Source organism: Brevundimonas sp. UBA5936 (assembly GCA_002430835.1).
In the GTDB taxonomy this organism is placed as follows: Bacteria; Pseudomonadota; Alphaproteobacteria; order Caulobacterales; family Caulobacteraceae; genus Brevundimonas.
In genome coordinates this window covers 1-55,417 of record DJDA01000115.1, presented here as the reverse complement: position 1 = coordinate 55,417, position 55,417 = coordinate 1, and the positions used below count along the sequence as shown (strand labels likewise).

Below are 55,417 nucleotides of genomic sequence, written 5' to 3'. Positions count from 1 at the left end.
TGGCGACGACGCGGCTGTCATAGGCGGAGCCGAAGCCGTGCTCGTCAGTGTCGAAATAGCGGACGTCCAGGCCCAGCCGCTCCGTCAGCTGATAGGCCGCGCCCAGGTTCCAGGTCGTGTAGTCGAAGTCCGACGACACCCACTGACGCCCCAACGCCGCCGAGAGCGTCCATTTGTCGGCCGGGCTGATCGCTGCATTGATCTCGGCATAGGTCGCCTCGTCCTCGGACGCGCCGAAGAAGTCCGGCGAATAGTAGATCGCTGCGCCCAGCGTCGCCGGGCCGACCGCGCGCGAAGCGGCGGCCTTCAGCTCGACATAGTCATAGTCGGCGCCGTTCGGCTGGCCGGCGTAGAAGTAGCTGACCACGCCGAAGTCCCAGTCAAAGCCGCCGAACGCAGGGCGAACGCCCGCATAGAGGTCGATCTCGGCGTCGGTATCGGCGTCGCCTACAAAGGAGACGTTCCCAGCCCAGGCCCCGGCGTAGAAGAGACCTTGCGTCACATCCACCCCGGCCGAGATCGCCGGGTCGCCTTCATTCTGGCTGACGCCCCGGAAGACGTAATCGGAGCCGATGGCGGCGTTGAAGGCGATGTCAGGACGGGCGTTCTTCGCGACGTCCTGAGCCTTGGCGTCGGTCGGCGCCGTGCACAGGCCCAGGGTGATGACGGCGATCAGGCAGGCCCCGCCCAGCAGGGCGTTGTTGAGGTCCGAGCCGTCGAGTTTCTTGCGCTTACGCATGCTGTTTTTCCTTAGTCCTCAGGCCAGGCCGAGGGCGGAGATGACGATGTCGATGAGCTTGATGCCGACGAAGGGCGCGATCAGACCGCCCAGGCCGTAGATCAGCAGGTTGCGGCCCAGCAGCTTGCCCGCCCCCACGGCGCGGTATTTCACCCCGCGCAGCGCCAGCGGGATCAGGGCGACGATGACCAGGGCGTTGAAGATGACCGCCGACAGGATGGCGCTTTCCGGGCTGGACAGCTTCATCACGTTCAGCGCCGCCAGCGACGGCAGGCCGACCACGAACATCGCCGGAATGATGGCGAAATACTTGGCCACGTCGTTGGCGATCGAGAAGGTGGTCAGGGCGCCGCGCGTGATCAGCAGTTGCTTGCCGACCTCGACGATCTCGATGACCTTGGTCGGGTCAGAGTCCAGATCGACCATATTGCCCGCCTCACGCGCGGCCTGGGCGCCGGTCTGCATCGCCACGCCGACGTCGGCTTGTGCGAGAGCAGGCGCATCGTTGGCCCCGTCGCCGCACATGGCGACCAGACGGCCCTTGGCCTGTTCCGCCTTGATCAGGCGCATCTTGTCCTCGGGCGTGGCCTCGGACAGGAAGTCGTCGACCCCGGCTTCGGACGCGATGGCCGCCGCCGTCACCGGGTTGTCGCCGGTGATCATGACGGTGCGCAGGCCCATGCGGCGCAGATCGGCGAAGCGCGCCTTCACCCCCGGCTTGACCACGTCCTTCAGGTGGATGACGCCGACCAGGGCCTCGTTCTCGACCACGGCCAGAGGCGTGCCGCCCGAGCGGGCGATGCGGTCCACGGCGGCGCGGAACTCGGCGGGCGCCTCAGCCTCGGCCAGACCCAGGGCCTTGAGCACGGCGTCCACCGCCCCCTTGCGCCACGAGCGGCCGTCCGCTTCGAGGCCCGACTGACGGGTCACGGCGCTGAACGGAATGGTCCTGGCGCCGACAGGCAGATCGCCCGTCACCCCGGCGTTGCGGCCCAGTTCGACGATGGAGCGGCCTTCCGGCGTCTCATCGGCCAGCGAGGCCATGACCGCCGCCCGCATCGCCGCCTCGGGACGCACGCCCGGCACGGTGATGACCTCAGTCGCCATGCGGTTGCCGAAGGTGATGGTGCCGGTCTTGTCGAGCAGCAGGGTGTCGACGTCGCCTGCCGCTTCCACCGCGCGGCCCGAGGTGGCCAGAACATTCACCTTCAGCAACCGGTCCATGCCGGCGATGCCGACGGCGGACAGAAGGCCCCCGATCGTCGTGGGGATCAGGGTGATGAACAGGGCGCCCAGAACGATGGGATCCAGCTTGACGCCCGAATAGGCGCCCAGACCCAGCAGGGCCGCGACCGCGATCAGGAAGATCAGGCTCAGGCCGGCCAGCAGGACCGACAGGGCCAGTTCATTCGGCGTCTTGCGACGGTCCGCGCCCTCGACCATGGCGATCATGCGGTCGAGGAAGGTCGCGCCGGGGGCCGAGGTGATGCGCACCTTGATCCAGTCGGAGGCGACCGTGGTGCCGCCCGTGACGGCCGAGCGGTCGCCGCCGCTTTCACGGATGACGGGGGCGCTTTCGCCGGTGATGGCGGCCTCGTTGACCGAGGCGACGCCTTCGATGATCTCGCCGTCCGAGGGGATGACGTCGCCGGCCTCGACCAGGACGATCGCGCCGATCTCCAGCTCATGCGCCGGGGTCGGAACGACCATGCCGGTCTTGGGATCGACGATCAGCTTGGCCTTGGTGGTGACGCGGGCGGCGCGAAGACTGTCGGCCGCCGCCTTGCCGCGCCCCTCGGCGATGCTTTCCGCCACGTTGGCGAACAGCACCGTGGCCCACAGCCACAGGGCCAGTTGAACGGCGAAGCCCGCCGCCTGTCCCATCGCCACGGCGGCGACCGCCGAAACGGTGGCCAGGGCCGCGACGATCCAGGTGGCGAAGATCACCGGGTTGTTGAGAAGCTTGGTCGGGTTCAGCTTGACGACGGCGTCGCCGAGCGCCTGGCCGAGCATGGCCCTGGTCAGCCCGCCCGCGATGGGCGCAGCAGATACTCTTTGGTTGGATGGAGAGCTCGACGGATCGAGCGTGACTTGGGTCATGACGGATATCCGATCAGAACCGGGCCGTGACCTGGAGCATGTCGAAATGCTCCACGATCGGTCCCAGAGAGAGTGCGGGGAAGAACTGCAGGCCGCCGAGGATCAGGATCACCCCGATCAACAGGCCGATGAACAGCGGACCATGCGTGGGCAGGGTGCCGACCGAGGGCGCCAGACGAGGCTTGGCGACCAGGGCCCCAGCCACAGCCAGAACCGCGACCGCAGGCACGAACCGGCCCAGCAGCATGGCCAGACCCAGGGTGGTGTTCCACCAGGGGGCGTTGGCGGTCAGACCCGCAAAGGCCGAGCCGTTGTTCCCCGTCGCCGAGGTATAGGCATAGAGAATCTCTGACAGACCGTGCGGCCCCTTGTTTAGCAGACCGGCCAGGGCTTCGGGCAGGACGGCGGCGACGGCCGAGAAGCCCAGCACCGACAGGGGCACGACCAGGACCGCCAGCATGGCGAACTGGATCTCCCGCGCCTCGATCTTCTTGCCCAGATATTCCGGCGTGCGACCGACCATCAGGCCCGCCACGAAGACCGCCAGCATGGCCATCAGAACCATGACCGCGATCCCCGACCCGATCCCGCCGGGCAGGATCTCGCCCAGTTGCATCAGGAACATGGTCACGGCCCCACCCAGCGGCATGTAGCTGGCGTGCATGGAGTTGACCGACCCGTTCGAGGCGCCTGTCGTCTGGGCCGCCCAGGCGACGGACGACGGCACGCCGAAGCGGACCTCCTTGCCCTCCATGTTTCCGGCGGACGTATCGACACCAGCCGCGACCAGAGCGGGCGCAGGCTGGCTTTCGATGACGTAGAGGGCCGAACCCGCTGCGCCCAGCAACAGGACCGCCGCGACCACCAGTGCGCGCACGTCCTTCTTGGCCATGACGCTGCGGCCGAAGGCGAAGAAGGCCGCCCACCCCATGACGTTGATGCAGATCGCCGTGATCAGGGTGGTCAGCGGCGTGGGGTTCTCCAGCGGGTGGGCCGAGTTGACGTTGAACACGCCGCCGCCGTTGATGCCCAACTGCTTGATCGCCAGCTGGCTGGCGGTCGGGAACAGGCTGATCGTCTGCTGACCGCCTTCCAGCGTCGTCGCCTGGGCCGAGGCCGCCAGCGACTGCACCACGCCCAGCCCAGCCAGCACCACGGCCACGATGAAGGCGATGGGCAGCAGGACATAGAGGCTGGTGCGCGTCAGGTCGGCCCAGAAATTGCCCAGCCCCTCGCCGCGATTGGCGATGAAGGCGCGGGCCAGCGCCGCCGCGATCGTCGCGCCCGTGGCTGCCGAGACGAAGTTCTGCACCGTCAGGCCGACCATCTGACTGAAGGTCGAGACGGTCGTTTCGCCGCCATAGCTCTGCCAGTTGGTGTTGGTGACGAAGCTGACGGCGGTGTTGAAGGCCAGGTGCGGGCTGACGCCGTCAAACCCCTGCGGGTTCATCGGCAGGACGCCCTGCAGTCGCAGCAGACCGTAGAGCAGCAGGAAGCCCGCCAGGTTGAAGGTCAGCAGGGCGCCGACATAGCCCAGCCAGCCCTGGCTGCGCGTGGGATCAACACCGGCTGCGCGATAAAACAGGCCCTCGACCGGCTTCAGCACCGGATCCAGCCACGTGCGTTCGCCGTTCCAGACGCGCGACATATAGACCCCGATCGGCCAGCCGAGCACGACGGCCAGGCCGAGGGTCAGGGCGATCTCCGCCCATCCTTGAATGTTCATGAGAAGGCGGCTCCGTTCAGAACCGCTCGGGCCGCAGCAGGGCCGCGACCATATAGCCGGCGATGACCAGGGCGCCGACGCCCCAAAGGACGTTCAGCCACACGGTCACAACCTCCTCAACACAATGGCGAGGGCGGCGAAGGCCACGAAGGCTCCAACGCCGATCACCACGAAAATCAGATCGGCCATGCCGATACCTCCAGCTCAGTTAGGGCCGGAAGAGACGCCTTCAGGACGTAAGCGGGCCATTCGGAAAGCCGCTCGCCGCATAAGGCGGGCATAAAGTCACCAAGGTCGAAGATGAGCCGGATGCTTGTTCCGGACGGCGACCGCCGCCTTCATCGAATTTGCCCATGTCGCTGGCCGTCAGTATCGAGCAAGAGCCTGATTTTCGTGAACGACGACCTTTGGAGGGGCACCTTGAGCTTTGGGCCTTTTGACAAGCCGGAGAGCATCGCCACCCTGTTCGCCAAGGCATGGGCGCTGCGCGACGCTGACAAACTGGCCTCGTTGTTCGATGAAGACGCCGAGTTCGTGAACGTCACCGGCCTGTGGTGGCATGATCGGGAATCGATACGGAAGGCGCATGCCTACGGCTTCGAGCGCATCTTCGGCGGCTCTGTGCTGAGGGTGATGAAGGTGAAGGTCAAAGCTCTGGGCGAGAATGTCGCCGTGGTTCATGCCCGTATACGGCTTGAGGGGCAGAGCGGCGTCGCGCAGGTCGATCAGCCGGGCGTCCGCAACACCATCTTCTCGTTCGTCGTCCATCGCGGTGACGACGGCTGGCGCTGTGCATCGGCGCACAACACAGACATCGTGCCTCATATGGAGACCAATATGGTCGCGCCAGACGGGAGGTTCACCGCCGTCAGTTATCGCGACTGAGCGGCTATCCGGCGGGTTGACCGAACCCAAGCGCACTCAGGTCCGGTCTCTGTTTCAGCGTGTCACCAGGTTTCGCCGAAGGGGCGGGCTTCCGCCTCAAAGGTCCAGGCCGACTTGTCCTGGCGGACCAGCATGGACGCGAGGTCGGCCACGCCCGAGGGCTTGATGAAGAAGTCGTCGGACTTGTCCTTCATGACTTCGCGCGTGCGGGGCAGATCGACGACGCCGTCGAGGATGATCAGCGCCACGTGGACGCCGTCCGGGCCAAGCTGTCGCGCCAGGGCCTCGCACAAGCTGCGCTGCGCCGCCTTGGCTGGAGCGAAGGCCGTGGTTCGCGCCGTGCCGCGTCGTGACGCCGTCGCGCCGATGACGATGATGGCGCCCTCGCCCGCCGCCTTCATGGCCGGCGTGACTTCCTTTGCGACCAGGAAAAGACCGAGACTGTTCACACGCCAGGACGCCTCGAAATCGGCGGCGCTGACGTCGTCAAGCGCGCCGAAGACGCCGGAGCCTGCGTTGAAGACCACCACGTCGACCTCACCCATTTCGGCCCGGACTGCCGCGAAGGCGCTTGCGACCGATGCCGCATCGCCCACGTCGCAGGCGAAGGAGCGGGCGTCGGCCAGTTCTTCCGCCAGGGCCGAGGTGTTCTTCGCTGATCGCGCCATCAAGGCGACGGCATAGCCGTCAGCCGCGAAGCGTCGCGCCAGAGCCGCTCCGTTGCCGGGCCCGACGCCGATGACGGCGCAGACTTTTTTCTTTTCACTCATCCGGTTGATCCCTTCGCCTGGAAATTGATGCGTTGCTCTGTGACAGAAGCCGAAATCGCCTGATCGGTTTCGAGCTGGACCGATGATAGGTCCGGTAGACGATAAGCGCCACAGTTGCGATTTCTATTCTCGCGCAAATACGCCTCGCCCGCTGCACCTCTTACGAATGCGACCAAGCCTCTTGCACCACTCTCCGAAACTGTGAATATGAGGTCATCTTCAATTTTAGGGTTCAGTGATGGTTCAGGCGGTTGAACACGCTTCAGAGATGGTCTCGGAGTGGGTCGAGGTGACGCAGGCCATGATTGACGACTTCGGTCGCGCCACCCTGGACAGCGATCCCTTTCACAACGATCCCGAATGGGCCAAGGACAACACCCCATATGGCGGCACCATCGCCTTTGGTTTTCTGACAGTGTCCTTGCTGACCCATCTGGCGGCGAAAGCCATCGAGGCGGCCGGCGGCAATTTCAAGCCTGAAGGCGGCTACTTCCTGAACTATGGATTTGACCGTATGCGTCTGGTCGCGCCGGTGCCGACGGGCAGCCGCGTGCGGGGTCGCTTCATCAAGGGACCGGAGCATACGGATGAGGCTGGACGAGTGCGCCGCTCCATGGACGCCGTGATCGAGATCGAAGGCGGCGAGCGCCCTGCCCTGGTGGCGACCTGGCTCAGCGTCTGGGTGCCTGACAGCGTCGAAGCGAGGGCCTGATGTCCAGCGTTCAGCAGCGGTTGACGCCTTCCAGGGCGATGTCGGCGGTAGGAGAGTCGCCGCTGCTGACGCTGATTTCCGATTACGCCGCCTGGTATGGCGAGCAGACGCCTGATGCGCCGGCGGCGACGCTGGAAGGTCAGGTTCAGACCTATGCGGAGTTGGCGCACGGCGTGGACGCCTTGGCCCGCGCCATGATCGCCGCCGGCGTCGACAAGGGCGATCGCGTCGCCATGCTGGCCCCGCCCTCCCCTGACTTTCTGACCGTCTTCCTGGCTACAGCCGCGGTCGGGGCCATCTGGGTCGGATTGAACCCCCGCTACCGCTATGAAGAACTGGCCTATGTCGTCAGCGACTGCGCGCCGCGCCTGATCATCGGGCGCCGCCGTGTGGCCGGGCGAGATTATGTCCAGGATCTGGAAGCCCTGGCGGCGAACGTTTCGGCTGATCTGGTCCTGATCGGCGACGACGACTTGGACGCCCGCGCCCACCTGCCGTTGAGCGTCTATGTCGCCCAGGGCGAGGCCGTGTCCGACGAAACCCTGGCGGAGCGCAAGCGGTCCGTCGCGACCCGCGATCCCTGCCTGATCGTCTATACCTCAGGCAGCACGGGCAAGCCGAAAGGCGCGGTCCTGCACCATGAAGGGCTGATCCTGCCCGCCCTGGAGCAGGGCGAACCCTTGCGTGGCGAACCGCTGTGCATGTTGAACTACCTGCCGATCAACCACATCGGCTGCGTCGGCGACATCGCCGCCATGGTTCTGGTCAACGGCGGCAAGCTGGCCTTCCTGGAACAGTTCGACGTCGAAACGGGGCTGAACACAATGGCGTCGGAGGGCGTCACCCTGTGGGGCACGGTTCCGTCCGTGTTCGAAATGACGGTGGCCCATTCCGCCTTCGCCCAGACGGACCTGTCGGCTGTGCGGCGCGTCTTCTGGGGCGGAGCGGCCATGCCTGCGCCGACGATCAAGGCTCTGATCCCCGTCGCGACCTGTATGGGCACCAACTACGGCCTGACCGAATCCTGCGGCCCCATCGCCGCCACCGGCGACATGACGGTTCAGGATGACGCCGATGTCGCCTTCGCCACGGCCTCGGTCGGACGGCCGACCCGTCATTATGAAGTCCGCCTGCGCGCCGAAGACGGTTCGCTGGTCGAAAACGCAGGCGTCGACGGCGAGATCGAGGCCAAGGGCGCGCCCCTGTTCCTCGGCTACTGGAACCGGCCTGACGCCACGGCCGACGCCTTCACCAAGGACGGATGGTTCCGCACCGGCGATGTCGGCGCCTGGCTGGACGACGGCCGTCTGCGCATCACCGGACGGCTGAAGGAAATGTACAAATCCGGCGGCTACAACGTCTATCCGCGCGAGATCGAGATCGCGCTGGAAGGCCATACGGCCATTACCGAGGCCGCTGTCGTGGGCGTTCCCGATCCCGTCTGGGGCGAGGTGGGCGTCGCCTTCGTCATCGCCCGCGCCGACGTCGACGCCGCTCAGCTTCAGGCCCATTGCCGCGAGCGGCTGGCCAACTACAAGATTCCCAAGCGTTTCGTGATCGAGCCGGACCTTCCGCGTCTGCCGGTCGGCAAGGTGGACAAGATGGCGCTGCGCCGTCTGGCCGTGGAGGACTAATGGACGCCGCCGTCAAGACGCCGAACGCCGTAGAGCAAGCGACGCCTTTGCGCCCTCGCCTGCTGGCCGGATACGGCCTGGCCAACATCGGCCTGGCCTGTTTCCTGATCACGCCGCAGCTGCTGCTGCTCTACTTCCTGACGGACACCCTGGCGGTGCCGGCGGCGACGGCGGGCGTGGTCCTTCTGCTGCCGAAGATCTGGGAGGTCGTGTTCGACCCTGTTGTGGGCCTGTGGTCGGATCGACTGCGCGGGCGGATGGGGCGACGCTGGCCCTTGATGGCGGCGGGCGCGGCCCTGTTTCCATTAGGTTTCGCGGCCATGTTCGCCCCGCCGACGCACCTGACCGGCTTCGGCGCCGTAATCTGGGTCATGGCGGCCTATATGGCGGCGACGACGGCCTACGCCCTGTTCTCCATCCCCTACGCCGCCATGCCGGGAGAGATTTCGCGACGTCAGCAGGACCGGACCCGCGTCGTAGCCTGGCGTGTCGGCTTCCTGGCGTTCGGCCTGATGGTGGCAGGCGGCATGTCGCCCCTGCTGGTCGAAATGGCGGGCGGCGGTCGTCCCGGCTATGCGGTCATGGGAATGCTGCTGGCGCTGATGGCGGGCGGCGCCCTGCTGGGGTCGTTGCGCGCGGTCTGGAAGCTGCAGGATCGCAAACGCGACTTCGGCGCGCCGCTGAAGCCGGCCAAGGCGCTGGCGGCCGGGGTGCGCGCCACCCTGGGCAATCCGGCCTATCGCTTCCTGTGGATCGGCTACGCCTTCCAGACAGTCGCCATGGGAGCCCAGTCGGCGATGATGCCCTATGCCGTCACCTATCAGATCCAGGCGTCTTCGGGCGTGCTGGCGCAATTGTTTCTGGCCGGCGCAATCGTTCAGGTCGCGGCCATGCCCTTGTGGGTCAAGTTCGCCGATCGTTGGGGCGCGACGCGCGCCGCGATCGCCGCCGCCGCCGCCTATGCCTTGGCTACCCTGGGCTATGTCTGGTGCGGACCGGGCGATGTGGCCCTCGCCACCGCCGTCGCCGCCCTGGCGGGCCTGGGTCAGGCGGGGTGTTATGTCCTGCCGTTCGCCCTGATGCCGAGCGTGGTCGCGGCCCGCGACCAGAAAGAGGCTGAAGCCAACCTCGGCCTGCTGACGGCCGTCTGGGTCTCGGGTGAAAAGCTGGGTCTTGCGCTGGGCGGCGCGGCCGCCGGGGTGTTGCTGGGCCTTGCGGGCTATGTCTCAGGGGGGCAGGCGCAGCCGGCTTCGGCTCTGGCCTCCATTCCCCTGCTGTTCGCAACCGGTCCGGCGCTCATGCTGGCGTGCAGCGCGCCGCTGCTGTTGAAGCTGGATCGCCTGCGCCGCCGCCAGGGCCAGCCGCTCTAGGCGGCGGGCCGCGACCGCGACAGGAAGCCGGCCAGCCTCACGGCCGCTTCCGGAAGGTCATCGCTCGTTGGGGCGTCGCCATAGGCCAACTGGTGCCAGACCACGCTGACGGCGTCCGACAAGGTGTCGTCAGCATCAGCCCCCATACGCCCCAAGACCTCGATGAAGGATTCATCGGGCAGGACGATCATCTTGCGAGCGATTTCGTCCGCCATGGCGACCAGCATGTAGCCGGCCAGGCGCACGGCGTCCGGGTCGTCCTCGGCGCGGCGACGCTGGATGCTCTCGGCCACGACCTCGGCCCAGCGGCGGTTGATCTTCTGGCTGATCTGCAGGAATTCGGGAACATAGTCGCCGACCTGGAAGACGCACTTCATCAAGCCGGGATTCGCCCGACAGACGCGGAACCACAGACGGTTGGTCGAACGGATTCGGGCGAATGGCGTGTCGCCCGTCGCGGGCGTCATCGCCTTGGCGACATAGTCATCGAAGAAGCGCGCCAGCGCCTCGACGGAAATCTCGGTCTTGTCCTTGAAGTAGACGTAGAAGGAGCCTTCGGCGACTTCGGCCTGGGTCGTGATGTCGCCGACGCGCATGGCGTGAAAGCCGCGCTCCTCCAGCACCTGGGCGGCGGCCAGCAGAAGCCGCGCGCGCGTGCGTTGTCCTTTGAGGCGCGGCGGGTTGTCCCGCAGCTCAGCGGCCAGATAGGAGGAATAGCTCTGCAGTTGCATCAACGCCTCGTCTGCGACGAGGTCGGATCACGCCCCAGCCCGCCGTTTCGATCAAGAACCGGCGGCGTCCGACCAAGCCGAACGCCGCCAAGCGTCCCTTAGTAACGCAAACGCAGATAGACGCCAGCCGAGCGAGGCTCGCCCATCGACACCCGGTCCATGCCCAGAGCCTCCAGGTTGACGATGCCGCGCTGATAGACTTCGTCCGTCAGGTTACGCGCCCACAGGCCGACCTCGGTCTTGCCGTCCGGCAAAGCCCAGCCCAGTTCGCCATTGACGGTCCAATATCCGTCCTGGCTGAGCCGCTCGACATTGCCCGAGCTGAAGTAGAACTTCGAGCGATAGGAGCCCGACAGGGTCATCAGCAGATCACCCTTGTCGCCCAGGCTGTGCTGATAGGACACAGCCCCATTGAAGGTGAACTCAGGCGCGGTCGGCAGGCGGTTGCCAGAGAAGTCTTCGCCGACCGAGATGTAGTTCTTGTATTCGCTGTCCAGCACGGCTGCGCCCAGCGAGATATCCAGCCCCTTCATCGGTGCGACGGTCAGCTCGATTTCAGCGCCCTTGATGACGGCGTCGGAGGCGTTGTCGAGGATCGGCACGCTGGTCGGGCCGCGCACGACGTAGCTGTAAACCTGCAGATCCTGATAGTCGTAGTAGAAGGCCGCCGCGTTCAGACGCGCACGACGCCCGAACAGCTCGCTCTTGAAGCCGACCTCATAGGCGTTCAGCACTTCGTCGTCGTACGGACCCAGATCCTGAACGTCGGTGATCATGCCGCCTGCGAAACCGCCGCTCTTGTAGCCGCGATTGTAGCTGACATAGGCGCGCGAGTTGTCGCTGATGTCATAGTTCAGCACGGCGCGGCCCGAGATGCTCTCGAACGACTTGGAGCCGTGGAAGTCGACCAGGGTCACGCCCGCCTCGGTGAAGCCGCTGTGGTAGTCCATGGTCTTGTCGTCACGCGACCAGCGCAGGCCCGCGACCAGCGACAGGCGCTCGGTCAGCTTGTAGTCGACTTCGCCGAAGACGGCGTAGCTCTCGGTCTTCAGGCTGTGAGGATAGGAGACGGTGCCCACGCCCATGGCGACGCCGTCCATCGGGTCCGGCAGCATGTTCAGCAGGTCCAGACCGATCTCGAAGGCGCTGTCCGACTTCAGGCTGTCGTTCATGTAGAAGACGCCCGCGACCCAGTCGAAGCGGCCGCCGCTGTTGGACTGCAGACGGAACTCCTGGGTGAACTGATCCTGATCGACGCGGTAGAAGCCCTTGATCAGGTTGTTCGGGCCGGAATCCGTGTTCTCGTCGTCGCGGTGGCGGGCGTTGACGAAGCCGGTGACCGACACCAGCGACAGCGTGCCCAGATCGACCGTCGTGGTGACGTCGGCGTTGAACAGCTTCAGCCGGTCGCGGCCTTCCATCGAATAGTCGCCGGCGTAGGGATCGCCGTCGGTGTCGACATAGCCCAGGGCGTCGGTACAGGCCGAGGAGCCGTAGAAGCTGGGCAGGCACCAACCATCCGGCCCGGTGGCCTCGGCGGTGTTGGGAATTAGTCCCCTCGCCTGCCCCTGCAGGGCGCCGTTGCGGCTGTTGCCGCCGCCGATGTGAGCCAGCACTTCGACGCGGTCGTTGGGCGTATAGAGCAGCGACATCCGCGCGGCCCAACGGTCGGTGTCGTTGACGTTGTTCCCGGTCAGGCGGTTCTTCGTATAGCCGTCGTCGCGGACGTAGTTAGCCGCCGCGCGGAAGGCCAGGACATCCTCGATCACCGGGCCGCCGACGCCGCCTTCCAGCTCCATCCGCTCACGCGAACCGTAACGGGCGGTCAGGTCAGCCGTGTAGTAATCAGTCGGACGACGGCTGGTGATGTTCAGGGCGCCGCCCGTGGTGTTGCGGCCGAACAGCGTGCCCTGCGGTCCGCGCAGCACCTCGACCTGCGACAGGTCGAAGAAGGAATCCAACTGCATGATCGACGAACCGCGGATCACGCCGTCCACATAGACGGCCGTCGGGCTGGGGTTGGTCGGGTTGAAGTCGTTCGAGCCGACGCCGCGGATATAGACCTTGGGCGCCACAGAAGAGTCCCCGCCGTGCACCTGGAGACCCGGCGCCAGGCCGCTCAGCTCCAGCACGTTGTTGACGTTCATCCGGTCCAGATTTTCGCCCGAATAGGCGGTGATGGAGATCGGCACATCCTGTAGGTTCTGGGCGCGGTGACGCGCCGTCACCACGATATCCTCGACGGTTGCGACGTCCGGGGCGGGTTCCGACTGAGCTTGAGCGTTCGCCGCCACGGCGAGCGTCATAGTGCAGACGGCTCCGAATAGGTTGGTCTTCTTCACGCTTCTTCCCCTATGCCCCTATGTGTCGTTGAAATTAAATATGAGGCCATATTCATATACGCCTCATTCAGCCCAGCCTGTCAATCAGCGCCAGGGTGAACCGAGGTCAGTGCTGGCGTCGGCGCGGATATCGGCCATAAACACCGATTATGACAAAGACGAACCTGAGTTGGCGATTCTGGATCGACCGAGGCGGCACCTTTACCGATGTGGTCGCTCGGGCGCCTGATGGTTCGCTCCGTACAGGCAAGCTGCTGTCGGTGAATCCAGAGCAGTACGCTGACGCCGCCGTCGAAAGCATTCGCCGCATATTGCAGGCCGCGCCCGGCCCGCTGGCGGCGGGACTGGTCGATGAAGTTCGCATGGGCACGACAGTCGCCACCAACGCCTTGCTGGAGCGCAAGGGCGAACCCACGGCGCTGGCGATCACTGCGGGCTTTGGCGACGCCTTGAGAATCGGCTGGCAGGCTCGGCCGGAGCTGTTCACCCGTCATATTCGCCTGAACGATCAACTCTATGACCACGTGGTTGAGATTAACGAGCGCCTGACCGCCGACGGCGCCGTTGATCGTCCGCTGGACGAGGCGAAGGCGCGGACTGATCTGACACGCGCGTATGAGGCCGGATTCCGCGCCCTGGCCATCGTCTTGGTTCACGGCTGGCGCTTCACCGAGCATGAAAGACGGCTGGCGGAAATCGCGCGCGAGATCGGCTTTGACCAGGTGTCTGTCAGCCATGAGGTCGGCGCCCTGATCAAGCTGATCGGGCGCGGCGACACGACGGTCGCGGATGCCTATCTATCCCCGATCCTGCGCGCCTATGTGGACCGGGTCGGCGGCGACCTGGGGGCTGCGACGCCGTTGCAGTTCATGCAGTCTTCGGGCGGGCTGACCGCCGCCGACGCCTTCCGGGGCAAGGACGCGATCCTGTCCGGCCCGGCGGGCGGCGTGGTGGCCATGGCCGAGACCGCAAAGGCCGCAGGGTTCGACCGCGTCATCGGCTTCGACATGGGCGGCACCTCGACCGACGTGTCCCACTTCGCCAGGGACTATGAACGGACATCTGACGCCGTGGTGGCCGGGGTGCGTCTGCGCGCGCCCATGCTGAGCATCCACACCGTTGCGGCGGGCGGCGGCTCCATCTGTCGCTTCGACGGCGGGCGATTGAGGGTCGGGCCAGAATCGGCAGGCGCTTCTCCGGGGCCCGCCGCCTACCGCCGTGGCGGACCGCTGACGGTGACGGACTGCAATGTCATGATGGGCAAGTTGGGCCCCGACTTCTTCCCCGCCGTCTTCGGCCCTGACGCGGATTTACCGCTGGATGCGGAGGCCGTTCGCGTGAAGTTCGAGGCCATGGCGACCGAGGTCGCCGCCGCCACCGGCCGCCCCGTCACGTCCGGCGAACTGGCCGAAGGCTTCGTCACCATCGCCGTTCAGAACATGGCCGAGGCGATCCGCTCGATCTCGATCCAGCGCGGCTATGACGTCACGAAATATGTGCTGAACTGTTTCGGCGGCGCGGGCGGGCAGCACGCCTGCCTGGTGGCCGATGCGCTGGGCATGACTCAAGTGCTGCTGCACCCGTTCGCAGGCGTACTGTCGGCCTATGGCATGGGCCTGGCCGAGGTGCGGGCCATTCGCCAGATGACTGTCGCCCTGCCTCTCGCTCCCGCAAAGGACACTGTCCTCGACGAACGGGTCGCAGAACTGACTGAGGCGGCTCGTGGTGATCTGGCGGTCCAGGGCTTCGACGCCGACGCTATCTCGGTCGTCGCCCGCGCCGAGATCAAGTTCGCTGGGTCCGACACTCCCCTGACCGTGCCTTTCGGCCCGGCCGCCGACATGGCCGCCGCCTTCGAGGAAACGCACCGCCGTCGCTTCGGCTTCTTCGCTGACGACAAGGCTCTGGTCGTCGAGACGCTGGAGGTCGAGGCTGTCGGCCGTTCGGACCAAGCTCCGGAAACGGTGCAGGCCGCCAATGGCGACGCCTCGGCGCCCGCTCCCGAACCCGTCGCCGCCCTGACCGTCCGCATGGCGGGAGAAGATCGCCCGACGCCCGTCTATCGACGCGAAACGTTGAAGCCCGGCGCTCATGTCGACGGCCCGGCCATCCTGCTGGAGGACACCGGCACCACGGTCGTCGAACCCGGCTGGCGCGCGTCGGTCGATGCGGCGGCCAATCTGCTGCTGAAGCGAGTGGTCGCCCTGCCCGCCCGCACCGCCATCGGCACGGACGTCGATCCGATCATGCTGGAAGTGTTCAACAGCCGTTTCATGGCCTGCGCCGAACAGATGGGCGAGGCCCTGCGCGCCACCGCCTATTCGGTGAACATCAAGGAGCGTCTGGACTTCTCCTGCGCCGTCTTCGATGCGGGCGGGTCGCTGATCGCCAACGCCCCGCACATCCCGGTGCATCTGGGCTCGATGGGCGAGAGCATCCGCACCGTCATCGCCTCGCGCGGGGGTCAGCGAGACGGTCGAGGCATGAAGGCGGGCGACGTCTATATGCTGAACGCCCCCTACAACGGCGGCACCCACCTGCCCGACATCACCGTCATCATGCCGGTGTTTCTGGACAGCGATGACGCCCCGGCCTTCTTCGTCGCCGCGCGTGGCCACCACGCCGACGTCGGCGGGATCACGCCCGGCTCCATGCCCGCCGACTCGCGCAGCGTGGACGACGAAGGGGTGCTGATCGACGACTTCCTGCTGGTCGACGCCGGAACGCTCTGCGAGGCCGAAACGCGCGCCCTGTTCGCCTCCGGTCCCTGGCCGTCGCGCAATGTCGATCAGAACCTGTCGGACCTGAAGGCCCAGGTCGCCGCCTGCACGCGCGGCGCTCAGGAGCTGATCCGCATGACCGGCGAGTTCGGCCGCGCGGTCGTCACCGCCTATATGGGCCACGTCCAGGACAACGCCGAGGAAGCCGTCCGTCGCGCCGTCGCCGCCCTGAAGCCCGGCGCCTTCGCCTATGAGATGGACGACGGCGCCGTCATCCGCGTCCGCATCGACGTGGACCCCGAGGCCCGCAGCGCGGTCGTCGACTTCACCGGGACCAGCGACCAGTTGCCGACCAACTTCAACGCCCCGTTGTCGATCGCGCGGGCGGCGACCCTCTATGTCTTCCGCACCCTGGTGGACGACGCCATTCCGCTGAACGAGGGCTGTCTGAAGCCGATCGAACTGATCGTGCCGGAAGGCTCGATGCTGAACCCGCGCTATCCCGCAGCCGTGGTGGCCGGCAACGTTGAGACCAGCCAGGCCGTGGTCGATACGCTGTATGGCGCGCTGGGCGTTCTGGCCTCCAGCCAGGGGACGATGAACAACTTCACCTTCGGCGACGACACGCGACAGTATTACGAGACCATCGCCGGCGGCTCGGGCGCGGGACCGGACTTTGACGGAACGGCTGCGGTTCAGACCCACATGACCAACAGCCGTCTGACCGATCCGGAGGTGCTGGAGACGCGCTTCCCTGTGCTGCTGGAAGAGTTCTCTATCCGGCGCGGCTCAGGCGGCGAAGGGCGTCATAGCGGCGGCGACGGCGCCGTGCGGCGGATGCGTTTCCTGGAGCCGATGACGGCGGCCATCCTGTCCAACCATCGTCGCGTGCCGCCCTTCGGCGCTGACGGCGGCGGACCGGGCGCGGTCGGCGTCAACCGTGTCGAGCGGACCGACGGGCGGGTCGAGACCTTGGGCCCCACTGCCGAGGCGACCATGGAGGCAGGTGACGTCTTCGTCATAGAAACGCCCGGCGGGGGCGGCTTCGGCGCGAAAGACGCTTCCGCAGACTAACGATCCGCGCGACCATTCGGCGGGGACGAATTACAAGACAGATTCTGGGGAGGATCTGAGCTCATGCTTGTGTTGATCGGCATTGCGATCGTGGTCGCGGGCTTTGTCGCGCGGATCAATCCGCTCGTGGTCATCCTGATCGCCGCCATCGCCACCGGCGTGCTGGCGGCGGTCGGCCCCGGCGCTGATGCTCAGAGCCTGTTCCTGGCCGGGGTCGACACGATCTCGCGCTTCGGCCAGGCCTTCAACGACAACCGCTATTTCCACATCACCTGGTTGGTCCTGCCGGTGATCGGTCTGTTGGAGCGCGCGGGCCTGCAGGAGCGCGCGCGTGACCTGGTGACCAAGGTCAAGGCGGCGACCGCCGGGCGGCTGATGCTGATCTATCTGCTGGTGCGCCAGGCGACGTCGGCGCTCGGCCTGACCTCTCTGGGCGGTCATCCCCAGATGGTGCGCCCCCTGATCGCGCCGATGGCCGAGGGCGCCGCCGAGAGCGAGCACGGCCCCCTGACGGACAAGGCGCGCTTCCGCATTCGCGGCATGGCGGCAGGCACGGACAACATCGGCCTGTTCTTCGGCGAGGACATCTTCATCGCCATCGGTTCCATCGTGCTGATCGTCGGCTTCCTTGAGCAGGCGGGCATCCGGGTCGAGGCGCTGCATGTCTCCCTGTGGGCCATCCCCACGGCCATCGTCGCCTTCCTTGTCCACGGCGCGCGTCTGCTGATGTTCGACCGTCAGGTGAAGAAGGACATGGCTGTTCCGAACGCCCCGGCCGACGTCGAGGGCGGCCAATGATCACGCTTGAGCATGCCTATATCGCGACCGGGCTGATGTTCGCGGCCTTCTCCATCCTCAGCCTACGCGACCCGCAGAACCCGACGCGCTTCCGCAGCGCCCTGTTCTGGGGACTGATCGCCCTGTCGATGCTGTTCGGAAGCTGGTTGGGCGGCTTCGGCAACGGGATGCTGGTGATCGCCCTGGTGGTCATCGGCGCCACCGGAAAACTGGGCGTCGGCAAGCCCGCCACCACCACGCCCGAGCAACGCCAGGCCAGCGCCGCCCGGTGGAAAAACGCTCTGTTCGTCCCCGCCCTGATGGTGCCGCTGGTCGCCGTCGGCGGCACCCTGCTGGCCAAGCATACGGCGGCAGGTGCATGGCTGATCTCGCCAGTGCAGACCACGCTGATCTCGTTGGGGTTGGGCTGCGTCATCGCCCTGTTCGCCGCCATGGCCTGGTTCCGACCGCCCGTCATGGCGCCGGTTCAGGAAGGCCGTCGACTGATGGACTCCATCGGCTGGGCGGCGCTGCTGCCGCAGATGCTGGCCTCGCTGGGCGCGGTCTTCCTGGCCGCTGATGTGGGCCAGGTGGTCGGCGACCTGATCGCGCAGGTCATTCCCATGACATCGGCCTTCATGGCGGTGTTCGCCTATTGCGCGGGCATGGCCCTGTTCACCGTCATCATGGGCAACGCCTTCGCCGCCTTCCCCGTCATGACCGCCGCTATCGGCCTGCCCATTGTGGTGCATCAGTTCGGCGGCGATCCCGCCATCGTCTGCGCCATCGGCATGCTGGCCGGATTTTGCGGAACGCTGATGACGCCCATGGCCGCCAACTTCAACGTGGTGCCCGCCAATCTGCTGGAACTGCCGGACCGCAATTCGCCCCTCAACGGCGTCATCCGCGCCCAGTTGCCGACGGCGGTCGTCATGCTGTTCGCCAATATGCTGCTGATGTACTTCCTCGCTTTCCGGTTCGGATCATGACGCAAAGCCTCGACGCCGCCCTCGCTTCCCGTTTCGTCGCCACCGCTCTGGGCCATGTGACGCGCGAATATCCCAACCACATCATGCATGTGCTGACGGGACCGCAGGACGCCCGCACGCCGCGTGACATGCACCCGATCTTCTTCGGCAGCTTCGACTGGCATTCCTGCGTGCATGGCTGGTGGACCCTGTTCACCCTCTATCGCCTGCATCCCCACATGGCCGAGGCGCCCAGCATCCGCGCCCTGGCCGATGCGTTGTTCACACCGGATAACGTCGCCGGAGAGGTCGCCTATCTGATACGTCCCGAGACGCGAGGCTTCGAGCGCCCCTACGGCTGGGCCTGGCTGCTGATGCTGGCCGCTGAATTGGAACGCCACGACACCGATGAAGGCCGCCACTGGGCTGAAACCCTGCGCCCGCTGGCCCAGGTCTTCGTTGAGAGATTCAAGGCCTTCCTGCCGCTCGCCGACTATCCGGTGCGGACGGGCACGCACTATAACACCGCCTTCGCCCTTCGGCTGACGTTGGACTACGCCGACGTCCACGACGCCGACCTGGCCGCCCTGTGCCGCACCGCCGCCCTGCGCTGGCACGCCGAGGATCGCGACTGCCAGGCGTGGGAGCCGTCCCAGGACGAGTTCCTGTCGCCCGCCCTCATGGAAGCCGCCCTCATGCGGCGCGTCCTGTCATCTGAAACCTTCCGCGCCTGGTTCGACGCCTTCCTGCCCGCCCTGGCTGACGGACGGCCTGCGACCCTGCTGACACCCGCCCGCGTCAGCGACCGTACAGACGGCAAGATCGCCCATCTGGACGGCCTGAACCTGAGCCGCGGCTGGTGCTGGCGCGAAGTCGTGGCGGGTCTGCCCGCCGATGACCCGCGCCGCACGATCGGAGAAAAGGCGGCGGCCATCCATCTGGACGCCGCCCTGCCCCACGTCACCGGCGACTACATGGGCGAACACTGGCTGGCCAGCTTCGCCTTGCTGGCGCTGCTTTCCGCCTGACAGCGCCAGCTGGGCCGGACCTAGAGCGTGTTCTTGTGAACCCGCCCGGCCTTCATGATCAGCTTCATGGTGCGGTCGGGGTCCGCGATCACCGAGATGTCCGTCAACGGATCGCCCTCGACCACCAGCAGGTCGGCGTATGCGCCGGCCTCGATGCGCCCCAACTTCGCCGGATAGGGGTTACGCGGGCCGGATAGATTCAGGATTTCTGCGTTGCCGCCCGTCAGCATCCGCAGCACTTCCGCCGCGCCATACCAGCGCGCGAACTTGGCCAGTTGCTTGCCCTGTGTCGTCGTGCCCTTGGGGCTGAACAGGATATCCGTGCCCAGGGCCATGTTGACCTTGTGCATGCGGCCCCATTCGACCGCGCGAGCCGTGCCTTCAGCGATGGTCTGCTGCTGGGCGCGCTGCTCAGGCGAGGGGTAAACATTGGCGTCCTCATCGGCCAGGAAGGGCTGGATGCTCCACCAGGCGCCGGCGTCCGCCATGCGCCGCACGGTCTCCTCGTCCGCCATCTGCCCGTGCTCGATGGATTTCACGCCGCTGGCGACCGCCCGCTGGATGCCTGCCGGCGTATAGGTGTGAGCGCAGACATAGACGCCCCAGTCGGTGGCGGCCGCCACCGCCGCCTTCATCTCGGCCTCCGTATATTGCAGGGCGTCGACCGGATCGTAGGTCGAGGCGACGCCGCCGCCTGCGTGGATCTTGATCTGGCTGGCGCCGAGCATCAACTGCTCACGCACACGGCGCAGCACCTCGGCCTCGCCGTCGGCGATGGCGGCGATTCCAGCCTGTTCGGCGACGCTGAGCGTGCTTTGGGACGTTCGGGGCAGATCAGCCCGCATCCGAAAGTCGCCATGACCCGAGGTCTGCGAGATCATCGAGCCCGACGGATAGATGCGCGGCCCGGCGAAACGACCTTCGTCAATCGCCCGCTTCAACGCAAAGCTGGGGCCGCCCATGTCGCGAACGGTCGTGAAACCCCGCATCACCGTGCGTTCGGCTTCCTGAGCCGCCACGAGGTGCAGATAGGGAATATCGGCGGTCATCGCCGCCATCTGGGAAATGCCCGCCAGCATGGTGTGCCAGTGGGCGTCGATCATGCCCGGCATCAGAACTCGTCCGCCGCAATCCACGACATCGGCGTCCGTGACAATCTCGCCCGCCGGAACCAACGCCTGGATCATGTCGCCGACGATGAGGACGTTGCGGCCTTCGATCAGGCGGGTGCTCGCTCCGTCGAAGATCCGCACATTGGCGAGCAGGCGCGGCTTGGCCGACGCTTGGGCGAACGCCGGCGAAGCGACGCCAAGTCCGGCCGCGGCGAAGCCCGCCGCCGCACCAGCCAGAATGGAGCGCCGCGACAGACCTGCTTCCATGCGGGCCAGCAGCTTTTGCGCCTGGGGAGAATGACAGGCGCAGGTCACGCCATGTTGCAGAGGCCGCTGCTGTGCGATTCCGCCGAACCAAGTCTTCAAGAGCACATCCTCACCAATCGAGCGGCCACGGCCGCATGCCAACGCGATAAGAACGGCTACGCTATTTCGATTCCGCAAACGATCGGGGGGATTTCACTGGCCGCGACCATCCGTCGGCGAAGACGGCTGTTCTTCGCCACGAAGCTTGAGGTCATGATATTCGGAGGGACGCCCCGAAGGGCGATTTCTTCAGCGAAAACCGATGGCTGGGGAACTAGGACTCGAACCTAGAATGACGGTACCAAAAACCGTAGTGTTACCATTACACCATTCCCCAGCGGTCCGGTGTTTCCCGCCGCCGCAGTGCGTTGCGGCGAGGAGCGGTCATCTACGCCAAGGCTCCGGGGGATGCAACACCTGAAAAGGAAAGAATTTTATCGACCCGAGACTTTTTTCCGGAGCCTCATTTACCGGCTTGCGAGGTCCGGTCGGCATGGCTATAAGCCCCCTCCTCGACGCAGATGGCGGCCCCATGGACCGTTTGATTTGCGAAAGTCGGAGTGTGGCTCAGTCTGGTAGAGCACCGCGTTCGGGACGCGGGGGTCGTAGGTTCGAATCCTATCACTCCGACCATTTTTCTCTGGATTGTGAATAGACGCGACACGGCTCAGGTCGTGCCTTTTCGTGCGCCGCTGCTAGGCTCGCAGCATGACGCAACGCCTTACCCCTTCTGAAGTGCTGGATTTCTGGTCCGGCGCTGGACCGGATAAATGGTTCGCCAAGGACGCCGCATTCGACCGCGCCTTCACCGATCGCTGTTGCGACACGCACTACGCCGCCGCGCGACGCGAACTGGATCACTGGATCGAGGCGCCAGAGTCGGCGCTCGCTCTGATCATTCTATTGGATCAACTGCCTCGAAACGCCTTTCGCGGCACGGCCCATATGTTCGCGACCGATCCCCTGGCGCTCGGATTCGCGAAGGAGGCGATCCGACGAGGCCACGACCAGAGCGTCGCACCGGAACTGCGCGCCTTCATCTTGATGCCACTGATGCACGCTGAATCCTTGGAGGACCAGGAATGGTTGCTGACCCTCCTAGACGAAGAACGTGAAGCGGAAACCTACAGGTTCGCCGTCATCCACCGCGACATCATCGCCCGCTTCGGTCGTTTTCCCCACAGAAACGCCTGCCTGTACCGTCAGACGACGCCGCAGGAGGCCGAGTTTTTGGTTTCAGGCGGTTTTTCCGGATGACATCTAGGCGCTTTTGGTTGTCCTAATTTTCTGGACGGCGACGACAACATCGGCTGGGAGCAGAACGAACGCTTGGCGCCCGCCGTTCGGCGGGCGCTTTCTCTTTTTCTGTGAGCAAGCGAATCAGGCGCCTGCCGTTGGCGGCGAATCAGCGGCATCCTCTCTTCATGAACGCCGCAGTCGCCCTCGCCGATCTTGAAGCCCGCACGGCGGCCGCGCCCGCCGACCATCCCGAGTGGCAGTATCTGAATCTGCTGCGGGACATCCTCGACAACGGCGTGCAGCGTGAAGACCGCACCGGCACCGGCACGCTTGGCGTCTTCGGGCGCCAGATGCGCTTCGATCTGTCCAAGGGCTTCCCCCTGCTGACGACGAAGAAACTGCATACGCGGTCGATCTTCATCGAGCTGCTGTGGTTCCTGCGCGGCGAGACCAACATCGCCTGGCTGAAGGACAACGGCGTCAGCATCTGGGACGAGTGGGCCGACGCGAACGGCGACCTTGGCCCCGTCTATGGCAAGCAGTGGCGCTCCTGGGCCGCCCCGAACGGCGCGAGCATCGACCAGATCCAGAAGCTGGTGTACGGCCTAAAGACCAACCCCAACAGCCGCCGCCACATTGTCAGCGCCTGGAACCCGGCCGATGTGGACGACATGGCGCTGCCGCCCTGCCACTGCCTGTTCCAGTTCTTCGTCGCTGACGGAAAGCTAAGCTGCCAGCTGTACCAACGCTCGGCCGACGTTTTCCTGGGCGTGCCGTTCAACATCGCCTCCTACGCCCTGTTGACGCACATGCTGGCCAAGGTCGTGGGGCTGGAGCCGGGCGATTTCGTCCACACCTTCGGCGACGCTCATCTGTATCTGAACCACCTGGAACAGGCCGAGCTGCAACTAAGCCGAGCCCCCCTGCCCCTGCCAACCTTGAGCGTGGCAGACAAGGACGACCTGTTCGGCTTCGAGCTGTCGGACTTCGTGCTGAACGACTACCAGTCCTGGCCGCACATCAAGGCCGCCGTCGCCGTCTGAGGCGGCCTGATCCCCGATGAAACTCACAGACCTTCAGGCGGATGTCCTGCGCATCTCCGACATCTATGCGCGCGAGCATTCCATAGACCGCGATCGCGACTGGGCCCTGCTAAAGCTGCAGGAAGAGCTGGGCGAGCTGACCGCCGAGCATCTGCGCCTGACCCAACGGGCGCGCGGCGCCGCTGATGCTCAGGCCCTGGCCGATGAGGCGGCGGATGTTCTGGGCATGCTGCTGATCTACTGCGACCGCGCCGGCGTCGACCTGAACGCCGCCATGCAGCGCAAATGGCTGAGCTGGTTGAAGGCTGACACGTAAACTCACGTAACGACGACTGGCGAATTTGGCGTTTTGAGCGCACCCTCCCTGCGATCCGCCATCAGGCGGTGACTGGAAACGGGAGGGTTTCATGGTCAAGAAGTTCGCCGCCGAACTGGTCGGCACGCTGGTTCTGGTGCTTTTCGGGTGCGGGGCCGCCGTGCTGGGCGGGTTCGATCACGTCGGGCAGTTGGGCATCGCCCTGGCCTTCGGGTTCGCCATCGTGGCCATGGCCTATGGCATCGGGCCGGTGTCGGGCTGCCACGTCAATCCGGCCGTCAGCCTGGGCGCCTTCGTCGCCGGACGGATGAGCGCCAAGGACATGATCGTCTACTGGATCGCCCAGTTCATCGGCGCGATCATCGGCGCGGCCATCCTGGGCATGATCGCCAAGACGGGCTTCGCCAGCCTGGGCCAGAACGGCTTCGACGCCGGATCGCCCGGCGGGTACGGCCTGCACGCGGCCCTGGTTTTCGAGGTCGTGGCGACCGCCATCTTCCTGATCGCCATCCTAGGCGTGACGGGGGCCAAGGGACACGGCGCCTTCGCCGGGGTCGCCATCGGCATCACCCTGGCCGTCATCCACATCGTCGGCATCCAGGTGACGGGCGTGTCGGTCAACCCAGCCCGCAGCTTCGGCCCCGCCCTGCTTGTCGGAGGCCAGGCGTTGAGCCAAGTCTGGGTCTTCTTCGTCGCTCCGGCGATCGGCGCGGTGATCGGCGGTCTTCTGTTCCGCTCGAAACTGCTCGAGCCGGACGCCTGATCAGGTCGAGGCGGCGCTGTCCGGCGCCGTCATCGGCATGCGCGCCAGCCTGGCGCTGAGCGCGTCCCTGTCTTCGGGCGCGGGCACGAGCACGACGCTGTTCTTGACCGCGCCCATCGACACCGTGGCCCGATAGGCGAAAGCCTGACCTTCACGCGCGACGAAGCTGACGACCGCGGCGTTGTTCTGAGGGCCAGCCAGGCCGCCGAAGCCAGCCGATAGCTCATGCTCGCCCGGATCGACCGCCAGGGCGGTGAATTTGCCGCCCTTGATCTGGGCGAACTCGCGGCCGTCCAGCGCCAGGTTCATGCCCGCCGCCATGGCCACGAATCCCTCACGATAGACGATGACCAGGGCCTTGCCGGGCGGCGGCGTCAGGCTGGCGACGTTGGCGCGTTCGGCCTCGGACGCGGCGACGCCGGCTCGGTTTCCCGCCAGATTGGCCATAATGTAGGCCGTGAAGGCCCCGGAGAAGAGGCCCGCCATCATCGGCAACACGCCCAGGTCCGCCCCGACCGCTCCGCCCAGGAAGCCGACAAGGAAGGAGACGACCAGCAGGACGATGAATCCGACGATCAGGGGCTTGGCGTACTTGTTCACACGGGGCTCCGAGGGCATTTGAAAGTGACGTTCCAGCATCAAACGGACAATCAGCTTGGCTGTTCCCTCCATCGCCCTCGTCGTCGCCCGCGCCAGGAACGGCGTCATCGGTCGTGACGGCGACCTGCCCTGGCGACTGCGCTCGGACCTGCAGCGCTTCAAGGCCGTGACCGTGGGAAAACCCTGCATCATGGGCCGCAAGACCTGGGAGAGCCTGCCGTTGAAGCCCCTGCCCGGCCGCCTGAACATCGTCCTGACCAAGGATGAATCCTACGCTGAGGCCGGTCTGGCCAAGGGCGCCGTGGTCTGCGCCACCCTGGACGAAGCCCTGTCCATCGCGCGCGAACAGGCGGCGGAGGACGGCGTGGACGAAGTCTGCGTCATCGGCGGCACGGCGATCTTCGCCGCCGCCCTGCCCCGCGCCAAGCGTCTTTACATCACCGAGGTCGAGGCCGAACCTGAAGGCGACGCCGTCTTCCCGCCCTTCGACGAAACCGCCTTCGTCCGCACCGCGTTCGAACCGCACGAAGCGGGCGAGAAGGACGACCACGCCTTCGCCTTCACCGTTCTGGACCGTCGCTGAATCTAAGGGAGAGCCGTATGATCGTCGCCACCACCAATGACCTGGCCGGTCATCGCGTCGTGCGCCAACTGGGCGTGGTGCGCGGCATCACTGTGCGCTCGCGCAACGTCATCTCCGACGCCATCGGCGGGGTGCAGTCGATGATCGGCGGCAAGGTCGGCGCCTATGTCAAACTGGCCGAGGCGGCGCGGCAGGAAGCCTATGACGACCTGATCGTCCACGCGCAGGAGATCGGCGCCAACGCCATCCTGGCCATGCGCTACGACGCCAATGAGATCATGCCCGGCGTGACCGAGGTTCTGGCCTATGGCACCGCCGTGGTGGTCGAACCCGTCTGAAGCTAGCGGGCGATCGTCACGCTGACCGGCGCGCGGGCGGCCACGGCCTTGGCGGTCGAACCGATCAGCCAGTTGACCAGGCCCTTGCGGTCGCCCGTACCCACGACGATGTGGTCCGCACCCAGTTGAACGGCGGCGGCGATCAGGGCGTCGGGGACATCGTGACCCTCGATCGTCACCGCCTCGACCGATTTGCAGTGACGGCGGGCCTCGGCCGTCGAGCGGGTCAGGATGGCCTCCTGCTCCTCGACCTTCCAGGCGCGAATGTCAGGGTGCCCGCTGGCCGAACTGAGCGGATTGACCGCCACCAGCGCCAGCTTGCCGCCCTTCGCCTTGGCCAGTTGCGCCGCCAGACGCACGGCCGCTTCGGCGTGCGCGCTGCCGTCGATGCCGCAGACGACCACGGACGTTCCCTGTTCCGCCATCACCCCCTCCTTCAGAGACCCAGCGCCGCAGCGACCTGCGCGGCGATCTGGTGAAAACGGTCGGACGCCGGGTGCTGCGGGTCAACGGCGACCAATGGCCGCCCCGCATCGCCCGCGCGGCGCAGCGCCCCGTCCAGCGGCAGATCGCCCAGATAGCGCGCATCCAGACGCGCGGCCTCGGCCTCGGCGCCGCCGGTCCCGAACACCTCGCCGCTCATGTTCTCGATCAGACCCAGGGTCGGCACGCCAACCTTTGCGAACAGGGTGTGCGCCCGGCGCGCATCGGCCAGGGCCACTTCCTGAGGCGTCGAGACAATCACGGCTCCATCCAGCGGCGTCTTCTGGATCAGGGTCAGCTGTACGTCGCCGGTGCCCGGCGGCAGGTCGATGACCAGAACGTCCAGCGGCTGTTCTTCCGTCCCCCAGCGCGTCTGGGTCAGCATTTGGGTAATGGCCTGTGACGCCATCGGCCCGCGCCAGATCATGGCGTCCTCAGCCTTGGTCAGCAGGCCGACCGACATGGCTTTCAGGCCGTGCGCCGTATGCGGAACCATGGCCCCGTCCTCATAGGCGGGCTGGCCCGACAGGCCCAGCATGGTCGGCAAGGACGGGCCATAGACATCGGCGTCCAACACCCCGACCGACAGGCCGCGCGCCGCCAACGCCGCCGCTAGATTGACCGCAACCGTCGACTTGCCGACGCCGCCCTTGCCGCTGGCCACGGCCAGGACGCGCTTCACATAGGCGGGGCGATCCGTCGGGACCGGCGCCTTGGGCCGCCCCTGATCGGTCGCGGCTTTCGACAGGCCCGCGGTGCGACGCGGCGAGGCGGCCACAGCCTCGGCGGTCAGGACGACCGACACCCGCTCCATGCCCGGCATCGCCTTCAGCGTCGCCTCGGCCGCATCGCGCACGGGGGCGTACAGCGCCGTTTCCTTGGCTGGCACCTCCATGACGAAGCCCGCACGGCCATCGGCCACGACCAGACCCTGCACCAGCCCAGCCGTCGCCAGGCCCTGGCCCGACTTCGGGTCGGTCACGGCGTCGAGGGCGGCGAGAACGGCGGCGCGGTCGGTCACGATAGAAGCTCCTTGTGGCCCGACGGACTTGCCGGGCCGGTGACGGGCGTTCTATCGCCCTAAGCGTCCGTTCGCGAGTTGATCCTTTGTCCCAGCCTCACATCACCCTGATCGCCGGGCCCACCGCCTCGGGCAAGTCGCGCCTGGCGATGGAACGCGCGCGCGAGACGGAAGCCGTCATCATCAACGCCGACAGCCAGCAATTGTACGCCGACCTGTGGGTGTTGAGCGCCCGCCCCTCGGCTGAGGATGAAGCTACGATCTCGCATCGCCTCTACGGCGTGGCCAACGCCGTCGACGCCTGGTCGGTCGGTCGATGGAGTCGGGCGGTCATGGATCTGCTGGCCGAACTGGCGGCTGAGGGGCGCCCCGCCCTGCTGGTCGGCGGCACCGGCCTCTATTTCAACGCCCTGACCAAGGGGCTGGCCGATATTCCGCCCGTACCGGTCGAAACCCGCGATGCCGTTCAGGCCGAGTTCGACGCTGAAGGCGAAACCGCCTTTCGCCGCCGCCTGAGCGAAATCGACCCCGCCGCTGAAGCCGCCGTCTTTCCCGGCGATCGGCAGCGCCTGGTTCGCGCTCTCAGCGTGCATCACGCCAGCGGCCGCGCGCTCAGCGCCTGGAAGGCCGACACGCAACCGCTGCTGCCGCCCGACAGCTATGACGCCATCGTCGTTGAGCCCCCGCGCGAGCGCCTCTACGCCTCATGCGACGCGCGCGTGGACCTGATGATGGCGCACGGCGCGCTGGACGAGGTGCGCGCGCTCGTCGCCCGCGATCTGGACCCGGACTTGCCCGCCATGAAGGCGGTCGGCGTGCGTGAACTGGCGGCGCATCTGGCGGGTGAGCTGTCGCTGGACGGCGCCGTCGACGCCGTGAAGCAGTCCACCCGCAACTACGCCAAGCGCCAGCTGACCTGGTTCCGCAACCAGCAGAGGGATTGGCCCCGCCACCCCGGTTTCGCCTGAACTTCTTCGCCAGCCTCTTGGAAGGCCGCGTCGCCCATACTATATTGATCCTGCTCGGGTTCGCCCGAGCTATGGCGATAAACGCGCCTGTAATAAGCGGACCGGACCCGGGTGCGATTCCCGGCGGCTCCACCAACTTCTTCCCCGCGTTATCGGCGGAGGCAGCATGGGGCCGACTAGCATCGACGGACGTGTAAAGAGGATTGCTTTCGCTCGTCCTGGCCCACCGTATCGGGCCTTTATCTAACTGCGAACGATAACTTCGCTGGAGAAGTCCGCCTCGCCGCGTAATGCGGTTCGGTTGATTTCGAACACTTAAGTCCTAGGGGTTCAGATCCTTAGGCGGGGCCTGTCGGGAGCCTGGCAACAGAATCCCGGCGCTTCTCTCGACATTGAAATTCCTTTGCCGCAGGCGACTCTGCGTCTTCCGTCGCTCGCCTTGGGCGGGTAACAGTCGCGCGTTCCCCTTTCTTGAGGCGCCGATGACGGATCAAACTCCCCCTGTCGACGAGATGCACTATGAGCAACTCGCCCAGGACGCCCTGCGCGGCGTGATCCGCCTGGCGCTTGAGCGCGCGGCCGAGCCCGAGGGCATTCCCGGCGCCCACCACTTCTACATCACCTTCAAGACCCGCGGCGCGGGCGTCAGCGTCCCGCCGGACGTCATGGCCAAATACCCGGATGAGATGACGGTGGTGCTGCAGCACCAGTATTGGGATCTGGCGGTCGAGCCGGACCTCTTCTCGGTCATGCTGAAGTTCGGCGGCGCGCCCAAGGTGCTAACCGTGCCCTACAGCGCCGTGGTCCGCTTCTACGACCCCAGCGTGCAGTTCCTGCTGCAATTCGACGAGCCGGAAATCGTCGAGGCCGAGGTCGCGCCCCTGTCGCCGCCTGCGCGCGACCCGGACGCCGCCCCGCCTCCGCCCTCGGACGACGACGGCCCGAAGGTCGTTTCGCTGGACCAGTTCCGCAAGAAATAACGCCTTCGCGCCAAGGGCGCGCAACCTTTGGCTGCAGACAAGCGTTGCCGTAATCTCCCCTTCCTTACCTAAGCGAGGTCGCTTCCATGCGTCTGTCCCTCATGTCCGCCGCCGCCGTTTCCCTGACGCTGGCCGCCTGTAGCCAGCCTGAAGCGACCCCGCCGGCGGAAACCCCGACCGCCTCGACCGAAGCCGTGCCCGCAACCGCTGAAATCGCCGCTGCTGACTGGAACGCCCTGAACACCCAGATCGGCAAATATCCCAACGAGACCAAGCTTCTGGAAGACAGCGCGATCACGGCCGATCTGAGGACGCTGCTGGGCGACAAGTTCGACGTCCTGGCGACCAATATGCAGACCCAAGCGCCGCTGCAGAAAGACGGCGCCGTCCTGTTCACTTCGGGCAACAAGCAGCATGAGGGCGGCGTCAACGCGGCCTATCTGCTGATCGACCCGGCGACCAAGGCGCTGGAAGTCGGCCTGTGGGAGGGTGGCAAGCTGACCACCTATAAGACCGCCGGCTCAAACATCGCCAAGCCGAAAGACGTACAGACGCTGATCTCCAACGCAGCAGGCTGATCCTGCCTTCAAGACTGACCTTAAAGATAGGGGTCGCGCCCGGCGCGGCCCCTATTTTCGTAGCGCTATTTGCGGGGAAAGACTCGAATGGTGATGCGCTCGCGCTCGCCTTCGCGGCGCTCGACCAGCAGGCGGGCGACCTGGCTGTCGTCGTGAAACAGATAGCCCTTGATGGCGTCCAGCAGGGCCTTGGCCAGGTTGTCCAGGTCCATCCACGGCGGATCGCCGACGTGCTCCATCACGATCTCGACGACGTAATCGCCCCATGATGGTCGTGACGTCCATTCCTTGCGCATGAACTCATAGACCAGCGGCTTGTAGTATTTGGCCTGGGTGGTCAGGCCGTCGATGGTGATCTCGACCGCCTCGCCCTGCTCACGCGCCCTGACCTTTCCCGTTCCGATCCAGCCGTCCACGCGCCGTCCGCCTTTCGTGAAGTGCGGCTCGCCTTGCCCCGCCGCGCCTGCGTGCTACACCGCCCGGCATCTTCCCGCCACGCCTGAGAGACGAGTCCCGCGCACATGAGCAACGTTCGTATCGAAACCGACACCTTCGGCCCCATCGAGGTCGCCGCTGATCGCTACTGGGGCGCGCAAGCCCAGCGCTCGCTCGGCAACTTCAAGATCGGCTGGGAGAAGCAGCCCCTGCCGGTCGTGCGCGCCCTGGGCATCGTCAAGCGCGCCGCCGCCGAGACCAACCGCGATCTGGGCAAGCTGGACGCCAAACTGGCCGACGCCATCATCGCCGCCGCCAATGAAGTGATCGAAGGCAAGCTGAACGACCACTTCCCCCTGGTCGTCTGGCAGACGGGTTCGGGCACCCAGTCGAACATGAACGCCAATGAGGTGATCTCGAACCGCGCCATCGAGATGCTGGGCGGCGAGATGGGCTCCAAGAAGCCGGTCCACCCCAACGACCACGTTAACATGAGCCAGTCGTCGAACGACACCTATCCGACAGCCATGCACGTCGCCTGCGCCGAGCAGGTGGTCAACGACCTGATCCCTGCCCTGAAGCATCTCCACGCCGCGCTGGACGCCAAGGCCAAGGCCTGGGGCCACATCATCAAGATCGGCCGCACCCACACCCAGGACGCCACGCCGCTGACGCTGGGCCAGGAGTTCGGCGGCTACGCCCACCAGGTCGCCATGGGCATCGAACGCATCGAACAGACCCTGCCGCGCCTGATGGAGCTGGCCCAGGGCGGCACCGCCGTCGGCACCGGCCTGAACGCGCCGATCGGCTTCGCTGAAAAGGTCGCGGCCCAGATCGCGGGCATCACCGGCCTGCCTTTCACCACGGCGCCGAACAAGTTCGAGGCCCTGGCCGCCCACGACGCCATGGTCTTCACCCACGGCGCGATCAACACGGTCGCCGCCTCCCTGTTCAAGATCGCCAACGACATCCGCTTCCTCGGCTCGGGCCCGCGCGCGGGTCTGGGCGAACTGTCGCTGCCGGAAAACGAGCCGGGCTCGTCCATCATGCCGGGCAAGGTCAACCCGACCCAGAGCGAAGCCCTGACCCAGGTCTGCGTCCAGGTGTTCGGCAACAACGCCGCCTTGTCGTTCGCCGGTTCGCAGGGCCACTTCGAGCTGAACGTCTATAATCCGGTGATGGCCTACAACTTCCTGCAATCGGTCCGCCTGGTCGCCGATGCGGCCATCAGCTTCACCGACAACTGCGTCGTCGGCATCGAGCCGCGCGAGGACAACATCAAGCACGGCCTGGAAAACAGCCTGATGCTGGTCACGGCCCTGAACGCCAAGCTGGGCTATGACACCTGCGCCAAGATCGCCAAGACGGCGCACAAGAACGGCACCACCCTGCGCGAGGAAGCCGTCGGCGGGGGCTATCTGACCAACGAAGAGTTCGACGAGTGGGTCCGCCCCGAGAAGATGATCTCGCCGCAGTAAAAAACATGAACAAGCGCCACGCCCTTTTTGTCATTGCCACTGCACTCGGTCTGGGCAGTTGCGAAAGGGCGTGGCCGATACTACAAAACTGCGATTACGACGAAATCGCAGCAAAAGCGATCAAGACGGAGCATCCTTGGTTCCAGCCGCGCGGACCGCTAGTTTCCACGCAGTATCAAGACGTTGTGATTGCTTTCTACGCGCCAAACGAAGTGAAGCCTGGCGGCACTGCTCATGTCGCCATTGGCGTTCGAAACTGTAAAGTCCAAGAAGTCTGGCTAACCCAGTAACCGTAATTACCTGTCCCGAATCGTCCGCCCCACCGGGGCCAACGACAGCTTGGCCAGCTCGACGTTCTTCAACGCGAACGGAATGCCGATCAGGCTGACGAACTGGGGTACGGCGATCAGGATATGCGCCAAGGCGATGTACCATCCCGCCAGCACCAGCCAGATCACGTTCAGCCCGACGCCCAGGCAGCCCGCACCCATATCGGCCGGGTTCGGATCGCGCCAGACGATCTCGCGCCCGAACGGCCAAAAGGAATAGCTGGCGATCCGCCATGCCGAAAACGCCCAGGGTAGCCCCACAACCGTCAAGGCCAGCAACAGTCCGCCGAACAGCCAAGCCAGGCCCGAGGCGAAACCGCCCAGGAAGAACCACAGCAGGTTCAGGATCAGTCGGATCAAGTCTGTCGCCCCTTCGCGTCAATCATACCCTCTATATGGCGAAAGGCCCCGCTGATTGCAGCAGGGCCTCGGGTGAAATCGCAGTAAGGCGACGCCTTAGTGTTTCTCGGTCCAGCGCGCCTTGGCCTCGTCTTTCGTCATGTTCAGATGCACATGTTCATCCACGCGCGTGACCCAGGTGACGGGGATCATGTGGTGCTTGAGGCCTGAACCCAGATCCAGCTTGGCCAGTTCGATCTGGTCGCCCATCACATGGTCCACGCGACCGACGTGACCGCCGTCCGAACCGACGACTTCCTGATGTTCCTTGATCATCGAGGCGTTTATCATTGACGCTCTCCGTTACTATGGGGACCGTCCCGGAACGGCCCGGCCGCTAGAGGGTTCACCGCAAAGCCAGGCGAGGAAGTTCACAATGTCGATGATCGTTCATCACGCGCCGCAGTCCCGATCGACCCGCCTTCTATGGCTTTTGGAGGATTTGGGCGCCGACTATCGCGTCCACTACGTCGACATTCTGCGGCGTGAGGGTCAGGGTCGAACCGACCCAGCCAACCCCCATCCGCTGAAGCAGGCCCCGGCGCTCGAAGTCGGCGGCCAGGTGCTGATCGAATCGGTGCTGATCTTCCTGTTCCTGACAGATCGTCACCCTGAGGCGGGCTTGGCGCCGGGGCCGGCCGATCCGCGCCGGGCGGAATATCTGTCGTGGCTGGGCCTCTACAACAATGTGCTGGAGACGGTGCTGACGTCCGGTCCGCCCGCCAGTTGGAACGAGACGCAAAAGGCCGCCTATGCCGAACTAGACCGGCGCTGGCGCACGGCGATCCAGGGGGGCGGCTACATCCTGGGCGACTTCTCGGCCCTCGACATCCTGTTCGGCAGTCTGCTGCAATGGTTCCGCGCGGCCATGCCCGCGGGCGAACCCTATGACGCCTACGTCCAGCGCATCGGCGCCCGCCCGGCGCTGAAACGCGCCTGGGCCAAGGATAGCCCGGACGGTCATGTCTGATGGGTGAGATCGTCAACCTGAACAAGGCGCGAAAGGCCCGCCACAAGGCCGCCGCCAAGCGCACGGCCGAAGCCAACCGCCTGACCTTTGGACGCACCCGCGCCGAACGCGAGACCACGCAGAAGGAACGCGACCGCGACGCGGCCCGCCTGGACGGTCACAAACTGGACGATGACACCAACGCCTAGATCGTCAGGACACCTGGGCCGACGCGCGTTCCAGCAAGTCAGCCGGCGTTTCATCCGGTCGCATCTCGGCGACGCCGACGTCGAGCTCAACCACGAAGGGCGAGCGGTTCGGTCCCGCGTCAAAGGCGGTGCAGGCGATCACCGCCGCGATCCGTTCAGCCGTCAGGCGCGCCGCATCATGATCCGTCGCGGGCAAGGCCAAGGCGAAGGTCTCAGTCGACAGACGCGCGGCCGTGTCCTCCACCCGCACCAGGCGCGACACCATGGCGCCGATCTGGGGCATAGCCCGCTCCAGCCAGCCACCCGTACGGACCGCCGCCATGGTTTCGCTATTCGGCACGCGCAGGACGCACACGGACAGGCGTCGTTTCCGTTCACGCGCGCCCTCGGCAATGCGGGCCAGATGTCCCGCGAACAGGTCGCGACTGAACAGTCCGGTCTCCGGGTCCATCAGGTCGCAACCGCGCACAGCGTCCAGAGCCCGCCTCAAGCCCTGCCGACGACGATGATTGCGCGCCAAGGCCAGCACCCGCTCAGCCGCTTCCTCCTCCGACGTCTCTGCGGCGGCGACGTCCGCGAACCCTCGTTCGAACAGGGCCGCCAGATCAGGCTCGACCTTCTCACGCAGATAGAGGGTCAGGGGGATATGATACAGGCGCGTGTTGCGACGCATGCCCGCCGCGATCGACAAGGCCGGCGCATGGTCCCGATCCCCCCACAGCACGGCGGCGTCGAAGGCGCGCTCGTGCAGATAGTCGAAGGCCGTATAGGGGGTCGGCGCCGCCACAGCCTCGGCGCCCGCCGCCGCCAGCGCGTTGGACAGGGCCAGGAAACGGCGGTCGGCCGCGCCCGCCGTCAGCACCTGCAAGGGCGTGTCGCCCATCGTCGGCTCAGGCAGATCGACGCCGTGAGCCGCAAACGTCGCCTGGCGCAGCCTGAACTCTTCCTCAGCCACCGCCGCGCGCGTCAACTGCTCCAACCGGAAAGCCGTCTGCAAAGGATGGGGATCTGTCGACACAACCAGATCGCACCCATCGCCTCCACGCTCTGATGCGGCGCCCAGGCCCAGGATCGACAGATAGCGCGGAGCGGCGGCAAGACGCAGGCGCTCCAAACCGTCTTCCGGAAGACTCTTCAACTCCACTACGGCCGCATCCACCGGCAGGTCCGAGACCGCCAGAAGAGCGGCGTCAAGCGAGCGCGCCGTGACGGTGCGCCATCCTAGTCGGTCCAGCCCTTCGCAAAGCGAGCCAAGCTGATCGTCAGCGTCGGCGACGACCAGAACGCGCGGATCCGATTCCAAACATTGTCTCCTTGGCCTGGACGGCTCGCCCCCGCGACCGCTCCAGAACCGCCATGATACCGGCGCCGACGAGGCCCGCAATGGGCAAGGCTGATCATCCGATGACGACATTGGGACTTCTCACCTTGCTGCGAATGGGGTTAATCCGCCCCCTTCGTTGACGATCGAGACTGCCGTTTGACCTTTTCCAAGCCGATCACGGCCCAACCCCGGCTCTGGCTACGCCTGATGACGCGGGCTTTCAGCCGTAGCTGGGGTCGCGACGTCATGCTCTATACGGGCGGCGTGTCCTTCTTCGCCCTGCTGGCGTTGTTCCCGGCCATCGCCATCCTGATCGGCTTCTACAAGGCCGTTCTGACCATCGGACAGGTCAGCGAGCAAGCCGCCGCCCTGGCGGACGTCATCCCTTCGGCCGCGCGCACCCTGTTCCTGAATGAGATCGACCGTCTGGCGAACGCCTCGGCGCGCACCGTCTCGGCCCAGAGCGCCATCGCCCTGGTGATCGGCGCCTATGCGGCGCACCGTGGGTTCAAGGCCCTGCTGGCCGGGTTGAACCTGATCCACGACGAGACCAACCCGCTCGGCTTCTTCAAGTTCAACATGCTGGCCTTCCTGGTCGCCCTGGCGGCCTTCGTGCTGTTCACCATCGTGTCGGGCGCCGTGGTGACTTCGCGCCTTATGGAGCACGCCTATGCCGATCAGCCCGTCGGCTGGCTGGCCCTGCCGCTGGATGGCCTGTGGCCTGCGCTGGGCCTGTGGCTGGGGCTGACCATGCTCTACCGCTACGCCATGGCTCACGCCAAGCGCGTCGCCTGGAAGGCGGCGATCATCGGCGGCCTAGTGGCCACGGTCATGTCCACCTTCTTCTCCTGGCTGTGCACCATCTACGTCGAGCAGATCGTCCACCTGGGCGCGACCTATGGCTCGGTCGGCGCCGTGGTGGTGCTGCTGATCTGGCTGTCGTGGAACGTCAACGCCGTCTTCTACGGCGGGGCTTTCGCCACAGAGTTGGAGATCGAGTGGGAGACTCGCGCGGTTCCATCTGAACCCGCCGCCCTGCCCGACACGGTCGTCAATCTGTCCGAGCGCCGCCAGTCTCGACAGTGATGCTCAGGACGCCGTCCGCCTCGTCGATCTGAACCACGCGGCCGCCCAGTTCCTGCATCAGGAACGGCACGTCGATCCGCGCCATGGCGTCCGTGGCCAGCAAGGTCAGCCGGACGCCCGGCGTCCGTCCCTCCAGCGCCTTGCGCAAGCGCAGGCTGGGCACCGGGCATCTGTGACCGCGCGCGTCCACCGTCATCACAGCCTCGCTCATTCCGACACGGCGTCCGTCAGCAGCCCCAGGGCCGTCCGCACGCTTTCCAACCGGATCGCATCACGGCCGATGTCGCCGAAACGCTTCTCCAGATGCACGGTCTGACCGTTCGGGCCGTGCGCAGCGAAATGCACCAGCCCCACAGGCTTGTGCGGCGAACCGCCTCCGGGCCCGGCGATGCCCGTCACAGACACCGAGATTGAGGCCCGCGAGCGCGCCACGGCGCCTTCAGCCATGGCGCGGGCCGTCGGTTCGGACACGGCGCCGAAGCTCGCCAACAGATCGCTGTCCACGCCCAGCATCTCGACCTTGGCCTCATTGCTGTAGGTGACGAACCCGCGGTCCAGCACGGCGGACGAGCCTGCAATCGCCGTCAGGGCGCCCGACACCAACCCGCCCGTGCAGCTTTCAGCCGTGGCGATCATCAGGCCCTTCGCCTCGGCACGACGGATCACAACCTCGGCGATCGCCTCGATATCCTGCGGCAACATAGGAATTCGCTCCGTCCACGAGTCGTCATAGCCTCGTCGGACGGAATCAGCCGCCCGACGTCGAAAGCAGCGCATGACCGATCAAACTCTGACGCCGGCGCATCGCAAGGTCGATGCGATAACACCTGCGGCCTTCGCCGTCGCCGTCTTCACCTCGGCCAGCCTGGTATTCGTCGTTCAACCGATGACGACCAAGCTGGTGCTGCCGCTGCTGGGCGGGTCGCCGTCGGTGTGGAACACCGCCATGGTCTTCTTCCAGGCGGCCCTGCTGGCAGGCTATCTTTACGCCCACCTGCTGCAGCGCATCCCGTCGATACGGGCGCAGGCGACCATCCATCTGGTGCTGTTGGCGGCTGCGGCCGTCTTCCTGCCGCTCAGCATCACCCAGGCCCTTGGCGATCCCGACCCGGCCGCGCCGATCGGCTGGCTGCTCGGCGCGCTGGCGCTGTCGGTCGGCGCCCCGTTCGCGATCCTATCGGCCACGGCCCCCCTGCTGCAGGCCTGGTATGCGCGCGTTCGTGCAGGGCGGCCCGACGGCGCCAATCCCTATGTCCTCTACGCCGCTTCCAACCTGGGAAGTTTCCTGGCCCTGCTGGCCTATCCTGCCCTGATCGAGCCGCTGGCCTCCCTGTCGGGACAAAGGTGGGGCTGGACGGTGGGCTATGGCGTCTTCGCCATCATTCTGGTGGGCCTCATGATCCTCATGCCGCGCGCCGCGCGCATCACCCAGCCCCAGAAGGCCGCTGACCGCAGCCCGCCCATTCCCTGGCGTCGAAAGATCGTACTGGTCCTGCTCGCGGCCGCGCCCTCCAGCCTGATGCTCGGCGTCACCGCTCACCTTTCGACGGACGTGGCCTCCGCCCCCTTCCTCTGGGTCGCGCCGCTAGCCCTCTATCTGCTGACCTTCGTCATCGCCTTCCAGGCGAAGCCGTGGATTCCTCTGCACATCACCCTCATGCTGCAGGCCTTCCTCACGGTGCTGATCGCCGCCCTGGTCGGGATGACGACCGGCCAGTGGCTGACGCTGCTGGGCATGCACCTTCTGGGCTTCTTCTTCACCGCCCTGATGTGTCATCAGCAGATGGCGGCGCGGCGTCCGGCGCCGGACCGATTGACCGAATTCTATCTGTTGCTGTCGCTGGGCGGCGTGTTGGGCGGCGCCTTCACCGCCCTGATCGCGCCGGTCGTGTTCGAGACAGTGCTGGAATATCCGCTGGTCATGGCGTTGGTCTGCCTGGCCCGTCCTTGGCTGGGCGATCGTCCGGCCAAGCATGAAATCTGGCTGATGGCCGCCGGTTTGATGATCGCCTGCTTCGTGCCCCTGCTGTTCGAGATGCTGCGCTACAACCCGTCTCTGAGAACGGTCTTCAGCGATTTCGGACTGACCACGACGGCGCAGATCATTCTGGGCGTCGCCGCCATTCTCGCATTCCTGGTCCGCGATCGAGTGCTCATGTTCACGGCCGTCGTCGCGGCCATGACCCTGTCCGCCCATTACATCGGCCGCGGCTATGACTGGAGCCTGTCCGAGCGCAGCTTCTTCGGCGTCATGCGCGTGGCGGTCACACCCGAACCCAAGATGGGCGGCGACATCCATGTATTGATGCACGGCACCACCCTGCACGGCGCCCAGGCGCGCCATCCGAACTTCGCCTGCGCCCCGACCATGTATTACGCCCGCACCACGCCCCTGGGCCAGGCGGCCGAACTGATCCAGGCCCGCAGCCCGGCCGCCGTCATCGGCGTGGTTGGCCAGGGCTCCGGCGCCATGGCCGCCTATAAGCGCGCTTCGGATCAGATGTCCTTCTTCGAGATCGACCCCATGGTCGACCGCATTTCGCGCGATCCGAACTGGTTCACCTTCATCTCGGACTGCGCCGATGGACCGATCCGCACGGTGCTGGGCGATGCGCGGCTGACGCTGAACAAGGAACCGCGCGGCACGTACGATCTGCTGGTCATCGACGCCTTCTCGTCCGACGCCGTTCCGACCCATCTGCTGACCCGCGAAGCGATCGAAGGCTATCTGAAGCTGCTGAAGCCCACAGGCGTCGTGGTGCTGCACCTGTCCAACCGCAATCTGGAGATCACCCTGCCCGCCGTCGCCGCCGCGCGTGAACTGGGCGCGGCCGAGCTGCATCAGGTCTACGTCGAGAATCCAGAAGCCGCCCTGATGGCCGAAGCCTCGACCGAGGCCCTGGTCATCTCACCGACCGCCGAGGGGCTGGCTGATTTCAAGGCTGACGGTCGCTGGCGCAAGCTGGAGCCGACCAAGGTGCGGCCGTGGACCGACGACTACGTCAACCTGTTCGACGCCCTGATACGCAGCATGAAGGCCCGCGTAGGCTGAGGCGCGGGGGCTAGGCCGCCCCCGCCACCCTCGCCAGATCGGCGGTAATGCGCTCGGCGACCTTCAGTCGATCCTCCGGCGTGGGCCAATCGCCCTTCACCACGATCTTCTGATCCGGCCGGATCTTCCAGAAGGCGTGGTTCTTCTGGATCAGGCCCACCAGCCCCATCGGGTTGGGGAAGGTGTTGTTGCGCAGGGTCAGCACCGCGCCCTTTGGCCCGATGTCGATCTTCTCGATCATGGCCGTGCGGCAGTTGGCCTTGATTCCCACGATCCGCAGAAGCTGCTGCGCCTCGTCCGGCAACGGGCCGAACCGGTCGATCAGCTCGGCGGCCATGGCCTCCCGGTCCTCCATCTTCTCGGCGTCGGACAGGCGGCGATACAGGCTCAGACGGACGTTCAGGTCCGGGACATAATCCTCTGGAATCAATACGGCCGCGCCGACATTGATCGAAGGCGACCAACCGCGATCCGGCGCCGCCTCGCCCTGCTCGCGCAGTTCGGCGACGGCGTCCTCCAGCATCTGCTGATACAGTTCGACGCCGACCTCGCGGATGTGGCCCGACTGTTCGTCGCCCAGCAGATTGCCGCCGCCGCGCTGGTCCAGATCGTGACTGGCCAGTTGGAAGCCTGCGCCCAGATTGTCCAGCGACTGCAGCACCTGCAGACGCCGCTCGGCCGACAGGCTCAGCGGCTTGGTCGGATCGGTCGTCAGATAGGCGAAGGCTCGCGCCTTGGACCGGCCGATGCGGCCTCTGATCTGGTGAAGCTGGGCCAGGCCGAACATGTCGGCGCGATGCACGACAAGCGTGTTGGCCGTTGGAATGTCGATGCCGCTCTCGACGATGGTGGTCGAGACAAGCACGTCATATTCGCCATCGTAGAAGGCGCTCATGACCGCTTCCAGCTGGGTCGGGCTCATCTGGCCGTGGCCGACGACGAACTTCACCTCGGGGACCTGTTCGCGCAGGAACCGCTCGATGTCCGGCAGATCCTTCAGGCGGGGCGCAACGTAATAGGCCTGACCGCCGCGATATTTCTCGCGCAGCAGGGCTTCGCGCACCAGCACCGGATCCCACGGCGTGACATAGGTCCGCACCGCCAGACGGTCGACCGGCGGCGTGGCGATGATCGACATCTCGCGAATGCCCGACAGCGCCATCTGCAGCGTGCGCGGGATCGGCGTGGCCGTCAGGGTCAGCAGGTGAACATCGGCCCGCAGAGACTTCAGCTTCTCCTTGTGCTTGACGCCGAAGTGCTGCTCCTCGTCGACGATGACGAGGCCCAGATCCTTGAAGCCGACCTGATCGGCCAGCACGGCGTGGGTGCCGACCACGATCTCGAAACTGCCGTCCTTCAGGCCCGCGCGCGTCTCGTTGGCGTCCTTGGCCGTGACCATGCGCGACAGGTGGCGCACCTTGATCGGCCAGCCGGCGAAGCGTTCGCTGAAGGTCTTGAAATGCTGGCGCGCCAGCAGGGTCGTCGGGCAGACGATGGCGACCTGTTGGCCCGTCATGGCGACCACGAAGGCGGCGCGCAGGGCGACCTCAGTCTTGCCGAAGCCGACGTCGCCGCAGATCAGGCGATCCATCGGCGTGCCCTTGCCCAGATCTTCCAGCACGTCGCCGATGGCGTTCAGCTGATCGTCCGTCTCCTCATAGGGGAAGCGAGCACAGAACTCGTCGAACAGACCCGCAGGCGGCGTGATGGCGTCGGACACCCGCAGCGCCCGCTTGGCGGCCAGAGCGATCAGCCCCTCGGCCATGGCGCGCAGGCGCTCCTTGGCCTTGGCCTTGCGCGCCTGCCAGCCCGCGCCGCCCAAACGGTCCAGCTGAACCCCTTCGGCGTCCGTGCCGTAACGGGTCAGAAGGTCAATGTTTTCAACCGGCAGGTAGAGCTTGCTCTCACCGGCATAGAGGAGTTCGAGGCAGTCGTGCGGCGCCTCCTGGATCTCCAGCGTCCGCAGGCCCTCATAACGGCCGATGCCGTGATCCAGGTGGACGACCAGATCACCCGCCGTCAGGGCCGAGGCTTCGGCCAGGAAGTTGGACGCCCGCCGCTTGCGCTTGGGCCGCGCCAAGCGGTCGCCTAGAATATCGGTCTCGGAGATGACGGCCAGATCGTCGGTAACGAAGCCATGCTCGACCGGCAGTACCGCGCGCAGATAGATGCCGTCCGGCGCGCCCTGCACATCATCCCAGTCGCGCACCGCCACGACGTGCGTCAGTCCATGATCGCCCAACATGGCGGCCAGACGTTCGGCTGAGCCTTCGGACCATGAGGCGAACAGGACGCGCTTGCCTTGCCCCTTCAGCGCCTCGGCGTGTTGGGCCACGGCGGCGAACAGGTTGACGCTGTCCTGCGACCGCTCGGCGGCGAAGCTGCGGCCCAGTCGACCGCCGGCGTCCTCGCCCGAACCGGCGGCCAGCGGCGACAGACGGCGCACGGCGCGACCGGCCAGCGCGCTGTTCCAGTCGCCGTCGTCCAGATAGAGCCGCGCAGGCGGTAGGGCGCGATAGGCCGCTCCGCCCTTGCCGCGCGCCGCCTCCTTGCGCGCCTCATAGGCGTCGACGGTCAAGTTCCAGCGCTCGCCGCGCGCCTGCTCCGTCTGGCTGTCGAGGAAAACCGGCGCCGTGTCCGGCAGATAGTCGAACAGCGTATCCAGCCTGTCGTAGAACAGCGGCAGCCAGTGCTCGACGCCCTGACGGCGCGCGCCCTCGCTGACCGCGGCGTACATGGGCTCGTCGCCCGGCGCGCCGAACAGGTTCAGATAGCCGCTGCGGAAGCGCGAGATCGAATCTGCATCCATCAACACTTCGGACACGGGCGATAGAGAGACAGCCTTCAACTGGCGCGTCGAGCGCTGGGTCTCGGGATCGAAGGCGCGGATTGATTCCAGCTCGGAGCCGAACATGTCGAGGCGCACCGGCTCCTCGAAGCCCGGCGGGAAGACGTCGATCACCCCGCCCCGAATGGCGTATTCGCCGCGCTCCGACACGGTCGAGGCGCGCACATAGCCGTTGGCCGCGACGTAGCGTTCCAGAGCCGCCGTATCGAGATCGGCGCCGACCTTGGCCGCAAACCCGGCCCCAGTGACGGCGCTGCGCGGCGGCGTGCGCTGGGCGGCGGCCGCGACCGTGGCGACCACCAGTAGCCGCGTCCGGTCCGACGGATCGCGCGTCGCTAGCCGCGTCAGCGTCGCCATGCGCTGCGCCGCGACCGAGGCCGTAGGGCTCAGCCGGTCATAGGGCAAACAGTCCCACGACGGATATTCAAGAACTTCAACATCCTTGGCGAAGAAGCGGAACGCCTGGATGAAATTGCCTGTGCGCTGATAATCGCGCGCGATGAACAAGGCGGTCCCGCCTTGAGCCTTGATCCGCTCAGCGACGATCAGGGCGTCCAGCCCCTCCGGCGCGCCGCCCAGTTCTGCGTCGGTCCGCGCCAGCGCCGCGTCCATCAACCAATGCCCTTGGCCACTTCGGCCGCAACATGTTCGCGCATGAAGGCGCGGATGCGGGCCAGCATGGGCCCTTCGAACTCGGGCGGCGTCGGTTCGCGCTCGATGATCCAGGCGTAGAGATACTGGTCTTCTTCATCCAGCAGGCGCTCGAACTCGGTCAGTTCGTCGTCGTCCAGCGTCGGCGCAATCTGATCGGCGAACGGACCCAGCACCATGTCCGCCTCGCGGAAGCCCCGGCGCCAGGCGCGGAAGGTGATGCGGCCCAGTCGCGTCTTGCGGTCGTCAGAATTCAGGGCGTCCTCGGGACGTGCGTCGATATCGGCCACGCGGTTTCCTTGCCTGTCCGTTCACTTCGGTAAGAGGCCGATCAGATAGCGTTCCAGACGCCGCTTCGCCAGCTATGCTGTCCAATGATGAGGCCCGAGATTCTCTTTCCCCTGTTCGCCGACGTTTCCACGCTGAAAGGCGTGGGGCCGCGCAGCGCGCCTCTGGTGCAGAAGGTGGCGGGTCCGCTGGTGCGCGACGTGCTGTTTCTGTCGCCCAGCGGCGTGATCCAGCGGCGGCGCACTACGGCGATGGAGGCCATCGACGGCGAGATCGGCGTCTTCGAGGTGACGATCGACCGCCTGATCCCGCCGCACAAGCATGGCGCGCCGATCAAGGTCCGCGCTATCGACGACACTGGCTTCATCCACCTGATCTGGTTCGCCGGATCGCCGCGTCATATCGAGAGCCTGGCTCCACGCGGTTCGCGCCGTCTGGTGACGGGCAAGGTCGAGCGCTTCAACAGTGAAGTCCAGATCGCCCATCCCGACTACATCCTGCCGGTCGAAAAGGCGGATGAGATTCCGCTGTCCGAACCCGTCTATCCGGCGACGCAGGGGCTGACCTCGCGCCAGATCCGCAAGCTGGCGCAGGGCGCGCTGGCCCTCGCACCTGAGTTGCCCGAATGGCAGGAGCCGAACTGGCTGGCGGCCCGGCGCTGGGTCGGCTGGCGCCCGGCGCTGGAGGCCCTGCACGCCCCGACGAACGAAGCCGACCTGACGCCGGACGCGCCGGTACGCCAGCGTCTGGCCTATGACGAACTGTTCGCGCATCAGTTGGCCCTGGCCCGTCGCCGTCGCGCGCGTCAGATCACGCCCGCCGCCCGCATCACGCCGGGTGAGGCGTCCGCCCGGTTGCTGGCCGCCCTACCCTTCACTCTGACCGGCGCGCAGGAACAGGCCGTCGCGGAAATCCGCGCCGACTTGTGTTCCGGCGAACAGATGGGGCGGCTGCTTCAGGGCGATGTCGGGTCGGGCAAGACCGCCGTCGCGGCCCTAGCCCTCGCCGATACGGCGTCCAATGGGTTCCAGGCCGCCCTGATGGCGCCGACCGAAATCCTGGCGCGCCAGCACTACGACAAGCTGTCGCCCCTGCTGGACCAGGCGGGCGTGTCCAGCCTGCTGCTGACGGGACGGGATACCGCGGCCGAACGGCGCGGCAAGCTGGCGGCCCTCTCGTCCGGCGAGGCTCAGGTCGCCATCGGCACCCACGCCCTGTTCCAGGACGCGGTGCAGTTCAACCGGCTGGCCCTGGCCGTCATCGACGAGCAGCACCGCTTCGGCGTGCGCGAGCGTCAGCGCTTGCAGGCCAAGGGTGATCCGGCTCTCGGCGGCGTCCATCTGCTGACCATGTCGGCGACGCCGATCCCGCGCACGCTGGAGTTGACCCAGTACGGTGAACTGGAGATCAGCCGCCTGATGGAGAAACCGCCCGGCCGCACGCCCGTGACCACGGCTGTCCTGCCGTTGGCGCGCATCGGCGAGGTGGCGAAACGGCTGAAGGCGGCGGTCGAGGCGGGCGCCCAAGCCTATTGGATCTGTCCTCTGGTGGCGGAATCCGAGGCTATCGACCTGGCCGCCGCCGAGGATCGGGCCAATGACCTGCGCAAATATCTGGGAACCGAGGTCGGCCTGGCCCACGGCCAGATGCCGGGCGCGGAGCGCGAAGCGGTGATGGCCGAGTTCGCGGCGGGCCGCCTGCCCGTTCTGGTCGCGACGACCGTGGTCGAGGTCGGCGTCGACGTGCCCAACGCCTCCATCATGGTGATCGAACATGCCGACCGCTTCGGCCTGGCGCAGCTTCACCAGCTTCGCGGGCGCGTGGGGCGCGGCGCCAAGGCCAGTTCCTGCATCCTGCTGTACGGCGGCGAAGACGGCGCCCTGGGTGAGACGGCGAAGGAACGGCTGGAGACCCTGCGTCGCACCGAGGACGGCTTCGTCATCGCTGAGGAAGACTTCCGCTTGCGCGGCGGCGGCGACCCGCTGGGGCTGAAGCAGAGCGGTTTCCCGGCCTATCGTTTCGCCGACCCGATCCGCCACCGCTCGCTGTTGCTGGCGGCGGCGGACGATGCGCGCCTGCTGCTGGGCCGCGATCCCGAGCTGACCAGCGAACGCGGTCAGGCCGTGCGTCTGTTGGAGGCCCTGTTCGACTGGAAAAACGAACGCCCCTCAGCGGACTGAGGGGCGTCGTAAAACTCAGCTAGGTTTTGAAGCGATCAGCCTGCGTTGCGGGCGATGCGTTCGACTTCCTTGCGAACCTGGGTCTCGACGACGGCGGGCAGGTTGGCGTCCAGCCAATCCTTCAGCATCGGACGCAGCATCTCGCGGACCATGGCCTCGACCGTATTGCCGCTCATGAAGTTCATGTCGGCGGCCGAAGCGACCGGCGCAGGTTCCGGCTTCTGGAAGCTGGCAGCCAGACCGGCGAAGGCCGAGGCCGCGCTGGCCGCAGCGGTTTCGCCGACCAGGGCTTCGACCTCTGCCGCGGCGACGACGGATTGCGGCGCCGCCGGCGCGGGCTCAGTCGGGAACGGCGCAGCGTCCGCCACATCCAGATCGCCGATGGCTTCAGCGGCCGGCGCCTCATAAGGCTCGGTCAGTTCCAGCACTTCGTCCTCCACGGGAGCGGGCTCCGGCTCGGCGACGACGGGTTCTGGCTCCGGCGCGGGCTCAGGAGCCGTCTCTGTCGCGGCGGCGGTTTCAACCGGAGCGTCGTCTTCAGAGATAATCCGGCGGATCGACGCCAGAATCTCTTCCATCGTCGGTTCCTGGGCGGCTTGTTCGGTCATGTCGGAACCTCAACCTGGGCGCTCGAACGGGGACACTCGCCAACCGATGCGGACTAGGCAGGCGACGATGGGGACCGAGCTTTCAGACTCGCCTCCCCCTTGAATCCTGTCGTCGCATCAACGCCCGTCGGAATCAACGGACGTTTTGTCGTTCAGTCTTCAGCCCTGGGGAGCAGTGCGAACGACTTCGCCCTTCAACTGACGATCAACCGGCGCATCTTCGACATCGACGGCGGGCGTCGTGGCTGGGGCGGCGACGCGGTCGATGGCCTCGATCACGCCATCCCAAGGCAGGGCGCCGCGATTGCGCACCGCGCGATAGTTGTCGGACGGGTCATAGGCCTCGATCGTCGGATCCAGATTGGGACCGCCCAGACGGCCCATGGCCGCCAGAAGCTGGGCCTGCGCCACATATTCGTTGCGGCGAGCGCTGGTCAAGGCGACTTCCGCGCTGCGCAGTTCAAGCTCCTGGTTCAGCACGTCCAGAGTGGTGCGCAGACCGACCTGAGCTTCCTGGCGCACGCCCTCGGCGGCGACCGAAGCGGCCCGCACCGCCTGTTCACCGGCCTGAACGCTGGAACGCGCTGAAGCGCTTTGAGCATAGGCCGAGCTGACCGACTGCAGAACCGTACGACGCTCACCCTCGACGTTGATCTGGGCAGCGTTGGCGCGCTCCAGAGCCTGGGCGACGCGCGAACGATTCAGGCCGCCCGTGAACAAGGGCACGGAGACAGTTGCGCCCGCCGTAAAGCTGGTGCGATCGCCCAGGTCCAAGCCCGACAGATCATTGGCCGTCCCGCCATAGGAGGCGTTCAGGCGCGCCGAAGGCAGATACTCCGCTCGCGCCGCCGCCACATTGGCCTCGGCCGCGCGCTGGGCGTGAACGGCGGAAAGCACGCCGGGGTTCTCGGCAAGGCCGACGTCCATGGCGCTGTCGAAATCGGTCGGCAGGCCCGGCAGCGTCGGCAGCGTCTGCAGGTTGGACGGCGCCTGTCCCACGACGGCGGCGTAGGCCGCGCGCGACACCGACAGTTGCGCCTGAGCGCTGGCCAGATCGGATTCGGACTGCGCCAGACGGGCTTCGGACTGAGCGACGTCGGTGCGGGTGATCTCGCCGACCTCGAATCGAGCGTTCGATTCATCCAGTTGGCGACGCAGCACCTTCAGGTTCTCCTGGCGGATGCGCAGGATTTCCAGATCGCGGGTGACATCGGCGTAAGCCTGAATAACCGTCACCATGACCTGCTGCTCGACCTGACGCAGGTTCTCGCGACCGGCCAGCACATTGGCCTCGGCCGCAGAGATGCCGTGCGACACGCGCCCAGCCGTCCAGATGTTCTGCGTCAGACTGACGCTGGCGCTGGCGCCGTCGCTTTCGATCGTCCCGCCGCTGGTGCTGCTGCTGCCCGGCAGCGTGCCGGTGGCGTCAGGCACGCCGTCGCCGTTGGTGTCGATCGGGAAGGTCTGACCGGGGATCGTCGTCGTCACCCGATCGGTGCGGGTGCGGCTGTAATCGACACCCGCCGAGGCGTTGACGGTCGGACGCAGACCCGCGCGCGCCTGGACGATGCTCTCATCCAGGGCCCGTTGATTCGCCCGTTGCGCCAACAGGGTCGGATTGGTGCGATAGGCCAGACCGATGGCTTCCTGAAGCGACTCGGCGAAGACAGGCGTCGCCCCCATCGTCAATGCGACCAGTGCGACCGAAGCGAGCGCGCGCGAGCGTTTCAACATGAACCTGTCCCTGCCTGACGCCCCCATCCGGCGCGCCTGTACTGCCTTGTAGCGGCGTAGTTGGGGGCTAGCCGCGTCCGACGCCAGTTAAGTTTTTTTCACGCAGCGCGACGCCCCTTCCGTCGCCGCCAATGGCCTTAGAGCGCAAACGCAGGCGCCGGGACCATTTCCGCCAGCAACTCAGGCGCAGCGTCGAACAATTCGCGCCGCGAAACGCCTTCGCGACCACGCACATAGAGGATCGCCGCGCCGCTGGCGCCGTCGCGCTCCACCACAGCCAGACGGCCGCCCGGACGCAGGGCCGCAATCCACGATTCGGGGCGCTCAATGACCGCGCCTTCACTGATGATCAGGTCGTAGCCCTCGCCCTGCGGCTGGCTTAGTGGAGCCACGACGGTCTCGACCCCGGCCTCGGCCAGGGCGGCGCCGACCACGTCGAACACGGCCGCGTCGGATTCCTGAGCCGTAACCGACAGGCCCATGTGCGCCAGGACGGCGGCGGCGTACGGCGCGGCGATCGCCAGGGCCTTTTCACCGGCGCGGGCGTCCAACCCTTGCAGCAGCTTGGCCACATCGCGCGGCAGCATCAGGCGACGGTCGCCCGCGATTTCAGGCTCGACGTCGGCATAGGCCGAGAAGGCGCGGTCGGCGGCGCAGAATCGCTCGCGCTCCACAGCGCCGATGGCGGCGTGCAGTTGGCGGTCGGTGACGTCGTTCACGCGGACCTGCGAGTCCAGCATCACCTTGCGGGCGGCGGCGAAATCCATAATCCGAAGTCCTTCAGGTCGGCTCAGGCGAAGAAATGTGACGCGCTTATAGGTCCGTGCGTTGCAGCGGACAATCCGATCTGATAGCTGACGGCCCTCGCGATGGCGGGGCCCATGAAATACGGGGTCACGGCCTGATGGCGGAGTGGTGACGCAGAGGACTGCAAATCCTTGCACCCGGGTTCGATTCCCGGTCAGGCCTCCATCGCGGCGAACATCGGCAAAGCCGCCCTTCGGGGCGGCTTTCCTGTTTCCGGCCCTAGCTTTGATCCGCCGTCGCCAGATGGTGCAGGGCCACAGCGCTGGTCGCCGCCACGTTCAGCGAATCGAATCCTCCCGCCATGCGGATTCCGACGGGGCGACAGCGCGCGATGATCTCGCGCGGCAGGCCCGGCCCTTCGCTGCCCAGCAGAAGCGCCGTTCGCCTGCCCGGCCTGAACGCCGCCAGCGCCTGCTCTGCCGAAGGCGTCAGCGCCAGCACCTCAAATCCCCTGCCCTGCAACAGATCGATCATGGCCCCTGCCTCCAGCGCGGTCGCCATCGGCGTTCTCAGCACCGCCCCCACAGAAACGCGGATCGCCTTGCGGTAAAAAGGATCACAGCAGGTCTGATCCAACAGCACCGCGCCTGCGCCAAAGGCCGCCGCATTACGGAACAGGCCGCCCATGTTGTCGTGATTGCCGATTCCGCATGCTACGACCACCACAGCCCGCTCAGGCAGGCTATCCAGCAGATCGCCCGGCATCACCGGTTGCGGCTTGCGTCCGAGCGCCAATATGCCCCTGTGCAGGTCAAACCCCGCCACAGCGTTCAGCACCGTTTGGGGCGCCACATGGACCGGCACATCGCCTGGCAGCCGCTCCAGCACCTCACTCAGCCCCTCCAGCCGCTTTTCAGCGATCAGAACCGCCACAGGCGCGCAGCGCGACGCCGCCGACGCCAGAACACGCAGAACGACCTCGCCCTCGGCCACGAACAAGCCCTGCCGACCAGTCAGGTCGCGCTCCTTCACATCGCGAAAGGCGGCGATGCGCGGGTCATCCGGGTCGTTCACATGGATTGGCGTCATGCGGAGCCTTGTAGCGTATGGCTTTGCGAAAAATTTGGCGATTTCTGCCTTTTACCCGTTGCATGAATCGAAAAGGCGCTGCTATACGCCGGCCTCCCCCGAGGGGATGTTCCGCGGTAGCTCAGTGGTAGAGCAGCCGACTGTTAATCGGCTGGTCGTAGGTTCGAATCCTACCCGCGGAGCCATTTCTCATTTTCGGGCAAATCGCCTGCTTCACCCTTCTTTGGGAGGGTCGATTGGGCGATAGTTTCCGACAATAAATCAAATGGTTGACGGAACTTTGCCGTAAGCTCTCCATGGGCCCAGGAGCAGTTCGAAAGTACGAGATTCAGCACCCTTCGCTTCTCTGAAGCGGAGGCCTGCTCGAAGAGATCGTGCGCTTCCCGTCCGAGACGGATCAGCGCAATCCCGTTACCGATATACTCGTCATCAGCGCTATGGTGCCGCTCAATGTCCTTCAGACAACGATCCCGCTCCTCGCGCCACACGATTTGCATCCGGCGATAGAAGTCGTCGGTGACCACCCCGTCGAGTTTGTCTTCGTACATTCGCTCGATGCGGGCCTGTAGCCGATCGGCCTCGCCGCGGAGCCGCTCAATTGCCGCCCTACGCTCACGGGTTTCATCCTGAAGACTTTCGCGCAAGGCGCGTTGGATCAGTTCAAAAGCAGCATCATCGAATCGCAGTTGCCGCAACAGTCCGGCGAATCGCTGCTCCAGCACCTCCTCGCGGACATACGGCTCGCCGCATTTTCCTTTGAAGCCCGTGCAGTGGTAATAAATGTATCGCTGTTTTTTGATCTCACCGACCATCGCGCAACCACAATGACCGCACGTCATCATGCCGGTGAACGGAAAGTCGTTTGCGCTGGCGCGAATGTTGGCTGCCTTGCGCCCGTCCAGGACATCCTGGACCGCGCTCCAAAGGTCCTCGGAGATCAACGGCGCGTGGGAGCCTTGATAGACCTTGCCCAGCCATTCGAAGGCGCCGGTATAAATTCGGTTCCGCAGGATCGTATGGACCGTGCTTACGCCTATGGGCGCGCCACTCTTCCGGTAGGTCAAGCCAGCCAGCCGAGCCTTCTTGGAAACGTCCTTTAGCGAGTATTGGCCTGTAGAATACCACTCATATAGGCGCTGAACGAGCGGACCGAGCGCCGGATCAATGGTGATAATTTTCTTACCGTTCGGACCTTCGACGTTCAGGTAGCCGATCGGTGCGACGGTCGGCCACAGGCCCTGTTCAGCCTTCTCCAACATGCCCTTTCGGGTTTCTTCCGACAGATTGTCGATATAGTTTTTCGCCATCAGCACCTTGATGCCGTGCATGAACTTTTCGGAAGAGCGCGAGTCCTGCGAGAGGACGACACCCTCTTTTACGAAATGAATTTCGATGTCGAGGTCGTCGACCGTCACCCAATCCTTGAGATTGCGATAGAGTCTGTCGGTCTTTTCGACCAGAAGCATCCGAACTGTAGGGTGCCGGCGAATGTATTGCAGCATTTCGTTGAAGCTGGTGCGCCCGCTCTTCTTGGCGGTTTCAACGTCGACAAATTCCCGCGCCACCTGAATATCGTTGGCATCGGCGTAGTCTTTCATCAGCTTGGTTTGAGCCGGGATGGAAAACCCTTCCCGATCCTGCTCCTTCGATGAAACACGAGCATACATAACAGCCCGCCTTATCTCGACGACTGGTGCAGAACGCGCGATTCTCCGACTGGCCATATCTGTCTCCCGCTAAGATCGCCGAGCAAAGGCGATAACGGCGCGGCAACGGCTCAATCCAAAAAAGAGCATCGACAACGCCGGACGCAGAATCCTAACGAACCAGCAGAACCAATCAAGCAAATAACTCGCAAAGCGAAGAATGTTGCTATATATTTCAATTACATATGAAAATCTATTGCAACGCGACGCGAAGGCATGATCCATCTTATCACTCCTTCTTGCGTGACTTTGCAATAGACCGTCTAGGCGTTGCTCTACGCTTCGACTCCCATTCGATGAGGATACGAAAGAGGTCCGTCAGATCGGCGAGCATCGCCCGCGCCTCGACTTCTGAAACGTCCCCTATCGACTGCTTCTGGAAGTGCGCTTGCGCGTCACGCGCGAGGTCCGCGGAAAAGTGGCCGCCGCGCCGCGACGGACGAACGACTTTCTGCGGAATGGACGACACAGATCGGCGGTCAGGGTTCATCGTCCCAATCCCGCGTCCGATGCTGGCGGCTCCAGACCAGCTCGGCGGTGGCGCCGTCCGGCGCTGTAAACAGGGTCGCGCGCTTCGGCTCCGACCAGGGGTCGTTCAACCGAACGCGGAGATAGTCTCGCGGATTTTCTCCCCGCGACGTCGCTTTCCAGGCCTCGCCGACGCGCGACCAGCCGAGCATGACGACATAGTCCGGCGAGTTGTCGTTTCGACGGTCGTCGTTCGGAACGAACCGGATTTTCCGGTCGATGAGGAGAGTTTCGATGCGGCCTTCCCAGCCGCCCTGCTTGGTCGGCTTGAACTTTCCGATGACGCCCATCTCAGCCTCCCTTCGCCTTCAGCGCCTTGGCGAACTCCCTGTCGCCGGCGAGGAAGGCTTCGAGCATCGCCGGGACAAGGTCCGAGACTTCCGCCTTGTCGCCGTATGCCTCGCGATAGACTCCGGCGTAGTCAGTCAGCGACCGATGGAGGTCCGGCGTGACGGTGACGGTGAGCTTGATCGGCGTCCGATCAGGCAGTTTGCCGAGCTTCAGCATGGGCTCTCTCCTCTCAGCGGCCCCACGGACGCAGCACGAGATCCTTGTGGACGATCACGCGCAGCGGAAATCCGGGGCGGATGGTGATGGTGGGTTGGACGTCGAGATTCCGGGTGACGATCTGTTGCCCGGCCTGACTGCTGGACTGCTGGGTCGACTCGCGGACGGCCCGGACGAGGTCGCTCTCGCCGTCGATGCTCAGCTCCGTTCCGACCCCGAGCAGGGTGGAAAGCGCGACGCCCTTAAGGAGCCGCCATGTATGGAAATCCACCTTGTCGGCGAGCCCAGCGTAGCCCGCAGCATCCGTCGCAGGGAGGTTGTCGAGTTGGAGCGAGGCGCCGTCAGGCAGGATGATGCGCTGCCAGACCAGTAGCGCCCGGCTCTGACCGAAGGCCACGACGCTGTCATAGCTGCCGATCAGGCGCGCGCCTTGCGGGATAAGCAGGATGCGCCCCGTCGCGGTGTCGTAGACATTCTCCGTGACCTGGGCTGTGACGAAGCCGGGAAGATCGGAGCGCAGACCCGTCATCAAACTAGCCGCGATGACGCTGCCGGCCATGACCTGATACGGCGAAGCCGGCGACTGAATCCGGTGCGGGTTGATCGTCGAGGAGGGCCCCTGCGCCACGAAATCCAACTTGCGCTGCTGGCCGTTCGGATCGCGCTGGGGATCGACGCCAAGGCGCCCCTCCCCTTCCCCGTCGGGCGCGGCCGTCGGGGCCGCCCCTATCGGAGCGGCTTCGGCCGTGGCGGGAGCCTGACGCGCGAGTTGCACCATCACGCCGGACTCCCGCGCCTGTCCCGCCTGTGCCGCCTGACGCTGACGCTCCGCCTCAAGCGCCTGCTCCGCCGCTGAGATCGTAGGCTGTCCACCATCGAGAGACGCGCCGCCGCCGCGCTCCTCATCCAGGATCGCGCGCCCGAGGTCGCCGGGAAGCGGCGGCCCGAGTTGAGGTATGGAGCCGTAGTCGCCGGGAAGGTCCGCGACGGCGTCCGCTGTTGGTCGGCGATCCGTAATGACCGGCTCGTCGACGGGTTCTGCAACCCGGAGCGTCGCAGGCCCCAGCGCGAGCCAGGCGACGCCCGCGATCGCCGCCGCCCCGGCCGCGGCACCGCCGATCACGACGCCGCGCTTGAACCGGACGATGCGGCGCGGCGCAGCGCGCAGGGTAAAGGCGTCGGGAGAGGATTTGGGCGTGCTTTCGCGCGAAGGGGTCTCGCGGGGCGTGTCGGGCTCGTCGATCATCGCGACGCCCTCCGGCCGCGCCGCTGATCGCCATCGGTTCGGGTAATCCGCACGACCTGCTGCGGCGCTTCGCCCATGCGCAGTTCCGCGGCGGTGAACAACCGATCAACGATGTAGTGATGTCCGCTGACCCGGTAGTTCACGAGTTGGGCGGCGCCGAGCGGGCCGACGACGAACAGCGGCGGCGCCTCCCCCTGATCGAGTCGGGCCGGAAACTCGATATAGACCTTCGCCCCGTCGTCCCAGGCGCGGAGCGGCCGCCACGGCGGCGCATCGCCGGTGATCGCATAGCGGAAGCGCAGGTTCTCGACAGCGACAGCGGGCGCGATCGTCTGCGCCGCCGCGGCCGCATCATTTCGCCGGTGCAACGCCAGTAACCGGTCCTGCGGATAGGTCCAGGAGATCGCCGCCATCGCGGTCGCATCGGTGCTTTCCAGCGCGAGATGATAGGCGCGACGGGTCGTGGTGATGACCATATTGGTGTGCAGCCCTGCCGCGAAGGGCTTGACCAGGACATGCACCCGCCGATGGTCGCCGGCCCCGCTCACCGTATCGCCGATGACCCAGCGCACGGTGTCGCCGGCGGAGACTGCGATCAGTTCTTCGCCCGGTTGAAGCGCAATGTCGCTGACCCGTTCCGGCGCGGCATAGAGCCGGTAGAGCGCGCCCTCGGTCCAGGGGTAGACCTGCACGGCGTTGACGTAGCCCGCGCGCGACGGCTCCTGCATCGCGGCGCGGTTTGCGGCTTCGACACGGGTCGTGGGCGAGCCGGCCTCCCGCCGCACGGCAGGCGGAGGTTGGAGTTGGCCCGGCAGCGGCAACGGGACCGGGGTCTCTATGATTTCGACCGGGATCGGCGGTTCCGCCACGACGACGGCGGGCTGAAAATCGACGGGGTCGTAGGCGATGGCGGGCGGCGGTGTTTTCCCCGCGCACGCGGCGAGCGCCAGGGCGGAGACCCCGGCAAGCGGCAAACGGATCACAGCGTATCTCCTTCAGGGGCGGCGATGGACGGGTTGGGAAACGGCGCCGCTCCGACCGGCGACTGCGTCGCCGCGGTCGTGTCGAGTTCGCGGGACCAGTCGATCGCATTGACGAACAGACCAAGAGGGTTCTTGCGAAGCGCGTCCGCCGTTTTCGGCGTGCGAAGGACCGTCGTCAGAATGCCCGTCCAGCGCTCGGTCCTGGCGAGGCTGCCCCGCTCATAGGTCTGCTCGACCCATTTCACCTGGAACGACGAATCCGATGCGCGCACGACGCTCGTGACCTGAACCGACACGCTGCGCTCGCCGATCATGGAGAACGGGTCGTTGGTGCGGGCGTACTCATTGAGAAACCGCGCTCCGCGGTCCGTGGCGAAGTCGTACGCCTCCAGCCAGTTCTGCTTGACCAGCACGGGGTCGGTCGAGACGGAACGGACATTGGCGACGAAGCGCGCGAGGTGCCAGATGGTCTGGCCGTCGGTCGGGCGGTAGTTCTGGATGGCGGGCGCGACCGAGCGCGCCTCTCCCAGCCGATCGACCTCGACCACGTAGGGCGCCACGCGGCTCTGGGTCGACTGCCAGACATTGCCGGCCGCGAGCCCGCCGCTGATCATGAGGCAGCCGAAGGCCATCAGCCGCCAATTGCGGGCCTGAACGCGGGCGGAGCCGAGACGGTCGTCCCACAGCTGACCTGCACGCTGATAAGGCGTTTCCGGCTGAGGCGTCCGGCCATAGCGTTGGATGGGTCGCTTGAATTTCATGCTAGTCGTCCTTCTGACTGAGGTCGGGATTGGCCGGAGCGCCCGGACGATCGCCGTCCTTCACGGTCTGGGCGGCCATGTGCATCCGGTGGCGGGAGGTCTGTTCGCCGCGCATCCGCTGCGCCCACGCCGGGGCGGCCGCCGCGTCCGGACGCGCGCCGGGTGCGGGTGGCGGCGCGCCGTTCACGGCGTTCCACGCGGCGTCCCTCCCCTTCTGGGCGCTCTCGCGAAACGGCCCCGAAAGACGCGAGGCGGCCGATCGCGCGCTCTGCCGCATCGCTCCGCCCGCGGCGCGCGCGACGCCGGCGGCGCCCGCGCCCACGGTGGATTTTCCGGCCGCTTCCTGCCCAAGCTGGTAGGAGGCCCGCGCCGCC

The 55,417-nt window shown here is 66.0% G+C and carries 53 protein-coding genes, 4 tRNA genes, 1 other RNA gene and 1 pseudogene (1 of these 59 cut by a window edge); 28 read left to right on the top strand and 31 right to left on the bottom strand.

Annotated elements, in window-relative coordinates:
- From B2Y21_RS11700 to B2Y21_RS11685, 4 genes are all read right to left on the bottom strand, one after another.
- Positions 1 to 739, bottom strand: the 5' portion of a protein-coding gene (locus tag B2Y21_RS11700; RefSeq protein WP_292059954.1) for a TorF family putative porin. Its footprint begins 20 nt before the window's first position; only the first 739 of its 759 coding nucleotides appear in the window; it begins with the start codon at positions 737 to 739; its stop codon lies off the left edge, out of view.
- Positions 740 to 757: 18 nt separating this feature from the next.
- Positions 758 to 2,752, bottom strand: coding sequence for a potassium-transporting ATPase subunit KdpB (gene kdpB, locus B2Y21_RS11695; protein ID WP_292060056.1), 1,995 nt, complete (start codon positions 2,750 to 2,752; stop codon positions 758 to 760).
- Positions 2,753 to 2,852: 100 nt separating this feature from the next.
- Complete coding sequence (kdpA, locus tag B2Y21_RS11690; RefSeq protein ID WP_292059951.1) at positions 2,853 to 4,565, bottom strand: potassium-transporting ATPase subunit KdpA; 1,713 nt, start codon at positions 4,563 to 4,565, stop codon at positions 2,853 to 2,855.
- Positions 4,566 to 4,581: 16 nt separating this feature from the next.
- Entirely contained in the window at positions 4,582 to 4,674 is a 93-nt protein-coding gene (locus B2Y21_RS11685; RefSeq protein ID WP_157677928.1) for a potassium-transporting ATPase subunit F, read from the bottom strand.
- Positions 4,675 to 4,958: 284 nt separating this feature from the next.
- Here B2Y21_RS11685 and B2Y21_RS11680 point away from each other — a divergent pair, with 284 nt between their 5' ends.
- Complete coding sequence (locus tag B2Y21_RS11680; protein WP_292059948.1) at positions 4,959 to 5,450, top strand: SgcJ/EcaC family oxidoreductase; 492 nt, start codon at positions 4,959 to 4,961, stop codon at positions 5,448 to 5,450.
- Between the two features lie 62 nt (positions 5,451 to 5,512).
- On the opposite strand, the gene B2Y21_RS11675 is transcribed toward B2Y21_RS11680, so the two are convergent.
- The gene (locus tag B2Y21_RS11675; protein WP_292059947.1) at positions 5,513 to 6,220 is read right to left on the bottom strand and encodes an SDR family NAD(P)-dependent oxidoreductase; all 708 of its coding nucleotides are present in this window, start codon (positions 6,218 to 6,220) and stop codon (positions 5,513 to 5,515) included.
- 238 nt (positions 6,221 to 6,458) lie between these two features.
- On the opposite strand from B2Y21_RS11675, the gene B2Y21_RS11670 reads away from it, so the two are divergent.
- From B2Y21_RS11670 to B2Y21_RS11660, 3 genes are read left to right on the top strand one after another with little or no spacing between them, the layout of a single operon-like run.
- Positions 6,459 to 6,932, top strand: a complete 474-nt coding sequence (locus tag B2Y21_RS11670; protein ID WP_292059944.1) for a MaoC/PaaZ C-terminal domain-containing protein — start codon at positions 6,459 to 6,461, stop codon at positions 6,930 to 6,932.
- Positions 6,932 to 8,566, top strand: coding sequence for a class I adenylate-forming enzyme family protein (locus B2Y21_RS11665; protein WP_292059942.1), 1,635 nt, complete (start codon positions 6,932 to 6,934; stop codon positions 8,564 to 8,566). The genes B2Y21_RS11670 and B2Y21_RS11665 overlap by 1 nt, the downstream gene beginning before the upstream one ends.
- Entirely contained in the window at positions 8,566 to 9,936 is a 1,371-nt protein-coding gene (locus tag B2Y21_RS11660) for an MFS transporter (protein WP_292059940.1), read from the top strand. The genes B2Y21_RS11665 and B2Y21_RS11660 overlap by 1 nt, the downstream gene beginning before the upstream one ends.
- Here B2Y21_RS11660 and B2Y21_RS11655 read toward each other — a convergent pair.
- Positions 9,933 to 10,667: a TetR/AcrR family transcriptional regulator gene (locus B2Y21_RS11655; protein ID WP_292059938.1), complete on the bottom strand. Its 735-nt coding sequence runs from the start codon at positions 10,665 to 10,667 to the stop codon at positions 9,933 to 9,935. The genes B2Y21_RS11660 and B2Y21_RS11655 overlap by 4 nt on opposite strands.
- A gap of 98 nt (positions 10,668 to 10,765) precedes the next feature.
- Positions 10,766 to 13,009 carry a TonB-dependent receptor gene (locus tag B2Y21_RS11650; protein WP_292059937.1) on the bottom strand — a complete coding sequence of 748 codons (2,244 nt, stop codon included), beginning with the start codon at positions 13,007 to 13,009 and terminating at the stop codon, positions 10,766 to 10,768.
- A 149-nt stretch (positions 13,010 to 13,158) separates the two neighbouring features.
- Between B2Y21_RS11650 and B2Y21_RS11645 the strand changes: the two genes are divergently transcribed.
- The 4 genes from B2Y21_RS11645 to B2Y21_RS11630 all read left to right on the top strand — a co-directional run bounded on the left by B2Y21_RS11645 (position 13,159) and on the right by B2Y21_RS11630 (position 19,576).
- The gene (locus tag B2Y21_RS11645) at positions 13,159 to 16,803 is read left to right on the top strand and encodes a hydantoinase B/oxoprolinase family protein (RefSeq protein ID WP_292059936.1); all 3,645 of its coding nucleotides are present in this window, start codon (positions 13,159 to 13,161) and stop codon (positions 16,801 to 16,803) included.
- Positions 16,804 to 16,866: 63 nt separating this feature from the next.
- A complete protein-coding gene (locus B2Y21_RS11640) occupies positions 16,867 to 17,601 on the top strand; it encodes a DUF969 domain-containing protein (protein WP_292059935.1) in 735 nt (244 codons plus the stop codon).
- Entirely contained in the window at positions 17,598 to 18,569 is a 972-nt protein-coding gene (locus tag B2Y21_RS11635; protein ID WP_292059934.1) for a DUF979 domain-containing protein, read from the top strand. The genes B2Y21_RS11640 and B2Y21_RS11635 overlap by 4 nt, the downstream gene beginning before the upstream one ends.
- Complete coding sequence (locus B2Y21_RS11630; RefSeq protein WP_292059932.1) at positions 18,566 to 19,576, top strand: DUF2891 domain-containing protein; 1,011 nt, start codon at positions 18,566 to 18,568, stop codon at positions 19,574 to 19,576. Before B2Y21_RS11635 ends, B2Y21_RS11630 begins: the two co-directional genes overlap by 4 nt.
- A gap of 20 nt (positions 19,577 to 19,596) precedes the next feature.
- Here B2Y21_RS11630 and B2Y21_RS11625 read toward each other — a convergent pair whose 3' ends face one another.
- Both B2Y21_RS11625 and B2Y21_RS11620 read right to left on the bottom strand, forming a co-directional pair.
- A complete protein-coding gene (locus tag B2Y21_RS11625) occupies positions 19,597 to 21,060 on the bottom strand; it encodes a metal-dependent hydrolase family protein (RefSeq protein WP_292059930.1) in 1,464 nt (487 codons plus the stop codon).
- A 197-nt stretch (positions 21,061 to 21,257) separates the two neighbouring features.
- Positions 21,258 to 21,331: transfer RNA gene (locus B2Y21_RS11620), tRNA-Gln, on the bottom strand.
- Positions 21,332 to 21,550: 219 nt separating this feature from the next.
- Between B2Y21_RS11620 and B2Y21_RS11615 the strand changes: the two genes are divergently transcribed.
- From B2Y21_RS11615 to B2Y21_RS11595, 5 genes are all read left to right on the top strand, one after another.
- A tRNA-Pro gene (locus B2Y21_RS11615) sits at positions 21,551 to 21,627 on the top strand.
- Positions 21,628 to 21,702: 75 nt separating this feature from the next.
- Positions 21,703 to 22,251 (top strand): DUF924 family protein, encoded by a 549-nt coding sequence (locus B2Y21_RS11610; protein ID WP_292059928.1) that lies wholly within the window; start codon positions 21,703 to 21,705, stop codon positions 22,249 to 22,251.
- A 167-nt stretch (positions 22,252 to 22,418) separates the two neighbouring features.
- A complete protein-coding gene (locus B2Y21_RS11605; RefSeq protein WP_292059926.1) occupies positions 22,419 to 23,276 on the top strand; it encodes a thymidylate synthase in 858 nt (285 codons plus the stop codon).
- A gap of 16 nt (positions 23,277 to 23,292) precedes the next feature.
- Positions 23,293 to 23,592, top strand: coding sequence for a phosphoribosyl-ATP pyrophosphohydrolase (locus B2Y21_RS11600; protein ID WP_292059924.1), 300 nt, complete (start codon positions 23,293 to 23,295; stop codon positions 23,590 to 23,592).
- Between the two features lie 91 nt (positions 23,593 to 23,683).
- On the top strand, positions 23,684 to 24,355 hold the full coding sequence (locus tag B2Y21_RS11595) for an aquaporin (protein ID WP_292059922.1): 672 nt from the start codon (positions 23,684 to 23,686) through the stop codon (positions 24,353 to 24,355).
- Here B2Y21_RS11595 and B2Y21_RS11590 read toward each other — a convergent pair whose 3' ends face one another.
- Positions 24,356 to 24,955, bottom strand: a complete 600-nt coding sequence (locus tag B2Y21_RS11590) for a hypothetical protein (protein ID WP_292059920.1) — start codon at positions 24,953 to 24,955, stop codon at positions 24,356 to 24,358.
- A gap of 55 nt (positions 24,956 to 25,010) precedes the next feature.
- Between B2Y21_RS11590 and B2Y21_RS11585 the strand changes: the two genes are divergently transcribed.
- Positions 25,011 to 25,538 (top strand): dihydrofolate reductase, encoded by a 528-nt coding sequence (locus tag B2Y21_RS11585; protein WP_269297272.1) that lies wholly within the window; start codon positions 25,011 to 25,013, stop codon positions 25,536 to 25,538.
- Positions 25,539 to 25,555: 17 nt separating this feature from the next.
- Positions 25,556 to 25,876, top strand: a complete 321-nt coding sequence (locus tag B2Y21_RS11580) for a YbjQ family protein (protein ID WP_292059916.1) — start codon at positions 25,556 to 25,558, stop codon at positions 25,874 to 25,876.
- Between the two features lie 2 nt (positions 25,877 to 25,878).
- Here B2Y21_RS11580 and B2Y21_RS11575 read toward each other — a convergent pair whose 3' ends face one another.
- Positions 25,879 to 26,301, bottom strand: coding sequence for a universal stress protein (locus B2Y21_RS11575; RefSeq protein ID WP_292059914.1), 423 nt, complete (start codon positions 26,299 to 26,301; stop codon positions 25,879 to 25,881).
- Between the two features lie 11 nt (positions 26,302 to 26,312).
- Entirely contained in the window at positions 26,313 to 27,380 is a 1,068-nt protein-coding gene (locus B2Y21_RS11570) for an Mrp/NBP35 family ATP-binding protein (RefSeq protein WP_292059912.1), read from the bottom strand.
- 86 nt (positions 27,381 to 27,466) lie between these two features.
- Between B2Y21_RS11570 and miaA the strand changes: the two genes are divergently transcribed.
- The 4 genes from miaA (at position 27,467) to B2Y21_RS11550 (ending at position 29,906) form a co-directional block, all read left to right on the top strand.
- On the top strand, positions 27,467 to 28,348 hold the full coding sequence (gene miaA / locus B2Y21_RS11565) for a tRNA (adenosine(37)-N6)-dimethylallyltransferase MiaA (RefSeq protein WP_292059910.1): 882 nt from the start codon (positions 27,467 to 27,469) through the stop codon (positions 28,346 to 28,348).
- A gap of 13 nt (positions 28,349 to 28,361) precedes the next feature.
- Positions 28,362 to 28,730, top strand: a transfer-messenger RNA (tmRNA) gene (ssrA, locus tag B2Y21_RS11560).
- A 100-nt stretch (positions 28,731 to 28,830) separates the two neighbouring features.
- Complete coding sequence (locus B2Y21_RS11555; RefSeq protein ID WP_292059908.1) at positions 28,831 to 29,328, top strand: SspB family protein; 498 nt, start codon at positions 28,831 to 28,833, stop codon at positions 29,326 to 29,328.
- Between the two features lie 86 nt (positions 29,329 to 29,414).
- The gene (locus B2Y21_RS11550; protein ID WP_292059906.1) at positions 29,415 to 29,906 is read left to right on the top strand and encodes a hypothetical protein; all 492 of its coding nucleotides are present in this window, start codon (positions 29,415 to 29,417) and stop codon (positions 29,904 to 29,906) included.
- 65 nt (positions 29,907 to 29,971) lie between these two features.
- On the opposite strand, the gene B2Y21_RS11545 is transcribed toward B2Y21_RS11550, so the two are convergent.
- Positions 29,972 to 30,322, bottom strand: a complete 351-nt coding sequence (locus tag B2Y21_RS11545; RefSeq protein ID WP_003165119.1) for a RusA family crossover junction endodeoxyribonuclease — start codon at positions 30,320 to 30,322, stop codon at positions 29,972 to 29,974.
- 105 nt (positions 30,323 to 30,427) lie between these two features.
- Between B2Y21_RS11545 and fumC the strand changes: the two genes are divergently transcribed.
- Positions 30,428 to 31,819: a class II fumarate hydratase gene (gene fumC / locus B2Y21_RS11540; RefSeq protein ID WP_292059903.1), complete on the top strand. Its 1,392-nt coding sequence runs from the start codon at positions 30,428 to 30,430 to the stop codon at positions 31,817 to 31,819.
- A 5-nt stretch (positions 31,820 to 31,824) separates the two neighbouring features.
- The gene (locus B2Y21_RS11535) at positions 31,825 to 32,109 is read left to right on the top strand and encodes a hypothetical protein (RefSeq protein ID WP_292059901.1); all 285 of its coding nucleotides are present in this window, start codon (positions 31,825 to 31,827) and stop codon (positions 32,107 to 32,109) included.
- A 6-nt stretch (positions 32,110 to 32,115) separates the two neighbouring features.
- Here B2Y21_RS11535 and B2Y21_RS11530 read toward each other — a convergent pair whose 3' ends face one another.
- Both B2Y21_RS11530 and B2Y21_RS11525 read right to left on the bottom strand, forming a co-directional pair.
- Complete coding sequence (locus tag B2Y21_RS11530; protein ID WP_292059899.1) at positions 32,116 to 32,508, bottom strand: YccF domain-containing protein; 393 nt, start codon at positions 32,506 to 32,508, stop codon at positions 32,116 to 32,118.
- 96 nt (positions 32,509 to 32,604) lie between these two features.
- On the bottom strand, positions 32,605 to 32,838 hold the full coding sequence (locus B2Y21_RS11525; RefSeq protein WP_087140701.1) for a DUF2171 domain-containing protein: 234 nt from the start codon (positions 32,836 to 32,838) through the stop codon (positions 32,605 to 32,607).
- 85 nt (positions 32,839 to 32,923) lie between these two features.
- On the opposite strand from B2Y21_RS11525, the gene B2Y21_RS11520 reads away from it, so the two are divergent.
- Both B2Y21_RS11520 and B2Y21_RS11515 read left to right on the top strand, forming a co-directional pair.
- Positions 32,924 to 33,517, top strand: coding sequence for a glutathione S-transferase family protein (locus B2Y21_RS11520; protein WP_292059897.1), 594 nt, complete (start codon positions 32,924 to 32,926; stop codon positions 33,515 to 33,517).
- On the top strand, positions 33,517 to 33,705 hold the full coding sequence (locus B2Y21_RS11515) for a DUF4169 family protein (RefSeq protein WP_292059895.1): 189 nt from the start codon (positions 33,517 to 33,519) through the stop codon (positions 33,703 to 33,705). Before B2Y21_RS11520 ends, B2Y21_RS11515 begins: the two co-directional genes overlap by 1 nt.
- A gap of 4 nt (positions 33,706 to 33,709) precedes the next feature.
- Here the strand turns inward: B2Y21_RS11515 and B2Y21_RS11510 are convergent, their stop codons facing one another.
- Positions 33,710 to 35,008, bottom strand: a complete 1,299-nt coding sequence (locus B2Y21_RS11510; RefSeq protein ID WP_292059893.1) for a diguanylate cyclase domain-containing protein — start codon at positions 35,006 to 35,008, stop codon at positions 33,710 to 33,712.
- Positions 35,009 to 35,185: 177 nt separating this feature from the next.
- Here B2Y21_RS11510 and B2Y21_RS11505 point away from each other — a divergent pair, with 177 nt between their 5' ends.
- The gene (locus B2Y21_RS11505; RefSeq protein ID WP_046652939.1) at positions 35,186 to 36,115 is read left to right on the top strand and encodes a YihY/virulence factor BrkB family protein; all 930 of its coding nucleotides are present in this window, start codon (positions 35,186 to 35,188) and stop codon (positions 36,113 to 36,115) included.
- Here the strand turns inward: B2Y21_RS11505 and B2Y21_RS11500 are convergent.
- The gene (locus B2Y21_RS11500) at positions 36,081 to 36,326 is read right to left on the bottom strand and encodes a sulfurtransferase TusA family protein (protein ID WP_292059890.1); all 246 of its coding nucleotides are present in this window, start codon (positions 36,324 to 36,326) and stop codon (positions 36,081 to 36,083) included. The genes B2Y21_RS11505 and B2Y21_RS11500 overlap by 35 nt on opposite strands.
- Entirely contained in the window at positions 36,323 to 36,817 is a 495-nt protein-coding gene (locus tag B2Y21_RS11495; RefSeq protein ID WP_292059889.1) for a CinA family protein, read from the bottom strand. Before B2Y21_RS11495 ends, B2Y21_RS11500 begins: the two co-directional genes overlap by 4 nt.
- 73 nt (positions 36,818 to 36,890) lie before the next feature.
- On the opposite strand from B2Y21_RS11495, the gene B2Y21_RS11490 reads away from it, so the two are divergent.
- On the top strand, positions 36,891 to 39,167 hold the full coding sequence (locus B2Y21_RS11490) for a fused MFS/spermidine synthase (protein WP_292059887.1): 2,277 nt from the start codon (positions 36,891 to 36,893) through the stop codon (positions 39,165 to 39,167).
- Positions 39,168 to 39,177: 10 nt separating this feature from the next.
- Here the strand turns inward: B2Y21_RS11490 and mfd are convergent, their stop codons facing one another.
- Both mfd and B2Y21_RS11480 read right to left on the bottom strand, forming a co-directional pair.
- Positions 39,178 to 42,627, bottom strand: coding sequence for a transcription-repair coupling factor (gene mfd / locus B2Y21_RS11485; RefSeq protein WP_292059885.1), 3,450 nt, complete (start codon positions 42,625 to 42,627; stop codon positions 39,178 to 39,180).
- Positions 42,627 to 42,956 (bottom strand): succinate dehydrogenase assembly factor 2, encoded by a 330-nt coding sequence (locus B2Y21_RS11480; RefSeq protein WP_292059883.1) that lies wholly within the window; start codon positions 42,954 to 42,956, stop codon positions 42,627 to 42,629. Before B2Y21_RS11480 ends, mfd begins: the two co-directional genes overlap by 1 nt.
- A gap of 87 nt (positions 42,957 to 43,043) precedes the next feature.
- Between B2Y21_RS11480 and recG the strand changes: the two genes are divergently transcribed.
- Positions 43,044 to 45,134 carry an ATP-dependent DNA helicase RecG gene (recG, locus tag B2Y21_RS11475; protein WP_292060055.1) on the top strand — a complete coding sequence of 697 codons (2,091 nt, stop codon included), beginning with the start codon at positions 43,044 to 43,046 and terminating at the stop codon, positions 45,132 to 45,134.
- 35 nt (positions 45,135 to 45,169) lie between these two features.
- On the opposite strand, the gene B2Y21_RS11470 is transcribed toward recG, so the two are convergent.
- The 3 genes from B2Y21_RS11470 to B2Y21_RS11460 form a co-directional block, all read right to left on the bottom strand.
- Positions 45,170 to 45,742, bottom strand: coding sequence for a DUF2497 domain-containing protein (locus tag B2Y21_RS11470; RefSeq protein WP_292059881.1), 573 nt, complete (start codon positions 45,740 to 45,742; stop codon positions 45,170 to 45,172).
- 159 nt (positions 45,743 to 45,901) lie between these two features.
- Positions 45,902 to 47,476, bottom strand: coding sequence for a TolC family outer membrane protein (locus B2Y21_RS11465; RefSeq protein ID WP_292059879.1), 1,575 nt, complete (start codon positions 47,474 to 47,476; stop codon positions 45,902 to 45,904).
- Positions 47,477 to 47,613: 137 nt separating this feature from the next.
- Positions 47,614 to 48,243 carry a protein-L-isoaspartate O-methyltransferase family protein gene (locus B2Y21_RS11460; protein ID WP_292059877.1) on the bottom strand — a complete coding sequence of 210 codons (630 nt, stop codon included), beginning with the start codon at positions 48,241 to 48,243 and terminating at the stop codon, positions 47,614 to 47,616.
- Between the two features lie 131 nt (positions 48,244 to 48,374).
- Here B2Y21_RS11460 and B2Y21_RS11455 point away from each other — a divergent pair.
- A tRNA-Cys gene (locus B2Y21_RS11455) sits at positions 48,375 to 48,448 on the top strand.
- A gap of 54 nt (positions 48,449 to 48,502) precedes the next feature.
- On the opposite strand, the gene B2Y21_RS11450 is transcribed toward B2Y21_RS11455, so the two are convergent.
- Positions 48,503 to 49,312: a TrmH family RNA methyltransferase gene (locus B2Y21_RS11450; RefSeq protein WP_292059876.1), complete on the bottom strand. Its 810-nt coding sequence runs from the start codon at positions 49,310 to 49,312 to the stop codon at positions 48,503 to 48,505.
- Positions 49,313 to 49,422: 110 nt separating this feature from the next.
- Between B2Y21_RS11450 and B2Y21_RS11445 the strand changes: the two genes are divergently transcribed.
- A tRNA-Asn gene (locus B2Y21_RS11445) sits at positions 49,423 to 49,497 on the top strand.
- Here the strand turns inward: B2Y21_RS11445 and B2Y21_RS11440 are convergent.
- From B2Y21_RS11440 to B2Y21_RS11410, 7 genes and pseudogenes are all read right to left on the bottom strand, one after another.
- A complete protein-coding gene (locus tag B2Y21_RS11440) occupies positions 49,483 to 50,979 on the bottom strand; it encodes a recombinase family protein (RefSeq protein ID WP_292059874.1) in 1,497 nt (498 codons plus the stop codon). The two genes, B2Y21_RS11445 and B2Y21_RS11440, sit on opposite strands and share 15 nt — an antisense overlap.
- A gap of 518 nt (positions 50,980 to 51,497) precedes the next feature.
- A complete protein-coding gene (locus tag B2Y21_RS11435) occupies positions 51,498 to 51,836 on the bottom strand; it encodes a DUF736 domain-containing protein (protein WP_292059872.1) in 339 nt (112 codons plus the stop codon).
- A gap of 1 nt (position 51,837) precedes the next feature.
- A complete protein-coding gene (locus tag B2Y21_RS11430) occupies positions 51,838 to 52,053 on the bottom strand; it encodes a DUF2274 domain-containing protein (RefSeq protein ID WP_292059870.1) in 216 nt (71 codons plus the stop codon).
- A 13-nt stretch (positions 52,054 to 52,066) separates the two neighbouring features.
- Positions 52,067 to 53,299, bottom strand: coding sequence for a TrbI/VirB10 family protein (locus B2Y21_RS11425; protein ID WP_292059867.1), 1,233 nt, complete (start codon positions 53,297 to 53,299; stop codon positions 52,067 to 52,069).
- Positions 53,296 to 54,282: a P-type conjugative transfer protein TrbG gene (gene trbG, locus B2Y21_RS11420; RefSeq protein ID WP_292059866.1), complete on the bottom strand. Its 987-nt coding sequence runs from the start codon at positions 54,280 to 54,282 to the stop codon at positions 53,296 to 53,298. Before trbG ends, B2Y21_RS11425 begins: the two co-directional genes overlap by 4 nt.
- The gene (trbF, locus tag B2Y21_RS11415; protein ID WP_292059865.1) at positions 54,279 to 55,043 is read right to left on the bottom strand and encodes a conjugal transfer protein TrbF; all 765 of its coding nucleotides are present in this window, start codon (positions 55,041 to 55,043) and stop codon (positions 54,279 to 54,281) included. The genes trbG and trbF overlap by 4 nt, the downstream gene beginning before the upstream one ends.
- Position 55,044: 1 nt before the next feature.
- Positions 55,045 to 55,417: pseudogene (locus B2Y21_RS11410) on the bottom strand (P-type conjugative transfer protein TrbL); the annotation flags it as partial.

Excerpts from the sequence above, each read along its gene's own strand:
- kdpB (WP_292060056.1), bottom strand. The coding sequence starts at position 2,752 with ATGCTCGGCCAGGCGCTCGGCGACGCCGTCGTCAAGCTGAACCCGACC.
- kdpA (WP_292059951.1), bottom strand. The coding sequence starts at position 4,565 with ATGAACATTCAAGGATGGGCGGAGATCGCCCTGACCCTCGGCCTGGCC.
- B2Y21_RS11675 (WP_292059947.1), bottom strand. The coding sequence starts at position 6,220 with ATGAGTGAAAAGAAAAAAGTCTGCGCCGTCATCGGCGTCGGGCCCGGC.
- B2Y21_RS11670 (WP_292059944.1), top strand. The coding sequence starts at position 6,459 with ATGGTTCAGGCGGTTGAACACGCTTCAGAGATGGTCTCGGAGTGGGTC.
- B2Y21_RS11665 (WP_292059942.1), top strand. The coding sequence starts at position 6,932 with ATGTCCAGCGTTCAGCAGCGGTTGACGCCTTCCAGGGCGATGTCGGCG.
- B2Y21_RS11660 (WP_292059940.1), top strand. The coding sequence starts at position 8,566 with ATGGACGCCGCCGTCAAGACGCCGAACGCCGTAGAGCAAGCGACGCCT.
- B2Y21_RS11655 (WP_292059938.1), bottom strand. The coding sequence starts at position 10,667 with ATGCAACTGCAGAGCTATTCCTCCTATCTGGCCGCTGAGCTGCGGGAC.
- B2Y21_RS11645 (WP_292059936.1), top strand. The coding sequence starts at position 13,159 with ATGACAAAGACGAACCTGAGTTGGCGATTCTGGATCGACCGAGGCGGC.
- B2Y21_RS11640 (WP_292059935.1), top strand. The coding sequence starts at position 16,867 with ATGCTTGTGTTGATCGGCATTGCGATCGTGGTCGCGGGCTTTGTCGCG.
- B2Y21_RS11635 (WP_292059934.1), top strand. The coding sequence starts at position 17,598 with ATGATCACGCTTGAGCATGCCTATATCGCGACCGGGCTGATGTTCGCG.
- B2Y21_RS11630 (WP_292059932.1), top strand. The coding sequence starts at position 18,566 with ATGACGCAAAGCCTCGACGCCGCCCTCGCTTCCCGTTTCGTCGCCACC.
- B2Y21_RS11610 (WP_292059928.1), top strand. The coding sequence starts at position 21,703 with ATGACGCAACGCCTTACCCCTTCTGAAGTGCTGGATTTCTGGTCCGGC.
- B2Y21_RS11605 (WP_292059926.1), top strand. The coding sequence starts at position 22,419 with ATGAACGCCGCAGTCGCCCTCGCCGATCTTGAAGCCCGCACGGCGGCC.
- B2Y21_RS11600 (WP_292059924.1), top strand. The coding sequence starts at position 23,293 with ATGAAACTCACAGACCTTCAGGCGGATGTCCTGCGCATCTCCGACATC.
- B2Y21_RS11595 (WP_292059922.1), top strand. The coding sequence starts at position 23,684 with ATGGTCAAGAAGTTCGCCGCCGAACTGGTCGGCACGCTGGTTCTGGTG.
- B2Y21_RS11580 (WP_292059916.1), top strand. The coding sequence starts at position 25,556 with ATGATCGTCGCCACCACCAATGACCTGGCCGGTCATCGCGTCGTGCGC.
- B2Y21_RS11575 (WP_292059914.1), bottom strand. The coding sequence starts at position 26,301 with ATGGCGGAACAGGGAACGTCCGTGGTCGTCTGCGGCATCGACGGCAGC.
- B2Y21_RS11555 (WP_292059908.1), top strand. The coding sequence starts at position 28,831 with ATGACGGATCAAACTCCCCCTGTCGACGAGATGCACTATGAGCAACTC.
- B2Y21_RS11550 (WP_292059906.1), top strand. The coding sequence starts at position 29,415 with ATGCGTCTGTCCCTCATGTCCGCCGCCGCCGTTTCCCTGACGCTGGCC.
- fumC (WP_292059903.1), top strand. The coding sequence starts at position 30,428 with ATGAGCAACGTTCGTATCGAAACCGACACCTTCGGCCCCATCGAGGTC.
- B2Y21_RS11535 (WP_292059901.1), top strand. The coding sequence starts at position 31,825 with ATGAACAAGCGCCACGCCCTTTTTGTCATTGCCACTGCACTCGGTCTG.
- B2Y21_RS11525 (WP_087140701.1), bottom strand. The coding sequence starts at position 32,838 with ATGATAAACGCCTCGATGATCAAGGAACATCAGGAAGTCGTCGGTTCG.
- B2Y21_RS11520 (WP_292059897.1), top strand. The coding sequence starts at position 32,924 with ATGTCGATGATCGTTCATCACGCGCCGCAGTCCCGATCGACCCGCCTT.
- B2Y21_RS11515 (WP_292059895.1), top strand. The coding sequence starts at position 33,517 with ATGGGTGAGATCGTCAACCTGAACAAGGCGCGAAAGGCCCGCCACAAG.
- B2Y21_RS11500 (WP_292059890.1), bottom strand. The coding sequence starts at position 36,326 with ATGAGCGAGGCTGTGATGACGGTGGACGCGCGCGGTCACAGATGCCCG.
- B2Y21_RS11495 (WP_292059889.1), bottom strand. The coding sequence starts at position 36,817 with ATGTTGCCGCAGGATATCGAGGCGATCGCCGAGGTTGTGATCCGTCGT.
- B2Y21_RS11490 (WP_292059887.1), top strand. The coding sequence starts at position 36,891 with ATGACCGATCAAACTCTGACGCCGGCGCATCGCAAGGTCGATGCGATA.
- mfd (WP_292059885.1), bottom strand. The coding sequence starts at position 42,627 with ATGGACGCGGCGCTGGCGCGGACCGACGCAGAACTGGGCGGCGCGCCG.
- recG (WP_292060055.1), top strand. The coding sequence starts at position 43,044 with ATGAGGCCCGAGATTCTCTTTCCCCTGTTCGCCGACGTTTCCACGCTG.
- B2Y21_RS11470 (WP_292059881.1), bottom strand. The coding sequence starts at position 45,742 with ATGACCGAACAAGCCGCCCAGGAACCGACGATGGAAGAGATTCTGGCG.
- B2Y21_RS11465 (WP_292059879.1), bottom strand. The coding sequence starts at position 47,476 with ATGTTGAAACGCTCGCGCGCGCTCGCTTCGGTCGCACTGGTCGCATTG.
- B2Y21_RS11460 (WP_292059877.1), bottom strand. The coding sequence starts at position 48,243 with ATGGATTTCGCCGCCGCCCGCAAGGTGATGCTGGACTCGCAGGTCCGC.
- B2Y21_RS11450 (WP_292059876.1), bottom strand. The coding sequence starts at position 49,312 with ATGACGCCAATCCATGTGAACGACCCGGATGACCCGCGCATCGCCGCC.
- B2Y21_RS11440 (WP_292059874.1), bottom strand. The coding sequence starts at position 50,979 with ATGTATGCTCGTGTTTCATCGAAGGAGCAGGATCGGGAAGGGTTTTCC.
- B2Y21_RS11435 (WP_292059872.1), bottom strand. The coding sequence starts at position 51,836 with ATGGGCGTCATCGGAAAGTTCAAGCCGACCAAGCAGGGCGGCTGGGAA.
- B2Y21_RS11430 (WP_292059870.1), bottom strand. The coding sequence starts at position 52,053 with ATGCTGAAGCTCGGCAAACTGCCTGATCGGACGCCGATCAAGCTCACC.
- B2Y21_RS11425 (WP_292059867.1), bottom strand. The coding sequence starts at position 53,299 with ATGATCGACGAGCCCGACACGCCCCGCGAGACCCCTTCGCGCGAAAGC.
- trbF (WP_292059865.1), bottom strand. The coding sequence starts at position 55,043 with ATGAAATTCAAGCGACCCATCCAACGCTATGGCCGGACGCCTCAGCCG.